Annotated in this window: 64 protein-coding genes (2 of these 64 cut by a window edge); 15 read left to right on the top strand and 49 right to left on the bottom strand. The window is 36.2% G+C overall.

Annotated features, from left to right (window positions below):
• A protein-coding gene (locus tag KKI44_RS17250) for an FKBP-type peptidyl-prolyl cis-trans isomerase (RefSeq protein ID WP_214588475.1) crosses the window boundary here: on the top strand, positions 1 to 178 show its 3' portion. The gene continues 506 nt to the left of window position 1, outside the view; 178 of the gene's 684 nt are visible here — the last part of the coding sequence; its start codon lies beyond the left edge, outside the window; the stop codon is at positions 176 to 178.
• Between the two features lie 77 nt (positions 179 to 255).
• Here KKI44_RS17250 and KKI44_RS17245 read toward each other — a convergent pair whose 3' ends face one another.
• The 14 genes from KKI44_RS17245 to KKI44_RS17180 all read right to left on the bottom strand — a co-directional run bounded on the left by KKI44_RS17245 (position 256) and on the right by KKI44_RS17180 (position 8637).
• Entirely contained in the window at positions 256 to 768 is a 513-nt protein-coding gene (locus tag KKI44_RS17245) for a hypothetical protein (protein WP_214588474.1), read from the bottom strand.
• Positions 769 to 820: 52 nt separating this feature from the next.
• Positions 821 to 1360: a hypothetical protein gene (locus KKI44_RS17240; protein WP_214588473.1), complete on the bottom strand. Its 540-nt coding sequence runs from the start codon at positions 1358 to 1360 to the stop codon at positions 821 to 823.
• 199 nt (positions 1361 to 1559) lie between these two features.
• On the bottom strand, positions 1560 to 2144 hold the full coding sequence (locus tag KKI44_RS17235) for a DUF1361 domain-containing protein (RefSeq protein ID WP_214588472.1): 585 nt from the start codon (positions 2142 to 2144) through the stop codon (positions 1560 to 1562).
• A gap of 85 nt (positions 2145 to 2229) precedes the next feature.
• The gene (locus KKI44_RS17230; protein ID WP_214588471.1) at positions 2230 to 3606 is read right to left on the bottom strand and encodes a DUF4153 domain-containing protein; all 1377 of its coding nucleotides are present in this window, start codon (positions 3604 to 3606) and stop codon (positions 2230 to 2232) included.
• A gap of 8 nt (positions 3607 to 3614) precedes the next feature.
• The gene (locus KKI44_RS17225) at positions 3615 to 3905 is read right to left on the bottom strand and encodes a hypothetical protein (protein ID WP_214588470.1); all 291 of its coding nucleotides are present in this window, start codon (positions 3903 to 3905) and stop codon (positions 3615 to 3617) included.
• A gap of 2 nt (positions 3906 to 3907) precedes the next feature.
• Complete coding sequence (locus KKI44_RS17220) at positions 3908 to 4393, bottom strand: ubiquinone biosynthesis protein COQ4 (protein ID WP_214588469.1); 486 nt, start codon at positions 4391 to 4393, stop codon at positions 3908 to 3910.
• 3 nt (positions 4394 to 4396) lie between these two features.
• On the bottom strand, positions 4397 to 4711 hold the full coding sequence (locus KKI44_RS17215; RefSeq protein WP_214588468.1) for a hypothetical protein: 315 nt from the start codon (positions 4709 to 4711) through the stop codon (positions 4397 to 4399).
• 11 nt (positions 4712 to 4722) lie between these two features.
• Positions 4723 to 5097 carry a hypothetical protein gene (locus tag KKI44_RS17210; RefSeq protein ID WP_214588467.1) on the bottom strand — a complete coding sequence of 125 codons (375 nt, stop codon included), beginning with the start codon at positions 5095 to 5097 and terminating at the stop codon, positions 4723 to 4725.
• Complete coding sequence (locus KKI44_RS17205; RefSeq protein WP_214588466.1) at positions 5098 to 5937, bottom strand: metallophosphoesterase; 840 nt, start codon at positions 5935 to 5937, stop codon at positions 5098 to 5100.
• A gap of 24 nt (positions 5938 to 5961) precedes the next feature.
• Positions 5962 to 6252: a hypothetical protein gene (locus tag KKI44_RS17200; RefSeq protein WP_214588465.1), complete on the bottom strand. Its 291-nt coding sequence runs from the start codon at positions 6250 to 6252 to the stop codon at positions 5962 to 5964.
• A gap of 65 nt (positions 6253 to 6317) precedes the next feature.
• Positions 6318 to 6608, bottom strand: coding sequence for a winged helix-turn-helix domain-containing protein (locus KKI44_RS17195; RefSeq protein WP_214588464.1), 291 nt, complete (start codon positions 6606 to 6608; stop codon positions 6318 to 6320).
• Entirely contained in the window at positions 6605 to 7102 is a 498-nt protein-coding gene (locus KKI44_RS17190) for a hypothetical protein (protein ID WP_214588463.1), read from the bottom strand. The genes KKI44_RS17195 and KKI44_RS17190 overlap by 4 nt, the downstream gene beginning before the upstream one ends.
• Before the next feature lie 43 nt (positions 7103 to 7145).
• Entirely contained in the window at positions 7146 to 7763 is a 618-nt protein-coding gene (locus KKI44_RS17185) for a hypothetical protein (protein ID WP_214588462.1), read from the bottom strand.
• Between the two features lie 109 nt (positions 7764 to 7872).
• Entirely contained in the window at positions 7873 to 8637 is a 765-nt protein-coding gene (locus KKI44_RS17180; protein ID WP_214588461.1) for an enoyl-CoA hydratase/isomerase family protein, read from the bottom strand.
• 415 nt (positions 8638 to 9052) lie between these two features.
• On the opposite strand from KKI44_RS17180, the gene KKI44_RS17175 reads away from it, so the two are divergent.
• Genes KKI44_RS17175 through KKI44_RS17165 form a run of 3 tightly spaced genes read left to right on the top strand, consistent with a single transcriptional unit; the run spans position 9053 to position 11032 of the window.
• On the top strand, positions 9053 to 9598 hold the full coding sequence (locus KKI44_RS17175) for a phage tail protein (RefSeq protein WP_214588460.1): 546 nt from the start codon (positions 9053 to 9055) through the stop codon (positions 9596 to 9598).
• A gap of 36 nt (positions 9599 to 9634) precedes the next feature.
• Complete coding sequence (locus KKI44_RS17170; RefSeq protein ID WP_214588459.1) at positions 9635 to 10180, top strand: phage tail protein; 546 nt, start codon at positions 9635 to 9637, stop codon at positions 10178 to 10180.
• Between the two features lie 24 nt (positions 10181 to 10204).
• Positions 10205 to 11032, top strand: coding sequence for a T9SS type A sorting domain-containing protein (locus tag KKI44_RS17165; RefSeq protein WP_214588458.1), 828 nt, complete (start codon positions 10205 to 10207; stop codon positions 11030 to 11032).
• 194 nt (positions 11033 to 11226) lie between these two features.
• Here KKI44_RS17165 and KKI44_RS17160 read toward each other — a convergent pair whose 3' ends face one another.
• From KKI44_RS17160 to KKI44_RS17055, 22 genes are all read right to left on the bottom strand, one after another.
• Complete coding sequence (locus KKI44_RS17160; protein ID WP_214588457.1) at positions 11227 to 11913, bottom strand: SMUG2 DNA glycosylase family protein; 687 nt, start codon at positions 11911 to 11913, stop codon at positions 11227 to 11229.
• A gap of 36 nt (positions 11914 to 11949) precedes the next feature.
• On the bottom strand, positions 11950 to 12684 hold the full coding sequence (locus tag KKI44_RS17155) for a DUF4241 domain-containing protein (protein ID WP_214588456.1): 735 nt from the start codon (positions 12682 to 12684) through the stop codon (positions 11950 to 11952).
• A gap of 183 nt (positions 12685 to 12867) precedes the next feature.
• Positions 12868 to 13029 carry a bacteriocin-like protein gene (locus KKI44_RS17150; protein WP_214588455.1) on the bottom strand — a complete coding sequence of 54 codons (162 nt, stop codon included), beginning with the start codon at positions 13027 to 13029 and terminating at the stop codon, positions 12868 to 12870.
• Between the two features lie 160 nt (positions 13030 to 13189).
• Positions 13190 to 15685: a phenylacetic acid degradation bifunctional protein PaaZ gene (gene paaZ / locus KKI44_RS17145; protein WP_214588454.1), complete on the bottom strand. Its 2496-nt coding sequence runs from the start codon at positions 15683 to 15685 to the stop codon at positions 13190 to 13192.
• 65 nt (positions 15686 to 15750) lie between these two features.
• Complete coding sequence (locus KKI44_RS17140; RefSeq protein ID WP_214588453.1) at positions 15751 to 16581, bottom strand: alpha/beta hydrolase; 831 nt, start codon at positions 16579 to 16581, stop codon at positions 15751 to 15753.
• Between the two features lie 74 nt (positions 16582 to 16655).
• Positions 16656 to 17234 carry a transposase gene (locus tag KKI44_RS17135; protein WP_214588452.1) on the bottom strand — a complete coding sequence of 193 codons (579 nt, stop codon included), beginning with the start codon at positions 17232 to 17234 and terminating at the stop codon, positions 16656 to 16658.
• An 80-nt stretch (positions 17235 to 17314) separates the two neighbouring features.
• Complete coding sequence (locus KKI44_RS17130; RefSeq protein ID WP_214588451.1) at positions 17315 to 17908, bottom strand: transferase hexapeptide repeat family protein; 594 nt, start codon at positions 17906 to 17908, stop codon at positions 17315 to 17317.
• A gap of 232 nt (positions 17909 to 18140) precedes the next feature.
• A complete protein-coding gene (gene pcaF / locus KKI44_RS17125) occupies positions 18141 to 19346 on the bottom strand; it encodes a 3-oxoadipyl-CoA thiolase (protein ID WP_214588450.1) in 1206 nt (401 codons plus the stop codon).
• A gap of 97 nt (positions 19347 to 19443) precedes the next feature.
• A complete protein-coding gene (locus tag KKI44_RS17120; RefSeq protein WP_214588449.1) occupies positions 19444 to 19857 on the bottom strand; it encodes a PaaI family thioesterase in 414 nt (137 codons plus the stop codon).
• A gap of 1 nt (position 19858) precedes the next feature.
• On the bottom strand, positions 19859 to 20173 hold the full coding sequence (locus KKI44_RS17115; protein WP_214588448.1) for a hypothetical protein: 315 nt from the start codon (positions 20171 to 20173) through the stop codon (positions 19859 to 19861).
• An 11-nt stretch (positions 20174 to 20184) separates the two neighbouring features.
• Entirely contained in the window at positions 20185 to 20412 is a 228-nt protein-coding gene (locus KKI44_RS17110; RefSeq protein WP_214588447.1) for a hypothetical protein, read from the bottom strand.
• An 11-nt stretch (positions 20413 to 20423) separates the two neighbouring features.
• On the bottom strand, positions 20424 to 20888 hold the full coding sequence (locus tag KKI44_RS17105; protein WP_214588446.1) for a hypothetical protein: 465 nt from the start codon (positions 20886 to 20888) through the stop codon (positions 20424 to 20426).
• Position 20889: 1 nt separating this feature from the next.
• Positions 20890 to 22020: a 3-hydroxyacyl-CoA dehydrogenase NAD-binding domain-containing protein gene (locus KKI44_RS17100; RefSeq protein ID WP_214588445.1), complete on the bottom strand. Its 1131-nt coding sequence runs from the start codon at positions 22018 to 22020 to the stop codon at positions 20890 to 20892.
• A gap of 40 nt (positions 22021 to 22060) precedes the next feature.
• The gene (locus KKI44_RS17095) at positions 22061 to 22414 is read right to left on the bottom strand and encodes a four helix bundle protein (RefSeq protein WP_214588444.1); all 354 of its coding nucleotides are present in this window, start codon (positions 22412 to 22414) and stop codon (positions 22061 to 22063) included.
• Between the two features lie 35 nt (positions 22415 to 22449).
• Positions 22450 to 23250, bottom strand: a complete 801-nt coding sequence (locus KKI44_RS17090) for an enoyl-CoA hydratase/isomerase family protein (protein ID WP_214588443.1) — start codon at positions 23248 to 23250, stop codon at positions 22450 to 22452.
• A 131-nt stretch (positions 23251 to 23381) separates the two neighbouring features.
• Positions 23382 to 23819: a 1,2-phenylacetyl-CoA epoxidase subunit PaaD gene (paaD, locus tag KKI44_RS17085; RefSeq protein ID WP_375180798.1), complete on the bottom strand. Its 438-nt coding sequence runs from the start codon at positions 23817 to 23819 to the stop codon at positions 23382 to 23384.
• A 196-nt stretch (positions 23820 to 24015) separates the two neighbouring features.
• Positions 24016 to 24765 carry a 1,2-phenylacetyl-CoA epoxidase subunit PaaC gene (gene paaC / locus KKI44_RS17080; RefSeq protein ID WP_250902086.1) on the bottom strand — a complete coding sequence of 250 codons (750 nt, stop codon included), beginning with the start codon at positions 24763 to 24765 and terminating at the stop codon, positions 24016 to 24018.
• A 69-nt stretch (positions 24766 to 24834) separates the two neighbouring features.
• On the bottom strand, positions 24835 to 25116 hold the full coding sequence (gene paaB, locus KKI44_RS17075) for a 1,2-phenylacetyl-CoA epoxidase subunit PaaB (RefSeq protein WP_002981782.1): 282 nt from the start codon (positions 25114 to 25116) through the stop codon (positions 24835 to 24837).
• Between the two features lie 182 nt (positions 25117 to 25298).
• Positions 25299 to 26237 (bottom strand): 1,2-phenylacetyl-CoA epoxidase subunit PaaA, encoded by a 939-nt coding sequence (paaA, locus tag KKI44_RS17070; protein ID WP_214591178.1) that lies wholly within the window; start codon positions 26235 to 26237, stop codon positions 25299 to 25301.
• 175 nt (positions 26238 to 26412) lie between these two features.
• Complete coding sequence (locus KKI44_RS17065) at positions 26413 to 27498, bottom strand: 2Fe-2S iron-sulfur cluster-binding protein (RefSeq protein ID WP_087707822.1); 1086 nt, start codon at positions 27496 to 27498, stop codon at positions 26413 to 26415.
• Entirely contained in the window at positions 27495 to 28814 is a 1320-nt protein-coding gene (locus KKI44_RS17060; RefSeq protein WP_214588440.1) for a phenylacetate--CoA ligase family protein, read from the bottom strand. The genes KKI44_RS17065 and KKI44_RS17060 overlap by 4 nt, the downstream gene beginning before the upstream one ends.
• 417 nt (positions 28815 to 29231) lie before the next feature.
• Positions 29232 to 29810 carry a TetR/AcrR family transcriptional regulator gene (locus KKI44_RS17055; RefSeq protein ID WP_214588439.1) on the bottom strand — a complete coding sequence of 193 codons (579 nt, stop codon included), beginning with the start codon at positions 29808 to 29810 and terminating at the stop codon, positions 29232 to 29234.
• A gap of 596 nt (positions 29811 to 30406) precedes the next feature.
• Here KKI44_RS17055 and clpB point away from each other — a divergent pair.
• Positions 30407 to 33013 carry an ATP-dependent chaperone ClpB gene (clpB, locus tag KKI44_RS17050; protein ID WP_214588438.1) on the top strand — a complete coding sequence of 869 codons (2607 nt, stop codon included), beginning with the start codon at positions 30407 to 30409 and terminating at the stop codon, positions 33011 to 33013.
• 120 nt (positions 33014 to 33133) lie between these two features.
• On the opposite strand, the gene KKI44_RS17045 is transcribed toward clpB, so the two are convergent.
• Positions 33134 to 33835, bottom strand: coding sequence for an FKBP-type peptidyl-prolyl cis-trans isomerase (locus KKI44_RS17045; protein ID WP_214588437.1), 702 nt, complete (start codon positions 33833 to 33835; stop codon positions 33134 to 33136).
• A 195-nt stretch (positions 33836 to 34030) separates the two neighbouring features.
• On the opposite strand from KKI44_RS17045, the gene KKI44_RS17040 reads away from it, so the two are divergent.
• The 6 genes from KKI44_RS17040 to KKI44_RS17015 all read left to right on the top strand — a co-directional run bounded on the left by KKI44_RS17040 (position 34031) and on the right by KKI44_RS17015 (position 39319).
• Entirely contained in the window at positions 34031 to 34585 is a 555-nt protein-coding gene (locus KKI44_RS17040; protein ID WP_214588436.1) for a hypothetical protein, read from the top strand.
• A gap of 34 nt (positions 34586 to 34619) precedes the next feature.
• A complete protein-coding gene (locus KKI44_RS17035; RefSeq protein WP_214588435.1) occupies positions 34620 to 35264 on the top strand; it encodes a hypothetical protein in 645 nt (214 codons plus the stop codon).
• Positions 35243 to 36028 (top strand): sensor histidine kinase, encoded by a 786-nt coding sequence (locus KKI44_RS17030; RefSeq protein ID WP_214588434.1) that lies wholly within the window; start codon positions 35243 to 35245, stop codon positions 36026 to 36028. Before KKI44_RS17035 ends, KKI44_RS17030 begins: the two co-directional genes overlap by 22 nt.
• Entirely contained in the window at positions 36025 to 36666 is a 642-nt protein-coding gene (locus tag KKI44_RS17025; protein WP_214588433.1) for a response regulator transcription factor, read from the top strand. The genes KKI44_RS17030 and KKI44_RS17025 overlap by 4 nt, the downstream gene beginning before the upstream one ends.
• 257 nt (positions 36667 to 36923) lie before the next feature.
• Positions 36924 to 37916: a zinc metalloprotease gene (locus KKI44_RS17020; protein ID WP_214588432.1), complete on the top strand. Its 993-nt coding sequence runs from the start codon at positions 36924 to 36926 to the stop codon at positions 37914 to 37916.
• A 416-nt stretch (positions 37917 to 38332) separates the two neighbouring features.
• Positions 38333 to 39319, top strand: a complete 987-nt coding sequence (locus tag KKI44_RS17015) for a zinc metalloprotease (protein WP_214588431.1) — start codon at positions 38333 to 38335, stop codon at positions 39317 to 39319.
• Positions 39320 to 39572: 253 nt separating this feature from the next.
• Here KKI44_RS17015 and KKI44_RS17010 read toward each other — a convergent pair whose 3' ends face one another.
• From KKI44_RS17010 to KKI44_RS16960, 11 genes are all read right to left on the bottom strand, one after another.
• Entirely contained in the window at positions 39573 to 40535 is a 963-nt protein-coding gene (locus tag KKI44_RS17010) for a transposase (protein ID WP_250902065.1), read from the bottom strand.
• Between the two features lie 115 nt (positions 40536 to 40650).
• Entirely contained in the window at positions 40651 to 42513 is a 1863-nt protein-coding gene (locus KKI44_RS17005; RefSeq protein WP_214588430.1) for a M1 family metallopeptidase, read from the bottom strand.
• 143 nt (positions 42514 to 42656) lie between these two features.
• The gene (locus tag KKI44_RS17000; RefSeq protein ID WP_214588429.1) at positions 42657 to 43484 is read right to left on the bottom strand and encodes an endonuclease/exonuclease/phosphatase family protein; all 828 of its coding nucleotides are present in this window, start codon (positions 43482 to 43484) and stop codon (positions 42657 to 42659) included.
• Positions 43485 to 43905: 421 nt separating this feature from the next.
• A complete protein-coding gene (locus tag KKI44_RS16995; protein ID WP_214588428.1) occupies positions 43906 to 46104 on the bottom strand; it encodes a M1 family metallopeptidase in 2199 nt (732 codons plus the stop codon).
• A 79-nt stretch (positions 46105 to 46183) separates the two neighbouring features.
• Complete coding sequence (locus tag KKI44_RS16990) at positions 46184 to 46381, bottom strand: hypothetical protein (RefSeq protein ID WP_214588427.1); 198 nt, start codon at positions 46379 to 46381, stop codon at positions 46184 to 46186.
• The gene (locus KKI44_RS16985; RefSeq protein WP_214588426.1) at positions 46381 to 47244 is read right to left on the bottom strand and encodes a S8 family peptidase; all 864 of its coding nucleotides are present in this window, start codon (positions 47242 to 47244) and stop codon (positions 46381 to 46383) included. The genes KKI44_RS16990 and KKI44_RS16985 overlap by 1 nt, the downstream gene beginning before the upstream one ends.
• A gap of 89 nt (positions 47245 to 47333) precedes the next feature.
• Entirely contained in the window at positions 47334 to 47636 is a 303-nt protein-coding gene (locus KKI44_RS16980; RefSeq protein WP_214588425.1) for a hypothetical protein, read from the bottom strand.
• A 162-nt stretch (positions 47637 to 47798) separates the two neighbouring features.
• Positions 47799 to 48377: a hypothetical protein gene (locus KKI44_RS16975; protein ID WP_214588424.1), complete on the bottom strand. Its 579-nt coding sequence runs from the start codon at positions 48375 to 48377 to the stop codon at positions 47799 to 47801.
• Positions 48377 to 49075 carry a hypothetical protein gene (locus KKI44_RS16970; protein ID WP_214588423.1) on the bottom strand — a complete coding sequence of 233 codons (699 nt, stop codon included), beginning with the start codon at positions 49073 to 49075 and terminating at the stop codon, positions 48377 to 48379. The genes KKI44_RS16975 and KKI44_RS16970 overlap by 1 nt, the downstream gene beginning before the upstream one ends.
• A 16-nt stretch (positions 49076 to 49091) precedes the next feature.
• Complete coding sequence (locus tag KKI44_RS16965; protein ID WP_214588422.1) at positions 49092 to 49964, bottom strand: DUF2589 domain-containing protein; 873 nt, start codon at positions 49962 to 49964, stop codon at positions 49092 to 49094.
• A 303-nt stretch (positions 49965 to 50267) separates the two neighbouring features.
• Entirely contained in the window at positions 50268 to 51149 is an 882-nt protein-coding gene (locus KKI44_RS16960; RefSeq protein ID WP_214588421.1) for an SDR family oxidoreductase, read from the bottom strand.
• Positions 51150 to 51370: 221 nt separating this feature from the next.
• Between KKI44_RS16960 and KKI44_RS16955 the strand changes: the two genes are divergently transcribed.
• Both KKI44_RS16955 and KKI44_RS16950 read left to right on the top strand, forming a co-directional pair.
• Complete coding sequence (locus KKI44_RS16955) at positions 51371 to 53005, top strand: DUF1800 family protein (RefSeq protein WP_214588420.1); 1635 nt, start codon at positions 51371 to 51373, stop codon at positions 53003 to 53005.
• Between the two features lie 4 nt (positions 53006 to 53009).
• Positions 53010 to 54626, top strand: coding sequence for a DUF1501 domain-containing protein (locus KKI44_RS16950; RefSeq protein WP_214588419.1), 1617 nt, complete (start codon positions 53010 to 53012; stop codon positions 54624 to 54626).
• 334 nt (positions 54627 to 54960) lie between these two features.
• On the opposite strand, the gene KKI44_RS16945 is transcribed toward KKI44_RS16950, so the two are convergent.
• Positions 54961 to 55371, bottom strand: a complete 411-nt coding sequence (locus KKI44_RS16945; protein WP_076395107.1) for a DUF1573 domain-containing protein — start codon at positions 55369 to 55371, stop codon at positions 54961 to 54963.
• 161 nt (positions 55372 to 55532) lie between these two features.
• Between KKI44_RS16945 and KKI44_RS16940 the strand changes: the two genes are divergently transcribed.
• Positions 55533 to 56780 (top strand): sensor histidine kinase, encoded by a 1248-nt coding sequence (locus KKI44_RS16940; RefSeq protein WP_214588418.1) that lies wholly within the window; start codon positions 55533 to 55535, stop codon positions 56778 to 56780.
• A 15-nt stretch (positions 56781 to 56795) separates the two neighbouring features.
• Positions 56796 to 56966 carry the beginning of a response regulator transcription factor gene (locus KKI44_RS16935; RefSeq protein WP_214588417.1) on the top strand. 510 nt of this gene lie beyond the right edge of the window, so 171 of the gene's 681 nt are visible here — the first part of the coding sequence; it begins with the start codon at positions 56796 to 56798; its stop codon lies beyond the right edge, outside the window.

Here is a 56966-nt window from a genome sequence, read left to right as displayed (position 1 = left end):
ATTAAATATTTCCAGCGTTATCAAAGGATGGACAGAAGGAATTCAACTGATGTCGAAAGGTGCAAAATACAGATTTTATATTCCGTCTGATCTTGCATACGGAGACAACGGAGCGGGCGGCGTAATTGCTCCGGGAGCAACCCTTATTTTTGATGTTGAACTGATAGATTTTAAATAATCTTTTCTATAAAAAAAAGCAAAAACGTCTTTCAGAAATCTGAAAGACGTTTTTTAAAATAAACTTTTATAAAAAAACTAATTCGCAGGAACGCTGCTGAAATTTAGTGCAATTCTAAGGTTCATGTCCGAACTTGTCTGGTTCTTCAGTTCATAAACCGTTCTTACGGTAACCCCCGTACTTTTTACCACCTCATCCAAAAATCCTGAGGTTGCAAGATCAAGATTTAAACTTGAAGCATCTGTAGAAATATTGGTTCTTGAAGCAACCAGTCTTTCTCCTGTTCCGCTCGATGAAATGTATACTTTTATCGATTTAAAAGCATTCAGGCTTCCTCCTGCCGGAGAAACTACGGAAACTTTGGCATCCGATATTCTTACGTCTTTAATCTTCGCATTGTTATTCCCTCCAAACCACGTCTGAACATTAGACGCAGTAGAAGTAGAAGAAACTTCTTTATCGGCGGGAACTCCTGTGGAAACTAACACATTGGCTGTATAAGGAAATGTATTCTGAACCAACGACTGCACCGTTTCACAACTTACAAGAGCTACTGAAGCTACTGCCGCCGTCAAAAATATATTTTTCATAATGATAAATTTTAAAGTTTTGCTTGCATAAACTGTACCAAAATGATGAAAATTATTCTACGCTTACGGTAAAACTGCCTTTTGTATTACCGGAAGCCATATTGCTTTTCCCGATGATCAGCCAGATTTCACCTTTATCTTTTACATCATAGGTAATTTCTCTTCCGAAAGGTCCGTCGAAATCTCCATTGGGAAGTTTAATCTGATTGAATCTGATATTGAAATCCTTTTCATTTGTTGAAATTTTAGCCTGTATTTTGGATTTATTGAAATTGATGATTTTCAGAATAAATTCCTGTCCGTCTTTCGTAAATTCTTCTCCTAAAGTAATCGGAAACTGCTCTGCATCTACAGTTCTGGTAATTTTACCATCTTTTACCGTTCTCATCACTCCTGTTTTAAGAACTTCTTTGGTTTTCGGTGCATTGTTGATTACAGAATCCTTCATCTTTACGGCTGCGGAATCCATTTTCGGAGCAGTATCGGGTTGCTCGCTCATGATTACTGAATCTTTATCCTGAGTTTCAACATAAGCAGATTCTTTTTTACACGAAACTATGAGTAACGGGATCAATACTAAGAACTTTTTCATAACAATTATTTTTTGAATACGATCTAAAACCGTCTTGATTTTTAAAGTTTATGGAGATGCCAAAATTGTTCCATTGACTGAGATTTTTCAATAAACAATAACCCTTTTTAATTTTTTATAACAATAACTTCCCTGTTAAGATTATTTACAGACTTCATCATAAAGTACATAAAATTGAGCATTACTCCCATCAAAACAGTTACTCCCCATGTTTTTGTATAGTCCATCGGATAATTCTTACAGCAATATCATTGAAAAGCCCAAAAGGATTGCTGAGAATATCCCAACTGTTCCACCGTAAAAATCTTCCCAGATAAACACCAAAACTCGCTATGAATAAAAACGAAAACGTAAGGAAGTTGATGATTCTTGGTTTAAAATAATCTGACAATAGTTTTTCAATGTCAAGCAAACTAACGAATCCACAAAATAATCCTGTCCATGCATACGAAAGAATGACCACCAAATCATACCAGATCGGAATTGCATTTCTACTTTTCAGATGAAAAAGGTCAGTAAGAATATATGGTGAATTGGGAAAAAATACAATCCAAACAGCGATTGCTACAGCAAGTGATAATTTACTTCTGATTTTAAAAATTACTAAAAAACTGCTGATAAAAAAAGGAATCCAGGCAAGAAACAAATTCCAGTTAAGAAATAAAAACACTTTCGTTTCACTGATGTAATATCTGGAAATTGAAAGACTGAAACAAAAAAGTGTCATTAATACCAACAATAAAGTGATTTCAAATCTTTTGCTATTTTTTAATTTTCTGATCATTTTTAAATTGATTATAGTTAAGTTTTTATTGACAATAAAAACCTCACAGGTTTTTGAAACCTGTGAGGTTTGACCGAAGATCTTCTTACTTTAAATTCTGATAATAAAGAACCTGAGAAAGAAATTTTTCATTTTTCTGGAATTTCACTCTTTCTAAATTCAGAATTTCGGATTTTAAGGCATTATCCTGATGTTCTTCGGCATAATTCAGCAATTGCTTCTCACTGAAATTAATTTGAGTTTTATGGTAGTTTAAAGCAAAATCTTTCCGTTTCATATTTTCAAAAGTGATGATGCCGCCCCAATTGATGTAGCTGCAAACAAGGATGACTCCGTAAATATACCATGCCATCGTATTGAAAAGGAAAACGTTTCTCCTCTGCTTTTGAATTTTAATAAAAGTGGTGACCAAGCCAATTAAAGCCAATATCAAAAATGCATAAACACCCAGTCTTTTGTAGGTAAAACCATAATTGATGATGTATTCTGAGTTTTTCACCATGGCAGAAATAACGAGAACAGCATTCAGAAAAATCCAGACTTTGGCTAATATTTTCATTAGTCCGGCTTTCGGATCAAAATTGAAATTCGATTTAAAGTAAAACATAATCACCAGAATCGACATGATGATTGAAAGAATGACTGCATTTACTCTTTCATGCGTTTCTTCGGAAAGTTTAACAGGACTTTTTATCGACTCATAGAACTGTTCATAATTATAGGTAATGATAAAAAAGACAAGCAGAACATTCAGCGCCAGTAAAGAAATTAGACCGCTCATTCTTTCAGCATCGAGATCAAGAAAAGAATAGGTGGCTTTCTGAATTTTATCTTTCTCCCCGAAATTGTTATCCAGCAATCGGTTGCTTTTGTAAATAAACCGTTCAACGGCGAAATTCCAGTAATTGAATGCGATAAAAAAGCCTAAAAAGATCATTGCCAACAATTGCCAGAAATTAATATCCAGCTCTACATTCGTGAATAAATTGGCAAAATGATCGCTTCCCGCGGAATAAATTCCGAAGAAAACGGAGATCAGAATTAAAGGAATTATTACAAAAGCCAGTGTTTTCTGCCACAAACCGGAAACGTTTCTTTTGGGAAGCCATGCATCGAAATTCAGGATTCTGAAAAACTCTGTAAAACAGTTTGTCACAAAAACCGGAACCAGCAAAAGGATTTTCATTCTTCGGTTTCGGGATCGGTATCCTAACAATAATAATGAAGTGATAACCGCCAGAAAGGACGGAAAATCTCCGTACCACGCAAACGCAGCACTCGAAATAATGCTCGTTACGAAAAGAAAAATAAACGTTTTGGTCCGGTTTCGTTCAGGCGTTCTGAAGAAAGTAAGCACGGCATAAATAATTCCGATAATTCCGAGATTGAGACCTACATTCTGATCATAAAATACAATGACAAAAAGCAGGGTCGTAAGAAATATATAGTGATGTGTTTTCATAGGTTAGTTTAAATGTTGGTGAAAATAAAAAAGTAAAAGGCGGCAATCGGAATATTCAACAAAATCAGCAAAGCTGAGTTTCCGTGAGATTTTTTATCTGAAACATCTGTTAAAAAAGTCAGCAATTCGGAGCAGAAAACAATCATGTTGATAACAACGGCAATAACGACATAATAAAATCCGAGCCAGACAAAAAACCAAGATTCGGAGATCCAGAATGCCAATAAGATGATGGTTCCAAGCAGCCACGAAATCAGAAACAGACCTTTTCCGACGGGACTAAATTTTACCCTTTCCATAATTAATATAAAACAGCGGTATTCTTCTGTTGAATGAAATCTTTCAGATGCTCAAAATTCTGCCAGAGCAAAGCTTCAAAATCCCACTGGTAAAACGGACGCATATTTTGTCCTTTTTTGTAGGCTTTGATGTAGAGTCTGTAATATTCCGGTAAAATGATGCTGCCCAAAACAATCGCTGCCAAAAGATGGGCGTTGAGTTTCCCGTTTCCTAACAGGAGAAACTGCATGGCGATTTCGTCCTCGAAATTGGTTCCACATCCTGTAATAAGATGATGAACATCGTGATTTTCCATTTTGGGAATCATCGTGAAACCATGTTTTTTATAAAATTCTCCCAGTTTTCTGCCCAGAGAATCTTCCTGAAATTCCAGCAGTTGTTTTTCGGTAAACTGCCACTGCCTTTTCTTTTTCTTGAAATAGGTTCTGTACAGTTTCTGGGTTTTATTATAGACGAACAGAAGAAATTTAACACGTATTTTTTTCATAGTTTATGAGTTTAAAAAATTAATTGAAACAAGCTGAACTCCAATAATGATATAAATTATTGCTACGGGAATATTAATCAGCATAATTCCTGAAGATTTAAGACAGGCATTGAGTTTACTCTTATGAACAATTCCGTAGATTAATAGAGTAACAAGAACAATCATATTAACTACAAATCCATATTCCAAAACCAAAATTCCACCTTCAACAAGTAAATCATTTTTAGTGAGAGCATACCCGAACAAAGAGATGCTTCCTAAAATAAATGAAAGCCAAAACAGAGTTTTCCCAATATTTATAATTGTTTTTTCATTCATAGTTTATAATTTTAATCGCTTTTAGTATAGACATGATTCATATCTGCGTTCAGAATAATTTTTGGCTTTTCAAAAAGTTTATTCGAAAAATAAGTATTACCTAATGCTGGTTCTCCATCACTTATATAATGCAATATAATTCTGGAAACAAGCCCGTTACTAACCTCAAACCGACCTTTCCCATAAAATCCGCTTTCAAAATGTCCGTCACGGAATAAGATCAAAGTATCCGGTTCATGAGGAGCTTCAACACAGCAAATCGGATTTTCGTAATTTGTATTGACGTATTTACCATACAGTGCCTTTTCTCTTAAAGGAAAATCTATGGTAAAAATTATGATCACCAATATTCCCAATGCAAAAATTTTAAGTCCCAGTTTCATCATTTATCCTTGTCTTAAAGTAAAAACCGTAATTTCCGGACGCACCATAAAGCGAACCTGAAAAGAATGTCCCAACGCACGGTTGATGTAAAGCCTTCTTCCATCTTCAAGATCAATTTCTCCGGAAATATATTTTCTGTTTTTCACGGGAAGCAGAGGCGTAATGACTCCGGGAATTCTGCACTGTCCTCCATGCGTATGTCCGCTCAGAATCCAACCCTGATAACCATTCCAGATATCTTTATCACAAGCATCAGGATTATGACAGAGAATAATATTTGCCTTGGAAGGATCATAATCTTTCATCACTTTATGCGGTGCAAAATTGGGTGACCATAAATCTTCAAAACCGATAAAATTGAGTCCGCTGCTTTCCTGTTGCGCATTATTCAGCATTGTGATTCCGAAGCCTTCCAGAATATTGCAGATATTGTCGGACGACTGAAGATCCTGCCAGTCTTTTCCGTAATCGTGATTTCCCAGAATTCCGAATGTTGCCAGATTTCCCAACACAGCGTGTTGCATCACTTTTTTAAGGTCTTCTGTTTCTTTAGCTCCTCCCCGATTAACAAAATCTCCTGTGTACACTACAAAATCAGGATTGTACTTTTTAGCTTTCTGAAAAGAATCGATAATGAAATTCCAGTCGAAGCGGGTTCCAACGTGGAGATCAGAAATCTGCATCAGGATTTTTCCTTCAAGATTTGGGGATAAATTTTTAACCGGAAGTTTCCGTTCTACAAACTCAAGCCAAAACGGTTCAATCTGCCATGAATAGAAAAGAGGAAATGCTCCTATTACAGAAAGCTGAAAGATCTTTTTTAAAAATGTTTTCCTGTTCATTTATGTTTTAGTTTTTTTACAACATTAGCTTCCCGCGAAAGGAGTTCCGAAAAGTCCGACTGCCAGCTCGATCCACACCAAAGCCAGAACTAATAAAATCACAAAGCAGATCAGCAGTTTATAAGGTAAAGCTTTTTTCGATCGGATGACCAGATTGATAAAGAATGCGGTTCCGAAAAGCAGTCCGCCCGCAACAGCAAAATCAGCAGGTGACCAATTCCAGCCTTCTGCAAAAAGATTGGCAAAAAATGCCGTAAGCATCAATAATGTAGGAACTGCGAAAATGATGGTTGTTTTTTGTTTTTCTAAAGTCATAATTTTTGTTTTAAATTATTAAAAGTACTTTGTATTTCAAAGTTTAAAAATAAAAAAATTAATCTCTATTTTCCGAGTAATTTTTCCAAAGCATTAAGATGTTCCGTAAAGGCTTCTCTTCCATTTTGGGTTACCCGATACGATGTTTTGGGTTTCTTGCCCACAAATTCTTTCTTCACTTCTATATATGCAGCTTTTTCCAGCGCATTGCTGTGACTGGCAAGATTTCCGTCCGTAATTTCCAGCAGGCTTTTCATTTCTGAGAAATCAACCCAGTCATTTACCATGAGAACAGACATAATGCCCAATCTTACACGGCTTTCGAATTCTTTATTGAGTTGATTTATATTTATCATTTTAATTTTATCCTTTCTATTCTGAAATAATCATACACTGTTGCATCAACGCCGATTGTTTCCTTTGTTTTTACATTTTCAACGGTTACAAAATCATGATCTTTAAAAAAGCCGGAATTGAAATGTCTGTTGATATTTTCATTCACTAAATAAATTTCTCCGACGTTATGATGAACTTTCCATTCGTTTTCCAACCCGCTTTGCTTCAATTTGAATTGAATAACAGAAGCTAAAAATGCCGAATAACCGATACAGTTTGCTTTTTTGGTTTCTACTAATTTATCTGTTTCATGATCACATTTATAAAATGAAAAACTAAGGGTAGAAGCAGTTTCCTTCAAAGAATTCTGAATGAGATCTTCTACAGACGTATTGTTTTCCGTTTCCTTTAACCGATTTTTAAGTTTTTCGTTAGTAATATCTAAAACCTTTCTTTCTTTAATTGTATCATAAGAGAAAAATATCCGGAATAAATAAGTTCTGCAGATAACCATTGCAAAAATAATGATTAAAAATATCCCCCACTTTTTCACAATTCTATTTGTATTTCTTATGCATTATCAATCCATAAACAATATGCAACGCACCAAATCCTATTGTCCAGAAAACCAGTCCCCATCCTAAAAAGAATAAGGAAATTAGCCCTAAAACAATCTGACAATAGCCTAAATATTTTATATCCGTTAAGGTGTATCGTTCTGCACTTACCAGAGCCAGTCCGTAGAACAGCAATGTTGCCGGAGCAATAAACACAAAAAGATGATGATAAAGAAGTGCCAGACAAAAGAAACCTCCCGTTATCAAAGGAACTGCAAAGGTAACCAAAAGTCTTTTAGTTGTCGCATCCCAGATCTTCAAACCTTTCTTTCTGCTTTTATTGGCTGTAAAAATATAACCACTGAGCAATGCCACACCTAGAATAACAACCCCAATGATGACAAGTTCTTTTACCAATGATGGTCTGAAAATATTTCTTTCCCCGTCAAAATAATCAATCCCCTCTCTCTGAAAAACAAAATAAACATATACCGCTCCGATAATTGCTGCTAAACCGGCAACAACTCCGGACAATCCGCTCAAAGAAATAAATCTGGAAGAACGCTCCATCATGGAGCGAATATGTGATAGGTCTTCGTGATAGTTTTTTGATTCCATAAAAAGAACTTTGAATTACAAAGTTAATATTTATTTTGAATCTGCAAAATATTTTTTTGAAAAAAGAATGTATAAAAAAGCCGCTGATTTCTCAACGGCTTTATGATTATTATTTTGCTCTTAATCTCTCTTTAATGGCTCCGATGTTTTTCTTAGCCGAGTCTTCCAGTATTAAACTGGCACTCATGTGAATTCTTGCAGGCATTAATTCATTGAAATGATCCGTTCCTTCCCATGAAACCTTTTTAATTAAAGCTAATGCATCGCTGCTTCTTGAAGCCAGAGTCTGAAGGAATTTTTCCAGCTTGGCATCCATTTCTTCAATGGTTTCTGATACCGAATGATAGATATTGTGCTGTTCTGCCCATTCTGCCGATCTGAAATCTGCATCAATTGCCATTGCCGAAAACTGAGACTTTCCGATTTTTCTTTCCACATACGGTCCGATCACGAATGGTCCGATTCCGAGATTAATTTCCGTTAAGGCTAATGCAGAGTCTTTGGTTGCAAAACAGTAGTCTGCTCCACACGCAATTCCAACTCCACCACCTGTAGTTTTTCCCTGAACTCTCACAACAACTATTTTTCCGCAGTTTCTCATTGCATTCAGAACTTTGGCAAAACCTCCGAAAAATTTTGTGGATTTTTCGAGTTCCTCAATTTCCAGAAGTTCATCGAAACTTGCTCCCGCACAGAAAGCTTTTTCACCTTCACTTTTTACAAGAATGGCTTTTACTTCTTCTTTCGCACCTTCATCCAGAATGGTCTGTGCTAATTTTTCAAGAATGGCTCCCGGAAGCGAGTTGCTTTTCGGAGTTCCGAATGTAATTTCGGCAATGTTGTTTTTTAGTTCTGATACTACAAATTCGTTCATTTTTAGTTTTAATTGGATTTACACAAAAATACTAAATAGAACGCGTTCTGAGAGAATAAACTTTAATAAATAAAACACCTAAATCCTGACATTATTTTCTTTCACACAAAAGAAACATGAAAAATACCGAAATTACAATATAAAAACCAATAAACAAATATCAAGATTAATAATTCAAACATAACCAATTTACACAACTATATATTTGTTAAATAAGACAAATAATTATTATATTTACAACAAATCCGTAAAAATACGTAATCTGCAATTTGGTATTTTCTACTCTATGGCAAATATTTCTATTGTTGTTACTTTGACATGTCAATAAGACATAAGTTTTTAAAGATTTTCTGGCGGTATCCGAAAAGCCATAAACAGAGTAGGAATTTTAAAAAAACTGAAAATTTATATTATCATGGATGACGAATTAATGGGCGTAATCAAGACGTTCGCAGGAAATTTTCCGCCGGTAGGTTATATGTTCTGCAACGGAGCTCTTCTAAGCATTTCGCAGTACTCTGCTCTTTTCTCGATCTTAGGAACCACTTACGGTGGTGATGGTGTCAGAACTTTTGCTCTACCCAATCTAAACGGACGTGTTCCAATTAGTGCAGGACAATCTACAACAGGGCAGTATTATGAATTGGGAGAAGCAAGCGGCACTCCTACAAATACACTTCTTGCCTCTAATCTACCAAGCTTCGCAAGTCAGTTAAAAGTATCTTCGGCTAATGCGACAACAGCTGTACCAACGTCTACAACATCTCTTGCAGTAAGCGGGACACAGGCAGGAAGAGACTTTTTGGCCGTTCCGAGCTTTATAAATGCAGCTCCGGATACTATGCTATACCCTCAGTCTGTTTTTTTTATCGGTCAGAATTTACCGGTTAACAATATGTCTCCGTATTTAGGAGTCAACTACATTATATGTGTGGAGGGAATTTATCCTTCAAGACCTTAATTTAACACTAGTACTAATAATATAAATACAATAATCATGGACGAAGAATTAATTGGAACCATCAAGCTTTTTGCAGGAAATTTTGCACCAAGAGGATATATGCTATGCAACGGTGCAATACTAAATATCAGCCAAAATCAGGCACTTTTCTCTATCTTGGGATCAGTTTATGGCGGAGATGGAAAAACAACATTCGCTTTGCCTAACCTCAACGGGCGTATGCCAGTTGGCGCAGGAACTTCAAACACAGGTAAAAGTGTTGTATTAGGAGAAGCTTCAGGTACTGTTACCAACACTCTGCTAAGCTCAAATCTTCCATCAATAGTAAGCCAGCTAAGAGTTTCAAAATCTAACGCAACAACTTCAACGCCATCATCATCGGCATCAATTGCTGTATCAGGAACTCAGGCAGGAAGAGATTTCACGGCTGTTCCGAGCTTTATAAATGCAGCACCGGATACGCCTATCAATTCAGCTTCAGTAACCTTTGCAGGTCAGAACCTGCCTGTTAACAATATGCCACCTTACCTTGGTCTTAATTATATTATCTGCGTAAATGGTATATATCCATCAAGACAATAATTAATAACCTAAAAATTTAAAATCATGAAAAGTACTATACTTTTTACCTTATCTGTTCTTTTTATTTCAGTCTTTTCTTTCGGACAGACCAGTACAGAACAGTTTGAGACGGAATCCAACGGAAGCGCAAGTTTTACTGATAACGGAGTAATTTTCAATATTCTGTCGCATGTTAACACATATGACATTCAGGCTTCTTATCCCGGTACAGGATGGAGCGGTACCGCAATTGACAATAACTATATCGACAACTCCGGAGCGGGTAACCAATCTTCCGGGACGTCTTTTAGTATCAAAACAACATCCAACCTATTTAAAGTAAACAGATTCTGGGTTTATTTAGGAGCAGCAAATACTTCACAGTCTGTAACGGGGACATTAACTATTACAGGTAAATTATCCGGAGTTACAAAATTTACTCAGACAAAAACTACAGGTTTTGTTAATTCTATTGCTGTTACAAACGGATATACTTTAATTGATATGACCAACCTGAACGGACAGAACTACAGCAATATTATAATCGACCAGCTGCAGATTACTGCGGGAGGAGGTTATCAATATATGGGGCTGGATTCTTTCACATGGGTAAAAGATACAGGAATTGTATTGTCTGCCAATGACGTAAAAGCTTCGAAAAAAGATTCAGGATTTTACCCTAACCCGACTAACGGTCCGCTAACGATCAAAACTAATGAAAATACTAAGTTTGAGGTGTACAGTCAGGCAGGGCAACTGGTAAAAACAATTGAAACTCAAAAAGGAGTAAATGAAACAGACATTTCAGAACTGCCAAAAGGTGTTTACACCGTAAAGTCTTCTAAAGAATCTTACAAAATTATTAAAAAGTAATACAGGCTATTATTAAAGTGAAACTAATAACCATGAGATTCAATAAAAGCATCTAATTGTACCTTGAAAGATTTTAAAGCATAATATTGTGATGATGTCCCCTGAGCAATCGGGGGATTATCATATTTTCCCTCGTTCCGGCGATATTGAATAATATCATCGTCCCGAAAACTCTTTGAGAAATTCAAAGAGTTTTATTTTTTTAGAGCAAGAATATACTTGTCAATGTATAATTGTTTGTCTTTGGATTTGTACTGCTGTATATATCTGGGATGTTCCAAAACCGTCATCTTACCAAATAAATTAGCTTCCCGATTTAATTTTAAAATGAAATCTGCATTCTTCTTACCTAAAACAAAGACTTCCGAAGTGTCGAGATTTAGAGATATATGTTTTCTTAAGGAATCAATCATAAATTCTTTTACGTCCCTGAAAAGCTCTTTATCGTCATAATAATTAGCATTGATCCAGCTGCCTTTCGATTTTCTGACGATCGCTAAAGGAAACGGTGAGTTTATATAAAAATCCTTATAAAATTCTTCTGCTCCGCCATACTGCTCAATCATATCATACATAAAAACCGAAGAAATTTCATGAGTATAAGCAGATTTCATCTTAATTCCGCAAACGATTTCCAGACGTTTGGTATCGGTAAATGGAACTCCTGTAACGCCTGCTCCGTGACGACTGGGGTTAATTCCTATCAGAAATTTTCTTTTGTTGGAATCATTGTAATATTTCTGATAAAACTTTTCCATGACAATCATGGTTTCAGGATTGTCTAAATAAGGATTAAGCACCTGAAAATCTTCGGGAAGTATTCCGGAATATTTTAAGTTTCGGTTAAATTCTACTACTTCCTCAGCAAAATTTTTCGTCATATTTGGTTTTTAAAAAAAATTATATGGCTGATCTTTTTAATCTACATCATCTTCGTCTCCATCTTCGCTTAAGGCTAATTCAATATCAATAAACTGGATGTATAATCCGCAAATACTGTCATTATTATCATAAGCAAAATATACCGGATAAGTACCGTCTCCAAAACCACTTGCAAACATAGGAATATGATAATTGGTATTCGGAACTTTCCAGTTGATCCAGTCTCCGGCATCTCTTTGATTTTCCGGATGGTATTTATAGCTTTGCTCGAAAAGTGCAGCGAAATAATCATCGTAAAAATTGTCGACATTAGTTTCATCCACAAATTTATCCACAAAAGGAAGCACTTCTTTATCCGTAATACAGCCTAAACCTGCATCCACACCAAAACCGAAATAATCATCTTCAGTAACGCCTTCCAATTCTTCAATTCCAACCAAGGCTTCCCTGTAAACAATTGGTTTTTCTTTCGTAAATTCTACTTTAACAACAGCATATCTATCACCCCAGTCTTCTGATTTTACCACAGCAATGGTTACAGGAAAATCACCTTTCGGAGCCTGAATAAAATAGGGCGATTGATTTCCGTTCAGATCAACAAGCGGATCTCTCACCACTATCTTACCGGAAGGAAGAGAAACATTTCCGATTTCCATCGTTTCCAATGGCTGCCCTGCAATTTCATCAGACGTAAAATAGGTTTCCAAATCCGTCGGACATATGAGAACATCTTTTACTTCTTCATATTTCCGTAGCCAGTTTTCGTTCATTTCTTTTGTTTTATGATATAATTAAGCCTGAAAATAAGGAATAAAAACAAGCGTATCAAATATCATTAAGTTTTTAACATAAGATTATAAAAATCCCTTTCAATATAGACTGAAAGGGAGTATTGAATTATTTAACTGAATCAGACTCATCAAAATGATACATGAAATATTGATTTTGTATCATTAAGAATCTGCACATATAACACATGCTCTTGGAGTAGTCGGCCAGATTCCGGGAATGCAGCAGCTTCCTTTAGGACAAGAAGTGGGCGTACAAGACCAATTAGGACCAGAACCTTCTATAGATCTTAACTGTGGTCTTGACAATTTTTTCAAATTTTTCATAATAATTTAGTTTTAATGGTTATTTCCTACTCTATATGCTTTTCGGATTTCGCATTCTAAAGTTAGCAATAAAATTATTTAAAAACAATTTAATCAAATAGTTATATAATTAAAAAGCAGCAATTCATTAAAGAATGCTGCTTTTTATAATCTTCTGAATTTAAATCAATCCAAACTGCTCAAAATGATGCGTAAAATGTTTCTTATGCATCAGTTCCCACATTTCCTTATTCAGTTTTCCGAATACGAAATTCATGTGTTCTGCCTGTGGATTTTCTTTGTAATAAATCACAAATCTTTTTAAATTATCAATGAAAGACTGTTTTGCTGCTTCAAAATTTTTATGTCTTAACTCTAATAGTTTTTCATCATCCGCTAAAAACGGCGCAGGGAAATCTTTCGGCATTTTTCTGTGGTTATACAGAGAATCCTGCCATTTTTCCAACTGTTCTTCAGGAGTGAAGCATTTATCAGCTTCCGGTTCGCCAAGACTTACCAAAACCCCGTGCTCCAGATGTTCAATCATTTGCTGAGGAGACATTTTACCCCAGCTTGGCTGAGTAGATTCTGTTAATCCATTCAGTATTTTCTGAATATTTTTTAAGTTTAAATCGATAAAAGGAGACTGTTTTGCCACTAATGTTAAAATAGTTGCCACACAAACGATCTCATCTCTCTGATTTACGACTTCAACTAACCATTTTACAACTCCGGAAGGAATATTTCTTCCTTTTACCCCTCTGTTGATTTTTTCTTTCGCCGTTAAATACACCGTAATCGTATCTCCTGCATAAACAGGTTTAAAGAATGAACAGTTTTCCAGTCCGTAATTTGCGATAACCGGCCCTTTTTTCCCTGAAACAAACAATCCTGCCGCTGCGGAAAGGATAAAATAGCCGTGAGCAACCGTTTTATCGAAAATAGTTCCTGTTAAACTTGTAGCATCCGTGTGTGCGTAGAAATGATCCCATGAAACATTAGAGAAATTTACGATATCTGCATCGGTAACCGTTCTTCCTGCCGTTTCCAGAGAATCTCCCACTTCAACTTCTTCAAAATATTTCTGGAAAGGATGTTTATCCGAATATTTTTTCTCAGCACCCTGCTGATAAATTTTAGTAATGGCAGTTAAGACATCCGGAGAACCCTGAATTGCCGTTTTCTGAAGGAAGAAATGAAGACCGTTTAATCCGCCCATTTCTTCACCGCCTCCTGCTCTTCCGGGACCGCCATGCATCAAAGTCGGAAGCGGAGAACCGTGACCTGTGCTTTCTTTCGCACTGTCTCTGTTCAGTACAAAAATTCTTCCGTGCTGCGAAGCCATTTTCCAGGATGTTTCGGCAACGAAATTATTATCATGGGAAACAATAGAACCTACCAAACTTCCTTTTCCTCTTTTTGCCAACGCCGCCGCTTCTTCAGCATCTTTGTAAGGCATTAATGTAGAAACCGGACCGAAAGCTTCGACATCGTGAGAGATATTTTTTTCAAATGGTTTATCATTTAAGAACAATTTCGGACTCATGAAAGCTCCGTTTTCGTAATCGGCATCTACCAATTCGTGCTTTCCGTCGTAAATTAACTCGGTTTCAGCTTTAAGCAAATCAACTTTTCTTAAAACCTCATCATACTGTTGTTTTCCAACCAAAGATCCCATTCTGGTTTCTCTACTCAACGGATTTCCGATTTTTGTCTGATCTAAAGCTTTAGATAAAGCATTCTGAACGTCACCAATTAAGTTTTCGGGAACAATAATTCTACGGATTGCTGTACATTTTTGTCCGGCTTTCGTCGTCATTTCGTTACGTACTTCTTTGATGAATAAATCAAACTCCGGAGTTCCCGGTTTTGCATCCAATCCAAGAATTGAACAGTTCAGAGAATCTGCTTCCATATTGAAACGAACGGCATTTCCTGCAACAGATGGTAAAGATTTTAATTTTCTTCCTGTATTGGCAGAGCCTGTGAACAAAACAGAATCTCCATCCTGCACATAATCCAGAATATTTCCCGGTTCACCGCATACTAATTGAACCGCCCCTTCAGGAAGAATTCCGCTTTCAATCATATCCTGAAAAACAGCGTTCGTTAAATAAGAACCGAAAGGAGAAGGTTTTACGATCGAAGGAACACCTGCTAACAATGATGTGGATAATTTTTCCAGCATTCCCCAAACCGGAAAGTTGTAAGCATTAATTTGTACTGAAACTCCTTCACTCGGCGTTAATATGTGGGTTCCCAAAAAAGTTCCGTTTGCCGAAATTTTCTGAGTATCTCCATCTACCCAAAACGGTGTATTCGGAAGCATTCTTTTTGCCAATCCTGAATACGTGAAGAATGTACCAAAACCTCCTTCAATATCTACCCAGGAATCAACGTGAGTAGCTCCTGTTTTATACGATAGTTCGTAATATTTTTTCTTTCTTTCAAGGAGATAAAGTGCTACTTTTTTCAACATTTCTCCACGATCGTAGAACGTCATGGATGAAAGGTTTTTATACCCTACTGTTCTTCCGTAATCCAAAGCCTGCTCAAAATTCAGACCTTCCGTGTCGGAAATGGCAACCTGTTCTCCATTAACAGCATTATATAAAGGAATTCCATTTCCGTTTCCTTCGATCCATTCGCCGTAGATATAGTTTTTTAACTTTTCCATATAGTTTTTAATTTAACAATGTATCAATCTTTGTTACACTGACACATTTTTATATTGTTACATTTTTAATTTTTCGGTTCCTGATACGGAAACAATTTCAATAAACCTTCATACAAACTTCTGTGTAGGATTGTTGCATGATTGTCTGTTTCCATCATTTTATATTCTATTGTCCAGTTTTTCTTGTTAGATTTTTTTAAAACATCAAATAAATCTTCTGCATCTTTTACCATTACAGGATGTTCCCCTTTTCCAACGGAAATGTAAATAAATTTTTTAATATCCTTAATTTTGGATAATAATTGAGGAGCCTGTTTTAGAAGACTTTCATCATCCCACCACAAACTCGGACTGATGATAAAGTAATTATTGAACAATTCAGGTTTTTTCAATAAAATTTCAGTTGCTAAAAGTCCGCCAAGCGATTGTCCGAAAAGATAATTATCTGTTGTTTTAAAATGACTTTCAATATAAGGCTTCAATTCTTTATCTAAAAAATTAATAAACTTATCTGAATGTCCCGTTGTAGGGTAATCTTTCTGTAAATCTTTCAAATCTGTATGAAAAGTGAAATCTTTCTTTCTGTCAATGTTTGCAATTCCAACCACAATGGTTTCCGGCATAGAATACATTTGATTAAAGAACTGAACCAAGCCTGTCACATGAATAAAATCTTCATTCATACTCCCATCCAAAAGATAAATGATTGGGTAAGATTTTGTTTTGTCAAATTTTTGTGGAAGATAGATATTCAAAGTTCTTTCTTCGTTTAAAATTTTAGATTTTATTGTTCTGATTTCTCCAATAGTCAGTGGTTTTACATTTTCAGTCTGGGCGAAAACAAGAGACTGAAAAGCAAACAGAATACTGCAGAAAATGAGAAGTTTTTTGATCATACTTTTCTTTGTTAATTGCTTTTTTAAAACCTCATAGGTTTTAGAAACCTATGAGGTTTGAGTTTTACTATAATTTATTCAATTGATAGAAAATCATATTCTATATTTGATTTATGATATTCTATAAAATCATTTACTGTTTCAAAATATTGCATCATTTCAGCTCTTTCAATTTTACTTTCTTTAGCCAAATTAATATAAGAATGATACGATGAATATTTCCACTTACCAATATCTTCAACAAATCCATGATTGACAGGATTATTATGAATATAATGAAGTAATTTCATAAAATATTTTTCATCGTTTATTCTTTTTCTCTTCAGATAATCCAGAAACAGAGAACCTTTTCGGTTATATCTTTTATTATAAGCTTTTGCGTAAGCATTCAACAGATTGCTAAACTGCTTCATTAAGTATTTATGTTCATCTTCATTTAAAATATCACCCAGTTTTTTAAATCTTACTAATAAATGAAAGTGATTTGGCATTAGACAGTATACATATATTTCAGCTATCGGAACAATATACTTTGCAAGCTTATCTAAAAAATATTTATAATTTTCTTCTTCTCTAAAAATTAAATCTTTTCCATTGGCATGAGTGTAGATATGGTATACATATTCACATTCAAAATTTTCTGTGTTTGACATTTATTTTTCTTCATTTGTGTGTTTTTATATTCAAACCTCATAGGTTTTAAAAACCTATGAGGTTTAGTAAGGGACGATAATTATTTCACATCATCCCAAATACTGTAATCCACCACTTTTGTAGGGATCTGCTGAACATATTCTGTGAAAGGTTCACAAGGCAAAATAGCATCTTTTCCTTCTCTTGCCAATTCCTGATACAGTTTTGTTCCTTCTGTTTTCCATTTAATCATTTCATCGGAAACATCGCGGATGATTTTTGCGGGACTTCCGACAATTAATTTTCTTGCATCACATCTGAAGTTTGCCGGAACAAAAGCTAAAGCACCGATGATACATTCATCTCCGATAAACGCTTTGTCCATGACGACAGAATTCATTCCGACCAGACAATTTTTTCCAATATGTCCGGAGTGAATAATCGCTCCATGACCGATATGTGCAGACTCTTCAAGTATAGTTTCAATTCCCGGAAAAACGTGTAGGGTACAGTTTTCCTGAACATTGGCACCGTCTTTCACTATAATTTTTCCCCAGTCGCCACGAATCACCGCATTGGGACCAACATAAACTTCTTCGCCGATTTCTACATTTCCGATGATCACCGCTTGCGGGTGAACATACGCGGAAGATTTTATTATCGGTCGAATTCCGTGATATGAGTAGATATTCATAATTTTAATTTGAAAATTTGAGAATTAGTTAATTTGAAAATTATTTTTAACGCAAGATCCACAAAGTTTTTTTGAAAATTTTTATGCATATTTTTCGTTCGCAAAGGCTTTTGACTCCGTCGAATCGTCGATTTCACTCAGCAAAGGCTAAACGTTAATTTAAATTAGCTAACTAGAAAAGTTGATGACGGTTTTAAGCATTTTCGAATTCTCAAATTTGTACATTTTCAAATTAAACTCGTTCAATAACCATCGCATACCCTTGTCCTACGCCAATACAAAGTGTACACAATGCATATTTCTTATCCTGCTTTTGAAGTTCCATTGCCGCAGAACCAACGATTCTGGCTCCGGAAACTCCAAGTGGATGACCGATTGCAATAGCACCTCCATTTGGATTTACTCTTGAATCATCATCTTTTAAACCCAAGCTTCTTGTTACGGCTAAAGCCTGAGCAGCAAAAGCTTCATTTAATTCAATGATGTCCATGTCGTCTAATGAAAGATTCAGTCTTTTTAATAGTTTTTGAGTGGCTTCTACAGGTCCGATTCCCATAATTCTCGGTTCAACGCCCGCAACAGATGATCCTAAGATTTTTGCTTTTGGCTTCAATCCATATTTTTTTACAGCTTCTTCGCTTGCTAAAATTAAAGATGCTGCTCCGTCATTCATTCCGGATGCATTTCCTGCGGTTACCGTTCCTTCTTTTCTGAAAGCCGGACGAAGTTTTCCTAGTCCTTCCATTGAAGAAGTCGGTTTGATAAATTCGTCGGTATCAAATATTTTAGGTTCGCCTTTTTTCTGTGGAATTTCAACTTTTACAATTTCTTCTGCCAGTCTTCCACTTTCCTGAGCTTTAGTGGCTTTCTGCTGAGACCAAAGGGCAAATTTATCCTGATCTTCACGGCTGATGTTGTGGATATCCGCTAAATTTTCAGCAGTTTCGCCCATTCCGTCAACGCCGTACATTTCTTTCATTTTCGGGTTGATGAATCTCCATCCGAAAGTGGTGTCAAACATCTGGCTGTCTCTTCCGAAAGCTGTACTTGGTTTTGACATTACATAAGGAGAACGTGTCATATGCTCTACTCCACCTGCAATATAAATTTCACCTTCCCCTGCAGCAATTGAACGGAAAGCATTTGCCACCGCAGACATTCCTGAAGCACACAATCTATTCACCGTTTCTCCTCCGATTTTATACGGAAGTCCTGCCAATAAAAGCCCCATTCTGGCAACGTTTCTATTATCTTCTCCTGCCTGATTGGCACACCCGAAAATAACGTCTTCAATTTCCTCAACAGGAACTTCAGGGTTTCTTGCTACAATTTCTTTAATAACAATGGCAGCTAAATCGTCGGCTCTTACTTCAGAAAGTCCTCCGCTTAATTTTGAAATGGGAGTTCTTATGTAATCTATGATGTATACGTTGTTCATTTTATTTAATTTGAAAATGTGTTAATTTGATAATTTGAAAATGAAAAAAGCATTAAAAAATAATTTTCAAATTGCTTCATTCTCAAATTTCCAAATTTTATAATTCTATTACTTTTTTTCCGATTTTATACACTGTTCCGACAAATTTTGCAATCAATTCTTCGTTTTGATTGGTAATTTTAATATCGTAAACAGCGGTTTTTCTGGTTTCATTGACCAAAATACTTTCTGCTCTGAAAGTATCCCCTTCTTTTCCGGCTTTGGTAAAATTGATGATGCAGTTTAATGCAACAGCAGCATCACCGGAATTGTTGGACGAAAAAGCCAGTGCAGAATCTGCAAAAGCAAATGTAACGCCTCCGTGAACCGTTTTCAGCCCATTAATCATTTCTTTTTTAATGGGCATTTCTATTAAACAATAATTTTCTCTGACTTCAATCAGTTTAATATTCATCCATTGGGAAAAATAATCCTGATCAAACATATATTTTGCAACCTGTCTCGGATTCATTTTAATTTTTGCTAGTTATTTTTTCAAATAATTCATCAGCCAACTTGTCGTAAACCGACATGGTCTTTCCAAGAATAATCTGATGGGACGAAAGATTTTCGGAATTTGAAGGATCTTCTGTTTGAAAATGTTCATTTAAATCAATTCCAAATTCATTTGCTAATCTGTTAATCAGTTCTTTATATTTTTCATTGAATTTGCCTAATAATTCAAGTTTTTCCTGATAATCTTCAATCGAGGAAAGCTCCTGATTTATATATTCTTTTTCAATGGTAAGCCTTGTTTCAAGTTCAGCTCTGAATGATTCTATATCCATCCTAAATAATATTATTTCATCAAATCTTTTCTGTCGGGATGTTTTAAATATTGTTTACCATCTTTATCAAAACACCAGACATCTGATATTTCTCTTAGCTGAAAAAATTCAAAATCTCCCTTATGAATTTTCATTCTATTCAATCTTCTGAGCTTTCTATTGGCTTCTAGTTTATTTTCCTTTTCTGATTCAGCAGTTGTTATTCCGATAATCGGAGTTTTTCTTTTTGACCTACTCATAAAAATCAATTTTATTGATTGATTATTCTTTTCAAATCTTTAATCCCATTTTCATAAGATTTTTTAAAAAGAAAATTAATTATAAAATATAAAAATCCAAATATCATCAGAAGTGGTATAAATAGGGAAAAAGCCTTTACTCCAAGTTCTAAAAAATTTATAATAATCAGAAAAAAGGGAAGCAAACTCCATATATAAATCAATATTTTAAATGTATTATGAAATTTTGTATCCAACCTTATTATTGTCTCACTTTCTTTCCGAACGAATCTTCCTTCATAAACACAGAAAATTCCTAAGGGCTTTTCTGAACTGATTATTTTGAAATAATTCTTATCTATATTTCCCTTGAAATATTTATCAGACCTTCTCATTGTCAAAGAACTGATCTCAGTATTATTTTTGATATTTAATAATACTTCTTCAATTATTTTTGAAGATTTTAATTCTTCAGATTTTTCCGGAAAAAACTTCATCCTATAATTTTCTCAGCAACGGACTTTGTCTGTATCTCTCTTCCTGATATTCTTCGTAAAGATCCTGCAAAGTTTCGGAGATTTTAGAATATCCTATTTCTTTTCCCCATGCCAATAAACCTTTGGGATAATTTACGCCTTTCTGCATTGCGAGTTCCAGATCTTCGTCATTTGCTACGCCTAACCTTTTTGCTTCTACGGCTTCATTAATCAGCATAGAAATAATTCTCATGAATATTTGCTGATAAAGCGCCTCATCTTTCACAGGTTCTGCTTTAACAGCTCCTTCCGAATAATCGTAAAATCCTTTTCCTATTTTTCTGCCGTGAAGTTTAGCTTCCGACATTCTTTGCTGAAGAAGAGACGGTTTGTATTTCGGATCGTAGAAATATTCGTTGTACACAGTTTTAGTTACCGAGAAATTCACATCAACTCCAATTAAATCCATTAACTCAAAAGGTCCCATTTTAAAGTTACCTAAAGTTTTCATGGCATCATCAACCTGTTCTACTGTTGCGATGCTTTCCTCAACAATTCTCAACCCTTCACCATAGTAAGGACGGGCAATTCTGTTGACGATAAATCCGGGGATATCTTTGGCAACAACAGGAGTTTTACCCCAATCTTTCATGAGACTGTAGATTTTTTCCGCTAAAGATTTTTCGGTTAACAAGGATGGAATAACCTCCACTAAAGGCATCAGCGGAGCCGGATTGAAGAAGTGAATTCCGATGAAACGCTCCGGTTTCTGTAATTCCGCACCAAGAGAAGTGATGGAAATGGAAGAAGTATTGGAACCAATAACACAGCTTTCTGAAACGTATTTCTCTAATTCTGTGAAAACTTTGGTTTTTATTTCTTTATTTTCGATGATGGCTTCAATGATCAGTTCACAATCTTTGAAGTCTTTTAATTCGGTGGCAATGGAAATATTGGCTAAAATTTCAGTCATTTTCTCCGCCGAAATTTTCTGTTTGTCGACCAGTTTAGTCAATGTTTTTTCCAAACCTACGGTTGCCGTTTCTACTTGTTTTGCATTAGCGTCATAAATCCAGACTTTGCATCCATTCGTTGCGGCTACCTGTGCAATGCCGATTCCCATGGTTCCGGCACCGATAATTCCTACATTCATATTTTTAATTTGAAAATTTGGAAATGAGTTAATTTGAAAATTATTTAAGTTTTGAACTTGAAATGATTTTAGATAGAATTAATAAAATTTCTTTTAAATCTGAAATTAATTTTTCACTGGGCGATTGTAAATGTGGAGACTTTAAACACAGTAAAAGCCAATATTCTGTTTCATCAGCTTCTTTAGCTGCAATTTTCAATTTATGGATAAAATCTGCTTTGCTTTCTGCATTTTGAGCTTCTCTAACATTAGCTCCAATCGAAGTTCCAGATTTGAAAATCTGATTTGCTAATGGAAATCTTTTAGATTCATACAAACCTTCTGAAAATTCAATGATGTCTAAAGCAAAATCAAAAGTCTTATTTACAATAATATTCTCTTTATCATTTCTCATTTTCAAATTCTCAAATTAACCCATTTTCAAATTAATTATTTCCCTTTATATTCAGGTTTTCTTTTCTGTAAAAAGGCACTTACTCCTTCTTTAAAATCTTCTGTTTCTGCAGCTTTCTGCTGCAGATCACCTTCTAATTCCAACTGCTGCTTCAGCGTATTGTCATAAGAATGTGCAAATGCTTTCTTGGTTAATTTCAAGCCAACAGTCGGCATATTGGAAACTCTTTCTAAAATTTCCATTGATTTTGAATTGAATTCTTCTTCAGTGAAAACTTCAGCAACCAAACCGTATGATTTAGATTCTTCCGCGGATAATTTTTTTCCGGTAAATGCTAAATAATTAGCCAATTGTCTTCCCAATAATTTTGGTAAAAAGTAAGTTCCGCCCGTATCAGGAATCAGACCGATATTGGAAAATGCCTGAGCAAAATAAGCTTTTTCAGTTGCCAGAACAAAATCGCAGATCAACGCCAACATTGCTCCGGCTCCAACTGCAGGACCGTTTACCAATGCAACAACCGGTTTTTTACAATGGGTAATTTCCATCACTAACGGATTGTAATAATCTGTTACAATTTTTCTGATGATATCGTTGTCATGATGTTCATTGCCCTGAACAAATGCATCATCAAGATTCTGACCGGAACAGAATGCTCTTCCCCTTCCTGAAATGGCAACACATCTTACCGCAGGATCTTCACTGCATTCTTTTACGAAATCTTTCAGATCTGATAAAGACGGCTTTGTAAGCGCGTTCATTGTTTCAGGCTGATTGAGATAAGCAATTTTTAATTTTCCGTCGAAATGCGACTCAATATCGAGTTGTGTATACATAGTTTTAATTTTTTATGATTAATGCACTAATTTAACAATAAAAATGCACCAATATATCAGTTTATAAGTATAACAATATTTAAAGCATTCAAAATTGTTATATTGCTACATTTTCAGATTGTTACACTCATTTAGTGACATTTAAAATAGTCAAATGGTTCCAGACAATCTAAACACTGATACGAAGCCTTGCATAGCGTAGACCCGAATCTGCTGATCTGTTTTGAGTTCATAGAACCGCAACGCGGACATTTTTTCGGTTTCCCGATATGATGTTCGTCGGCTCCTTTTTCGGGAGGAGTGATTCCGTACACCCGAAGTTTTTCTCTCGCTTCATCCGTTAACCAGTCCGTCGTCCAGATCGGAAACATTTTGGTCACTACTTTTGCCTCCCATCCGTTTTCCTTCATGATTTTGATGATGTCTTCCTCAATGGTAAACATGGCGGGACAGGCAGAATAAGTAGGCGTAATCGTTACTTCGCAGGAATTTTCGCTGGTAATTTTCGCTTCTCTTACAATACCCAATTCCACGATATTAATCACCGGAATTTCCGGATCGGGAACCATTTCTAATATTTCTAAAGGATTTTTCAATCTTCTTTTTATCTTAATTTTTACGTAAAATGTGCTAAGTTTTTTTGACTACCATTTTTTTTAATTCACAAAGGCGTTCTACTTAGCAAAGCCGTAAACTGCAAAATTGTTATGGTCGTTTGTTATTTTTAAACCTCACAGGTTTTTAAAACCTGTGAGGTTTGTGTTTCTACCACGTACAACCCGGATATGCTCTCTGCATATACTGCAATTCACAAAGGATATATCCAAAATATTCTGTGTGATATCCTGTTCTGGATTTTGGCTGCATGAAAGGATTTGTAGGATATTCTAACTGGAAATCTGCAAAATCTTTTTGAGTGATCGTTATAAATTCTTCATAAAGAGCATCGGTATTCGGAGCAATATTTAAAGCGACCAAATCATCTTCTCCTTCTGTTTTTGCAAATAGACCTTTGGTGTATTCCCAGATGTTTTCAATGGCTTTTACCAGACGGCTCTTACTTTCTTCTGTTCCCTGAGCAAAAATTTTCATCCAGGAAGCAGCGTGTGTGTAATGGTATTTTACCTCTTTTAATGATTTTTGAGCAATCGCCGCCAATTCTTCATTGGCTGAATTGGACAATGCTTCGTACATCAGTTTCTGATAGACTGCAAAAACATACACTTTTAAAATGGTCTGGGCATAATCTTCGTTCGGAAGTTCAGTCCAGTGTGCATTCACATATTCGTGTTCATATCTTAAAAAGGCGATATCATCTTCAGATTTTCCGTCGTCTAAAAGTCTTGAGGCGTAAACGTAAAAGTTGTTCGCCTGACCAAGTTCATCCAGCGCAATATTCGTTAATGCAATATCTTCCTCCAGATAAGGACCTTCACCGCACCACGCAGACAAACGCTGTCCCATAATGAAACTGTCATCTGCCAATTTTAATAAATAATTATATAATGGGTTCATTGTTTTAGCTTTGGGCTTTTGGCGTCTAGCTTTGGGCAAATTGCAAGCAGCTAACAGCCAATCGCTGTTTTACATATTCTTTACATCGTTCGGGATCTCGTAGAAGGTTGGGTGACGGTACAATTTATCATCAGCCGGATCGAAGAATGCTTCTTTATCCACTCCTTCCGAAGTTACGATGTATTTACTTGGAACTACCCAAACAGAAGTTCCTTCTTTTCTTCTTGTATAAACGTCTCTTGCGTTTTGTAAAGCCATTTCTGCTGTTGGCGCCTGTACAATTCCAACGTGTTTGTGAGATAACCCCGGTTTAGTCTGAATAAACACTTCCCACATATCTAAATTTGCCATAGTCAAATTTTAATTTTTATCTAGATTAGATTTTGAATAATTTTTACTTTAATTTGAACCATTAAGGACAATTAAGTTGTTAAGAATATTAAGTTTAGCTTGGCTTTAGATTTTGAATCAAAATGATTTTTCTTAATTCAACTAAACTTCTAAATAAAATCTTAATGGTTTAAATTAAGAAATTAGTTTACCTTTTCGTTCTGCTTCTCAGCGAAAGCTGCTGCCGCTTCTTTTACCCAAGAATTCTCTCTTTGAGCTTTTCTCTTCGTTTCGATACGCTTTTTGTTGGCAGGACCATTTCCTTTTAAGACCTCCATGAATTCATCCCAAGGAAGCTCTCCGAAATCGTAATGTTGCCTTTCTTCGTTCCACTTAAGATCTTTATCCGGAATGGTTAATCCCAAAAACTCAGCCTGAGCAACGGTAACATCGATGAATCTCTGACGAAGACTGTCGTTGCTTTCTCTTTTCACTCTGTAATTCATCGAAATTTTAGAGTTTGGCGAACTGTCATCGTTTGGACCAAACATCATTAAAGCCGGCCACCAGAAACGGTCTAACGAAGCCTGAGCCATTTCTTTCTGCTGTTTTGTACCACGGCAAAGAGCCATCAAAATCTCGTATCCTTGTCTTTGGTGAAAAGATTCTTCTTTACAGATTTTCACCATCGCCCTTGAGTAAGGACCGTAAGAATTCCCCATCAACATCACCTGATTCATGATTGCAGCACCATCAACCAACCACCCGATCGCTCCGATATCTGCCCAGCTTAAAGTAGGATAGTTGAAGATACTTGAATATTTCGCTTTTCCTGAAAGCATATCTTCATACGTTGCATCTCTGTCGGCTCTGATCGTTCCGTCCCCTAATGTTTCGGTTGCAGAATAAAGGTATAAACCGTGACCTGCTTCATCCTGAACTTTAGCCAACAACGCCATTTTTCTTCTCAATGAAGGGGCTCTGGAAATCCAGTTGGCTTCCGGCAGCATTCCTACGATTTCAGAATGCGCGTGCTGTGAAATCTGACGAACCAATAGTTTTCTGTAATCATCGGGCATTATATCTTTGGGTTCTACTTTATTTTCGTCGTGTACATACTGTACAAACTTTTCAATATCTATTTCCATCTTGTAATATTTAAAATGAAGGTAAATTTTAACGCAAAGTTCGCTAAGATTTCTTTTACTACTAACTGTTTTTAAAGTTCACAAAGGCGTTCATTTAGCCAAGTCCACAAAGTTTTAGAGTGAAATCTTATTATTTTTACATTGGTAAATTATTACATTGTTACATTAATTATACGTCATAATTAAGCATCACCACATTGGTTGTCGGGTGACACTGGCAGGTAAGAACGTAACCTCGGGCTACTTCTTCTTCGGTAAGTGCGTAGTTTTTTTCCATGAAGACTTCACCTTCCAAAACTTCGGCTTTACACGTACAGCACACTCCCCCTTTACATGCAAAAGGTACAGGAAGATTGTCTTTCAATGCTTTATCTAAGATACTTTCTTTTTTTGAATTCAGGTGGAACGAATATTCATCATCGTCAATGATTACAGTAACCATACTTTCAATATTGGCAATGGCTTTGAACTCATCACTCATTTCCTCCGTATTTTCTTCGTCAGGAGCAGTGAAATATTCAAATAGAACCTGAATTGCCGGTACTTTTTTATCTTTCTTTAAATAATCTGCAATTCCTTTGATCATTTCAGAAGGTCCGCAAATGAAATACGTGGCTTCTTTTACATCAATATCTGCATATCTTTCAAATAAATGTTCCAGTTTTTCAGGGGAAATTCTTCCTTCGAAAATCGGATCTTCATGCTTTTCACGGCTTACGAGATAAACTACTTTCAATCTTCCGTTGAACTGCTCCACCAATTTATCGATCTCAGCCTTTTTCATCACGTGATTCATGCTTCTGTTGCTGTAGAACAGATACGCGTTGGAATTCGGCTCCTGATAAAGACTTTCTTTAATATTCGATAAAACCGGAGAAATTCCGCTTCCTGCCGCCAAACCAATGTAAGTTTTTACGTTTGTCGGATGATAAGAAGTGTTGAAACCGCCCATCGGAGGCATTACTTCAAGAATTTCATCCATGTGAAGATGCTCATTGAAATAACCGGAAACTTTTCCGCCTTCCAATAATTTCACTAAAACTTCCAGCGTGTTGCTTTTTTCACTCGGCGCATTACAGATGGAGTAAGAACGTCTTTCTTCATTTCCGTTGATCATCATCCGGAAATTAAGATACTGCCCCTGTTTGAATCTGAATTTATCTTTCAGTTCTTCAGGGATTTCAACCGCTACATTTACTGCATCGTTGGTATCTTTCTGAACTTTTACCGTTTTAAGTTTATAAAATGAATTCATTTATTTTTTAGTATTCTGTTAATTTTTCCACCTTCGCATTTCGGAAGACTGTCCTGAGCATGAATTTTCACTTTTGTGGTAATTCCTACCCTCTTTTTTATTTCGTTTTCTATACTTTTTCCAAAGCTTCCGACAAAAATAGCATAATCATCGGTATTTTGATTTAAATTTTTCGAGGCAATCAATTCATCACCAATCTCAACATCAATATCCAGTGCAACACACATTTGCTCCTTTTCAACAGGAGTTAAATAATAGTTCGGAACGACTCCTTCTACATGAGAAAACGCTTCTTCAATCTGACTTGGATAAACATTTACCCCTCTTACAATCAGCATATCATCGGCTCTTCCCAGAATCGGACGCATCTTTACCATCGTTCTTTTTCCGTTTTCGTCATAGTAAAGACTTGTGATATCATTTGTCCAGTAACGCAGAAGCGGCATTGCTTTCTTCGTTAAAGTGGTAATCACCAAAACGCCTTCTTCACCAAACGGAACGGGCTCTTTTGTAACCGGATCGAGAATTTCGGGATAAAAATGGTCTTCCCAAATGTAAGAACCTCCTTTTTCCTCAAAATCTTCCATCGAAACTCCGGGTCCGATAATTTCGCTTAATCCGTAAATATTGGTTGCATGAACGCCTAATCTTTCTTCAATATGCTGTCTGATTAATTCCGTCCAAGGCTCTGAACCTAAAACGGCATATTTTAAACTGATTTCTTCTGCGGGGATTCCTCTTTTAGCAAATTCATCAGCAATGGTCAAAGCGTAAGATGGCGAACAACAGATTACTTCCGGCTGAAAATCCATGATGAGATCAACCTGTCTCGCCGTCATTCCTCCCGAAATAGGAAGAACGCTCATTCCCAGTTTTTCTGCTCCGTAGTGCAGTCCCAGTCCGCCCGTGAAAATCCCGTAACCATATGCATTATGCAACTGCATTCTCGGTTTCGCGCCTGCTGCATTTAAAGATCTCGCCACGACTTCGCTGAATAAATCAACATCTTCTTTTGTATATCCCACTACCGTTGGTTTTCCCGTTGTTCCGCTTGAACAGTGAATTCTCTGCAGTTCATTTTTCGGAACGGTAAATAAACCAAACGGATAATTGTCTCTCAAATCCTGTTTGTATGTTATCGGAAGTTTGGTAATATCTTCAATCGACCTTATTTCCTGTGGAGATATTCCTGATTCTTTAAATTTTCTTTTATAAAACTCCGACTTCTCCCCAAGATAGCTTACCAAATTTGCCAACCGCTCAGACTGAAGCTGTCTCAACTGATCGAGCTTAAGATATTCAACACCAAAATCCATAACTAACTAACATTTGTTAGGTGTAAATTTAATAAGATTTTGGAACGTGACAAAATTTTTATGATTTTCGTCAGATTTTTATTGATTCTAAATAATTAAGGCTAAGATTGAGGTTTAGTTTAAGCATGATTTTAATATGATTTTGTCATTCAGAACATAGACAGAAAGTTTACGAATACAGTTCGGAAGTGAAGTGAAGAATCTTTTTAAAGCAATAAATAATAGATTTCTCCTTCACAGAAATGAAAGCTTACTGCATGAAATATTGTTATTCAGAACGGAACAAAGTAAAGTGTGGAATATAAGCGAAGTTTTCATTATAGCTGTCGAAATTTCTACGGAATGACAATAACAATTTTAAATAATCTTAAAATAATTGTTGAGATTCTTCCTTCGTCAGAATGACAGTTAAACGGTTTATTTCTTTTGATTTCCCAGCAAACCAAAAAGAATTTTGTTCCTTATTTCATCGGTGATATCCGAACCGGATTCTATATTTCTTTTGAACCAGAAGTAGGAATTGTTTAAAGTATGAAGAATAAATCTCGTGGTAAAAGCGGGTGATCTTAATTCCCAGTTTTCAGCGGTATAAATTTCAGAAATCAACTGTTCAACTTCCTGCTGATAATTTTTTCTTAATTCGATGAATTCAGGTAATCTCTCTTCAAGGTGCTTCCATTCATTGGAATAAATGTGCGTGACATCACGGTTTTTAAGAACAACCGACAAATGTTTTTCAATGAAAAGATTGAGCTTTTCCTTTGGTGGAATATTGGTATTTTTTACTTGCTGAAGTTCATCAAAAAACTCCTGCGCAATGCCGAAACAGATCCATTCCAGAATTTCTTCCTTTGAGCGGATGTGCGCATATAAAGAAGCCGCTTTGATATTCAGTCTAGTTGCCAAATCACGAACAGAACTTCCCATGTAGCCTTTCTCCTTGAAAAGTTCCACGGCAACATCTAAAATTTTCTTCTGTTTTTCTTTAAGCTCCATTTGTAAAAACGCAAAAGTAATTATTTTGATTTTAATATTTGATTTTGAGAAGATGATTTTTAAACTAAGAATTAAAAGTAAAACACTGCATAATGTTTTTTCAAAATGATGAAATGAAAAATTATTTAAACCATTAAGAAGATTTAAGATGTTAAGTTCAATTAAGAAAAAATCAATAGATTTTTAATAAGCATTATTTTGGAAAGCGAAGCAGCTCTTAAATATTCTAAACTTCTTAATTAAAATCTTAATGGTTCAATCAAAAAATAAGGTTAGACGTATTTTGAGATTCAACCCAATCTGACGGTTCTTCCGATAATTTTCACTTAAATTCTTCGAATCGGAAATTTTGTCTTTCCAAAGCAGATTAAAAATAAAGATTTCGGAAATTTTGTCCAATATTTTTAAAAATTCAACAATAGAATACTTTTTGCGATAATGTACCCGAATTAAATGATTAAATAAAGATTAAGGGCATCAGAAATTAGAAAATCTGATTGAAAAATTAACATGTATTTGACGCTTATGGTCTGAAATCTGATGTCTAAAATCTAAAATTGGAAACTAAAAATTAAAGAATCAAAAATATACAAAATATGAACTTAAATCAATATACCGTAAAATCTCAGGAAGCGATTCAGGCTGCACAACAGGTGGCAATGGAATTTGGCAACCAACAGATCGAACCTCAACATTTACTGGAAGGAATTTTTCAGGTAGATGAAAATATATCGCCTTTCTTATTAAAAAAATCTGAAGCAGATGCAGCTTTGGTAAGAGAACGAAACCGCGAAAATTTAGAGAAGCTCCCTAAAGTACAGGGAGGCAACATTTACCTTTCACAATCAGCAAATAAAGTTTTGCTTGATGCGCCTAACATCGCTAAAAAAATGGGCGACGAATATGTAACGATTGAACATTTATGGCTTTCATTATTGGAAACCAATTCAGAAGTTTCGAAGATTCTGAAAGATATGGGTGTTACCAAGAGTCTTTTGGAAGGCGGAATTAAAGAATTAAGAAAAGGATCAAAAGCGACTTCTGCAAGTTCGGAAGAAACGTATCAGTCTTTAAATAAATACGCTAAAAACTTCAACGAATTAGCGGCGGAAGGAAAACTGGATCCTGTCATCGGGCGTGATGAAGAAATCCGAAGAGTGTTGCAGATTCTTTCCAGAAGAACTAAAAACAACCCGATCCTGATTGGTGAACCCGGTGTTGGTAAAACGGCGATCGCGGAAGGAATCGCCCACAGAATTATCAGCGGTGACGTTCCTGAAAATCTGATGGATAAAACATTATATTCTCTGGATATGGGCGCTTTGATTGCCGGTGCAAAATACAAAGGTGAGTTTGAAGAGCGTCTGAAATCCGTGGTGAATGAAGTGATTAAATCGGAAGGACAGATTATTCTTTTCATCGACGAAATCCACACTTTGGTGGGAGCCGGAGGCGGTGAAGGCGCGATGGATGCCGCAAATATTCTGAAACCCGCTTTAGCAAGAGGAGAATTAAGAGCCATCGGCGCAACCACTTTAAATGAATATCAGAAATATTTTGAAAAAGATAAAGCTCTTGAGAGACGCTTCCAGAAGGTAATGGTGGAAGAACCGGATACAGAATCGGCAATTTCTATTCTTCGTGGAATTAAAGATAAATATGAAGCGCACCACAAAGTAAGAATCAAAGATGAGGCGATCATTGCGGCGGTGGAAATGTCACAGAGATATATTTCAGACCGATTTTTACCGGATAAAGCGATTGATTTAATTGATGAAGCTTCTGCGAAATTGAGAATGGAAATCAACTCCAAACCGGAAGAGCTGGACGTTTTAGACAGAAAATTAATGCAGATGGAAATTGAACTGGCTGCAATTTCAAGAGAAGGCAACCAGACGAAAATCGATCATTTAAAAGAAGATATTGCGAAGATTTCTGAACAGAGAAATGAAATTAACGCCAAATGGCTGAAGGAAAAGCAAAAATCTGAAGATTTAACGCAGATCAAAAAAGATATAGAATCTCTGAAATTAGAGGCAGAAAGAGCTTCAAGAGCAGGAGATTACGCAAAAGTAGCGGAAATCCAATACGGAAAGCTGCGTGAAAAAGAGGAAGAGCTGAAAAAGCTTGAAATCGAAATGCAAAATCATCAGAATGAGTTAATTAAAGAAGAAGTAACTTCTGAAAATATCTCTGAAGTGATTGCCAAATGGACCGGAATTCCTGTAACGAAGCTGCTTCAGTCTGAAAGAGAAAAGTTATTGAATCTGGAAACCGAACTTCATCACAGAGTGGTTGGACAGGACGAAGCCATTACCGCTGTTGCAGATGCGATCCGAAGAAACAGAGCAGGATTGAGTGATGATAAAAAACCAATCGGGTCATTCTTATTCTTAGGAACAACGGGAGTCGGAAAAACTGAGCTGGCAAAAGCCTTGGCGGAGTTTTTATTTGATGATGAAAACAATATGACGAGAATTGACATGAGTGAATATCAGGAGCGTCACAGTGTTTCGAGATTGGTGGGTGCGCCTCCGGGATATGTGGGTTATGATGAAGGCGGACAATTAACGGAAGCCGTGAGAAGAAGACCATATTCTGTGGTTCTTTTAGATGAAATTGAAAAAGCACATCCTGATGTTTTCAACACTTTGTTACAGGTTTTGGATGACGGAAGATTGACCGATAACAAAGGAAGAGTAGTGAATTTCAAAAATTCGATTATCATCATGACTTCGAATTTAGGTTCACATTTAATTCAGGAGCGCTTCGACTCCGCTCTGCGTGACAAGGATGATAACATTAGTCCGGAAACTCTGGAAGAAGCAAAAGATGAGGTCTTTGATTTATTGAAACAGACGTTACGTCCGGAATTCTTAAACAGAATTGATGAGGTTGTATTGTTCCAGCCTTTGAGAAAAAAGGAAATCGGAAAAATCGTTACCTATCAGTTGAGAGGATTTAATGAAATGCTTTCGAAACGAAATATCATTATGACGGCAACTCAGGATGCTGTAGATTATCTGATGAATAAAGGATATGATCCTGCGTTCGGAGCAAGACCTCTGAAAAGAGTGATTCAGCAGGAGGTTCTTAACCGGTTATCGAAAGAAATTCTTGCCGGAAAAGTGAACGATGGCGACAGAATAACATTGGATTATTTCGAAGAGACAGGTTTGGTTTTCAGACCGACCGATTTATAAGTAGTTTTTTTCATATATATTATTTTTGAAGAATTTCCGCAGACCAAAAAATCTGCGGAAATTTTATTTGTAATATATCAGATGTGAAATACTTTATGAATTTTATATTCAAAAATATTTCTATTTTATATCCACCAATTCTACATCAAAAATAATAGTCGCTCCCGCAGGAATTGGCCCGGCTCCATTATCTCCGTAAGCCAGCTCTGAAGGAATGTAAAATCTGTATTTCGATCCTTTGCTCATCAACTGAATACCTTCTGTCCATCCTTTGATTACACCGCCCAGATTAATATCCATTGGTGCGCCTCCGTTTTTGTCGGTAGAGTCGAAAACAGTTCCATCCAGAAGCTTTCCTGTGTACTTTACCTGTACAATATCGGACGCTTTTGGTTTTGTTTTACCGTCACCTTCCTGCAGAACTTCATACTGTAAACCGGAAGCCGTGGTCTTCACTTTAGGATTGCTTTTATTTTTAGCAAGAAACTCCAGACCTTTTTTCTTATTTTCATCTGCCTGTACGCCCGCTGCAGCCTGCTTTTTTTCATGCTGTTTCTGCATAAACTCCTGCATAAAAGAATCCATTTCTTCAGCCGGCATCAGCTTTTTTCCTCCATCCATTTCTTCTTTAATAGCCTGAGCCAAAAGATCTGCATCTACTTTGAAGCCTTCCTGTTTCATGTTTTTAGCAATACTCAGACCTATATAGTAGGAAGCTTTTTGATCATCCGTGTATTTGCCATCCGCTGCAGTTTCGTCTTTCTTAGCGCATGAAACACTAAATATTGCTATGCAAAGTAATGCGATAGTCTGTCTTTTCATTTGATAATTTATTGTTTATGATTAATGAATTTAATAATCGCTGCAAATCTATCCAAAATCTTTATAATTTTAATTAAAATTTACAATCCGTAAAAACCCCATAAATAATCAGGAAAAAACCGTGTCGTATTCCCCTGAAATTTTACGAGATTTGCAATAACCAACTAACCTTTCACCTTTTTTAAAACTAGCTTTATGGAAACAAAACCAAATTTAGACAACTTAGAATTTGAATCAGCCGAATCAATTTCTAATCCCAACACGCTTCACTGCGATTTAATCAGAACTCTTGTAGAGAACTACAGAAAAAATCAGTTAGCGTGTGTAAACCAAAATTTAGGATTTGATGATGCCCACTCCATTCATTTTGATCTGGCAACGCTGAAAAAATTTATTTCAGACATTGAAAATGAAGCATTGAAAAACGATTCCCGAGTTACAGATCAGGATTTGGGAATACGATTTTATTATGCGGCTTATCCTAAAGAGCAGGACTGGAATATTATGTCGGGAACTCCGATCGGAACAGAATATGCGCAGAGACATACTTTAGTTTTGGTTCCTACGATGAAACAGGAAGACGAAAACGGAGAAAAACTCTGCTATGATTTCAATCCTTTAAGCACAAGCGGAAGCGGAGAGTTTTTAGCGATGGCTTCAGCAAGAAATTCCAGTTTGCAGGGAGATATTATTTGCCAGAATCATGGTTTGCTGAATCCTCCAAATGCTCTTAAAGTTGAAACATTTTAATAAATAAAAAGTTATTGACAATAATTTAAACACGATGACTGAACTGGAAACAATCTTACAAGATTCAATGATATGGGTAGAAGGTATTGCTGCTTTGATTTCAATATTATATTATTCCCGAATAAAAAACCAATACTGGAAATACTTTTCGTATTATTTAATTTTAATGTTTCTATGTGAAGCCATCGGAAAATGGGGCGAAAATTTCATTGATTACAGCAAACCAAATTTTTATAATTATTTTGTAATCCCTGTAGAATTTATATTTTTTTACTGGATTTATGCAGCAAAATCTTTTGGCAAGCCTAAATTATTTTATGTAATTTCTGCTTTGTATTTAATTTCTCTGATATTTGGAGACATTTTTTCTACCAAGAAAATAATTATGTCATTCAGCTATACATTTGGCTGCCTGATTCTTATGGGCTTAGTAATAATGGAATATTACAAACAGATTAATTCTTCGAATATTCTCAATTTCAGTAGAAATCCAATGTTCTATATTAATCTGGGGGTTACATTATTTTATATTGGAACTTTACCTTTTTGGACGTTTTTTGCTTATATCATAGTTTATAGAGAGATATACCATATTTATTTTTCCTACTTTTTACTTTCAGGAATCGTCATGTATCTTTTATTTTCAATTTCATTCATATGGGGAAAACAGAACTCTTAGTAACGTTAATTCTATTCAATATCTTTTTTGTATTGTTTGTGGCTGCGGTAATGGTTTATATCCGCAAATACAAACAGCGCAAAAAAGAATATCTGAATGAGATTGAAATAAAAAACGAAATTCACCAGAAAGAATTGTTAGCGACACAGCTAGAAATTCAGCAGGCAACGATGCAGCAGATCGGGCGTGAACTTCATGATAATATCGGTCAGAAATTAACATTAGTGAGCCTTTATACGCAACAGCTTTTGTATGAAAATAAAGTTCCGGAAGTAAGCGAAAGAATCGAGCAGGTTTCGCAGATTATTAATCAGTCGCTTCATGATCTCAGGAGCCTTTCAAAAACATTAACTGACGACAATATTAATCAAAAGGAAATCGTAACTTTAATTCAGGAAGAAGTAGACAACACCAATGCGTTTAAAAAATGCCATGTCGATTTTCAGCATAATTTTAATCAGCTGGATCTCAGCTTTGTGCATAAAAATGTATTGCTGAGAATTACTCAGGAATTTATTCAGAACAGCATCAAACATTCGGGCTGTAAAAATATTTTCATTAATCTGAACACTTCTCAGGAGTTACTTTGGGAACTGAATATTAAAGATGACGGCATCGGTTTCGATCAGTCCAGCATCAAATCCAACGGAATCGGGCTTACCAACATGAAAAACAGAGCCGAAATTATCGGGGCAGATTTTTGCCTTGAAAGTCAGAAAAATTTGGGAACTACGCTCAACATTATTTTAAAAAGACAGCCATGAAAAAAACGATAGTGATTGTAGACGATCATGTACTTATCGCAAAAGCTTTAGAAGGAATTATTGATAATTTTCCGGAGTTTGAAGTAATCTACGTTGCCGAAAACGGAAAAGACCTCATCCAGAAATTCGAAAACAACAGCAAAATTCCGGATATCATTCTTCTGGACATTAGTATGCCGATTATGGATGGTTTCGAAACGGTACTCTGGCTCAAGGAACATCATCCGAACATTAAAGTAATGGCTCTAAGCATGCAGGGTGACGATAAAAGTGTCATTAAAATGATCAAAAACGGAGCAAAAGGATATTTATTAAAAAACACACATCCTAAAGATCTTGAAAATGCCTTAACCAAACTCAATAACGACGGTTTTTTTTATCCGGAATGGGCTTCCAAGATCATTTTTTCCAATATGAATAATGAAGATGCTGCCAATAACGTGAAAATTTCCGACCGCGAAAAAGAGTTTTTAAAATACACCGTTACAGAACTCAGCTATAAAGAAATTGCGGATAAAATGTGCTGCAGCCCGAGAACGGTAGAAAGCTACAGAGATCAGCTTTGCGATAAATTAGATCTTAAAACCAGAGTTGGCCTTGCTGTTTTTGCTATTAAAAACGGCTTCGCAGAATCTTAAATTCAGAATAAACATTCACTCATATTTTTTAACTTAAATCTGAATCCTTTCTCCAGTGGAAAGGATTTTTTGTGCTGTAAATAACTTTTTTCACTTGCTAAAAAATCAATAAAAACATCATTTAAATACAAATAATACAGCATATTTTAAAAAATACTATTTATTGAATAATAAAATAACTCAACTAAAGGGTGAAATACTTGCATATATACTTCAAATAATATAATTTCATTGCCGAACAAAATATTATATTTTTTATGAAAAAACTATTATTCGGAGCTCTTATGCTGAGTTTCCTTTCTGCCTGTAACAGCGACAATGTTTCTAACCAAACCGAAGGATCTGAAAACACACCTGCTATTTCCGGAACCGCACTTCAAAGAGGCTGTGCTTCTGAAGAAATCCGACAAGCAGCGTTGAAAAACAGTTCGGAACTGAGACAGAAATATTCTGAAATAGAAGCCAGAACCGAAAGATTTGAAAACGATATGAAACTGGGAAAAGTATTATCCGATGGTACCGTTGAAATTCCGGTAGTGGTAAATGTCTTATACAGAACAACTGCTGAAAATGTTTCTGACGCCCGTATTGCAGAACAAATTGCAGTTCTTAATGCGGATTATGCAGGAACTAACAGTGATGTTTCAAAAATTCCTTCCGAATTTCAGGGGGTAAAAGCGGGTGATGTAAAAGTAAGATTCAGACTGGCGAATGTGGTGAGAAAATCTACTACCAAAACAAGCTGGAGTACCAATGATGCGATGAAGAAAGCATCTACCGGAGGGATTGATGCAACAAGCCCTTCTAATTATTTAAACATCTGGACGGTAGGAAATATGGGACAGATTCTTGGCTATGCAACTTTCCCTGAATCTTCCGGATTATGGAACGACGGAGTGGTAATTGCGTCTCCATATTTTGGTAAGACCGGTGCTTCTTCTCCTTTCAATCTGGGAAGAACAGCTACACACGAAGTAGGACATTATCTGAACCTGAGACACATCTGGGGAGATGCTAACTGTGGAAACGATCTTGTGGCGGATACTCCGACTCAAACTACTTCTAATGCTGGAAAACCAAGCTATCCTCTTTACAATACCTGCAGCGGCGTACAGAGATCTGTAATGTTTATGAATTACATGGATTATGTGGATGATGCAGCCATGTTTATGTTCTCTGCAGGACAGAAAACAAGAATGCAGTCTGTGGTAGCTTCTTCCGGAGCAAGATCAGGATTAAGAATTAACTAAACTTTATTGCTAATTTTAATATCAAAAATTCCGGCTGTTTCTCTGAAACAGCCGGAATTTATTTATCGTATTGTGTGATTACAGCTTTTCAAAATTTTATCACAATCCTTTTAATTTTGCCCCTATTTTTCAATAAGATTTAAATCATAACCTTATAAAAAAATAGAATGTTTCCTCTTTTTTTTAAACGTTCAATTCTATATGATCTATTTTTAAAGCTCCATTATACAGTATAATTGGTAAATTTTCCGAAACTGACAACTGTGACAAATTCGCAACAAATAAACCCAATAAACTAACAAAACAACAATAAAATATTGAAAAAATTAACACATACTCAATGATTTTAAATAAAAAATATTGCACAGGAATTTTAAATATTATAAATTCATCATCTTAAATTAAAAAAATTGATTATGAAAAAATTATTCATTGGTATTCTTGCCTTAGGATTTCTATCATCCTGTAACAGTGACAATGTTTCGAATCAGTCTGAAGAAGAAGCGGCACCTTCAACAGTCTCAAATTTAGTAAAAAGAGGATGTCCTTCAGAAGAAATCCGACAGGCAGCATTAAACAGCAACCCTGAGCTGAGACAGAGATTTGCCAAAATTGAAGCCAATACAGAAAGATTTTCCGAAGATCTTAAACTGGGAAAAGTTCTGGCTGATGGAACAGTGGAAATACCTGTAATTGTAAATGTTTTATACAGAACCGCTGCCGAAAATATTTCAGATGCACAAATCCAGTCTCAAATTAATACTCTAAATGCTGATTACTCTGCAACCAACAGCGACATCAATAATATTCCTGCCGAATTTACTTCTGTAGCAGCAGGCAATACAGGGGTTAAGTTCCGTTTGGTAACCGTTAATAGAAAATCAACTACTGTAAGAAGCTGGAGAACCAATGATGCAATGAAAAAAACATCTTCTAAAGGAATAGACGCCACAAACCCTACAAATTATCTAAACATCTGGGTAGTTGGAGATATGGGAGGCATACTTGGCTACGCAACATTCCCTGAATCTGCAGGACTTTGGAATGACGGTGTGGTAATTGCTGCCAAATATTTTGGAAACACATCCAATGCTCCGTATAATTTAGGAAGAACAGCCACTCATGAAGTGGGACATTATCTTAATTTAAGACACATCTGGGGAGATGCTAACTGCGGAAACGATTTGGTTGCAGATACTCCTACACAAACCGGCGCAAACTACGGAAAACCGACATATCCTTTGTATAATACCTGTACAGGAGTTCAGAGATCTGTAATGTTTATGAATTACATGGATTATGTGGATGATGCAGCTATGTTTATGTTCTCTGCAGGACAAAAAACAAGAATGCAGTCTGTGGTAGCTTCTTCCGGAGCAAGATCAGGATTAAGAGTTTACTAAACTTTCAATATACACAAAAAAAAAAGACTGTCTTTCGGGACAGTCTCTTCTTTATTAGGTAATGTACTGAAAAATAGTTGGTGAAATTCAGGATATATTTTAATAAATTATGGATGTTAATCCGAAGAGGACAAAAGCACTGGTGGAGATCAACTTTTCAGCAATAGGATTAATGTTCAAAACGATAGTTTTAAGGTGAGGTTTCCCTCACCTTTTCGTTTATTATCGGATGAACCTTATGGCTAAAAAAACTCTATTTTTCGTTAGAAAAATAAATATACCATTTGATGAAATTGATTCGGTTTTTCAATGTGAGACCTCTGTGCAGGTCGAGATGATTTTTTAAATGGCTGAAATATCCCTCAATACCATTGGTTGTTTTAGGAATATTGGGATTTTCCAGATAATGAAACATATTGGGCAATGCCCGTTTTATAGTAAAATACGATCGTCTGATAAGCTTGTGGGTATACCAGTATCTTTCGGTTTCAAGATTAATTGTTTTTTCATTAATATAATCCTGATGTCTCAAATACCAGTCGTTGAGTTCATTTTTCCACCAGATTTTATCGTTTTGTGTTTTAATTTTCAGTAATAATAAAACGTGTTTTCGAAGTTCCTGACCGGCAATGTGTTTAGGAAACTTTGTGAGCCAGATCAGGCACATTCTCTGAATATGAACCAGACATCTCTGAGTAATGATGTCTCCATCAGATTTATTTATGGCTTTCAAAACGCTTTTATGTCCATCTGTAGTAATGCTTTCCAGCTTTACGCCCAGCCGTAAAAGATTGTTTAAATCTTCCCTGATTTCTTCATAATGTTCTCCATCGGTAAAACGGATAAGCTGTGTATATCCATCAAAATCATCCTGATAAGCAATTAAACAGAACTGAGCAAAATAAGTTGCATCCATTCTTAAATTCACCTTTTCCCGTTTGATGATCTTTAAGGTAGGAGACTGCTCTAAAATGGTATAAAATGTTTTCTGCAAAGTATCTTTCGAATAACCGCTGTCTCTGCAAAGCGTTTTGTAGGTCTGCCTTTCCAATACCCATTTTTTGAACCAGATAAAACGATTTTTAATTCTCTGCTCCGTTCTGTTTTGAGTAAATAAAATCCCGCAATTTTTACATTTAAATCTTTGCTTTCCCCCTTGTTTTCCCCAACGAATTACCTCCAGGCTTGAACAAGACCAACAACGTTTTTTTGCCATTTTTCAGACAAAGAAAAAGTTTTATGAAACACGTTTCATAAAACTTCCTCCAAGCAGCCTAACAATGAGGTTTTGATAGGATTCTACCAACTATTTTTCAGTATTATGCCCTTTATTATAAATTTTTCGAATTATCTTTTGGTGTGTAATCCATAAAAATACCTCCGTCAAGATTTACCGATTTTACTTTTTTGGTAATCGGAACTGTAAGCATTGTTTTTTTCTGATCCTTTTCCCAAACCGATGGCGAAAAATGAAGCTTCTCTACACTTCCGTCTTCATATCCGATCTCTGCATCAAAAGGGATGGCAAAACCGCCCACATTATCCACATTTACCGTTAGAAGATCATTCATCTGAGATGCTGAAGACACTTTCAGGTCAATATAATTATTCGTGTAAAACCAGTTATTAAAGAACCAGTTCAGATTTTTTCCCGAACCCGTATTCATAGAATTAAAATAATCCCACGGAATCGGATGCTTTCCGTTCCAGTTGTTCATATAATGATGCAGTGCTTTTTTAAACAGATCATCTCCCAGATAATCTTTTAAAGCCAGATAAGACAAGGATGCTTTTACATAAGAATTGTTTCCGTACCCCGCTCCGCTTACCTGAGTACTCATCGTAATAATCGGCTGATCCTGTTCCGCAGAAGGATCATTGATCCATCTTTTTACCCTGAAATTTTTATAAAATTCTTTGGCTTTTGCTTCACCGTTTTCATCAATTCCGATTAAATATTCCAAAGTTGTTGCCCAGCCTTCATCCATAAAAGCATAACGCGTTTCATTGATGCCCATGTAAAAAGGAAAATAGGTATGTGCAATTTCGTGATCCGCCGTTAATCTCGCATCCTGAAAATCATCCGGAATACTGGTATCGTTAATCATCATCGGATATTCCATGTCTGCAAACCCCTGAATTGCCGTCATAGCATTGTAAGGATATTCCACTCCGGGCCAGTTTTTAGAAAACCAGTCGAGATTATACTGCATCCATTCCACATAATGTTCAAAATCCTTTGCATCTGCTTTGTAACCCGCCTGAACACTTGCTCTTTTCGTTTTAAGCTGTACACTTGCCGCATCCCAAACGTAATGACTGCTTAATGCAAAACAGAAATCGGTGATATGACTGGCTTTAAATTTCCACGTATTCCATTTATTCTGCTTTGTCACTTTTCCGGACTTCATTTCGTGTTCTGTCGCAACGTGAATAACTTTGTCGCTTTTTAACGAAGACTTATATCTTTTCAGATATTCTGGCTGAAGAACGGCATCGGGATTCAGGAAATCTCCGGTTGCCCAGACAACATAATTTTTGGGAGCAGTAATCGCAAAACTGTAATCGTTGAAATCATTATAAAACTCCTGTCTGTCGGAGTGCGGAAGCATATCCCATCCATTATAATCATCGTAAACAGAAACTCTTGGGAAAGAGTAGGCTACATAAAAAGTTTCAGGATCAATCTGCCCTTCTCTTCCGCTTTCTACAGATAAAGGATATTCCCATTCTATTTTAATTTCAGCTTTTGCTTTGGATTTTAAGGCTGAATTCAGCTTTACTTTTTCAACTGTTCCCCAATTTTCGCTGTTCACATTATATTTTTCACCGTTTACGATAAATGATTTAATATGCAGACCGGAAGAAAGAAAATCTTTGGAAACAACACCCGATCGCGGAGCCTGTGGTTTATGAAGATTATTAACAAATCTTATGGCAAGATCATTCAGATCATTTGGGCTGTTGTTGGTATAGACGATGGTTTCCTTTCCCGAAACCACCTTAGAATTGGCATCTACCTTTACCTCAACATTATAAATCCCTTTATTCTGCCAGTAATTTTTACCCGGAGCGCCCGACAGATCACGGGTTCCGTTTTCGTATGCTTTTTTAATATTTCTCGGCATATACAATTCCTGCGCGGAAAATTGCCATGAAACTAAAAACAATACACCCAAAACAAGCTTTTTCATTAAAATCTTTTTATAATAAGTATTTTATTTAACATAAAAGTAACAAAAAACGGCAATATAATTATTACCGTTTGTATTATTTTTTGATCGCTTACAATTAAGCAGAAATCATTTATTATCTTAAATATTTGACTGAAGCCATTTTAAAACATTAAATCTACCAAAACCGGAAAGTGATCCGATGGATACAGCAGATTTTCTCTTCTGTCGTTGATGTGTCTGTGAGATTTGATCTTAAATCCTTTGACGAAAATATAATCAATTCTGTCCTGCGGAATTTCATTTACATTGAAACCGGTAAAAGTTCCTTTCGGGCCGTAATGTTTTGTTTCTGAATGATAAAAACTGTCTTTCATATTCTGCGACATAATTTTTATCGGCTCCGAATCTTCCGTTAAATTAAAATCTCCGCTCACAGTTACCGGCAGATTTTTAGGATTGATTTCTTTGATCTTCTTTAAAATTAATTCTGAAGATTTCACTCTTGCTATATTTCCGATGTGATCGAAATGTAGATTCAGTGCCATGAATTCTTTTTTAGATTTTTTATCTCTGAAAACTGCATACGTACAAATTCTGTTCAACGCTGCGTCCCAACCTTTTGAAGGTTTTTCAGGAGTTTCCGAAAGCCAGAACGTATCCGATTTTAAAACCTGCAATCTGTCTGTATCATAAAAAATAGCCGAAAATTCGCCTTTCTCTTTTCCGTCGTCTCTTCCCACTCCTACATAATCATAGTTTTTCAATCCGTTTTTTATATCTTTCATCTGATCCGGCAATGCTTCCTGAACGCCGAAATAATCCGGATGATAATACGTAAGGAGATCTGCAACATCCTGTTTCCTGTTCGTCCACGAATTTTCTTTATCCGAATCTACATTCAGTCTGATATTAAAACTCATCACCTTAAGATTCTGCGAAAATCCCAATGCAAAAACCATCAGGAATACGATTGAAAATCTGTAATTCATAATCATCTATTTTAAGTAACAAAAGTAAGGCTTATTCCTTAGAACTGCCTCTAGAATTAGGCATTTTAATATTAAATTCAATTTAAAAACAAAAAACTCCGGAGTATTTTCCGAAGTTTTGATTTTTTATTTATTGATTATCCGTTATTAATCAAACTGTTTTTTTTAACGCAAAGACTCGCAAAGATTCTTTATATACTAACTGTTTTTAAGTTCGCAAAGGCGTTTCACTCAGCGAAGAACTCAAAGATTTTCCAATTATGGCAAATTACGGACAATCATATATTATTTAAATTGAACCATTAAGATGGATTTAAGGAGTTAAGAATATCTAAGTTTCTAATTTTTAAGATTTAAAAAATAATTTTTCTTGATAAAGCTTATTCTCTCAATTTAAACTTAATGGCTCAAAAGATTAAAATTATTCTTTATTAAATTTAAATTCTTTTCCGCCCCGCTTCAAGGTAAATGATTTTTTATCCTGACTGAAGGTTAAAGAAATCTGTACCATTTCCAGACTGAACGTATTGTTTCCGGTATATTCCAGAGGAAATTCCGGCTGTCCTGTTGCCTGAGCAAAAAGCTGATTGTTTTTCTCCGTAAATACAATTTTCATCGGAAGATCCTTGCTTCCGAAAGTTCCTGTAAATTCTTTAAGATTTACTTTTTCCATCGGTTTTGCATCAGCAGAACTCCATGTATTATTTTTAGAATCTACATCCGGAATCTCCGAATTCGGATCCAGTTTCACCTGATCGATTTCTTTTGTGGAATTAATTCTGAATGTCCATTCCGTATTTCTTTTCCAGACCTCGATTGGCAGTTTTACCATCTGCTGTGTTCCGTCTTTAAATTTAACCTGAACGTTGGTCGGCATTGGTAACTGTCCGATATTTTCAACCGTGATCTGGGCTCCGTTTTTAAAGTCTCCGTTAACGTATTTTACATTTTTAATGCCCTGATCGATCTTCCATTTGTTGATGAACCAGCCTCTCCAGAACCAGTTCAGCTCTTCACCCGAAACATTTTCCATCGTGTGGAAAAAATCCCAAGGGGTAGGATGTTTGAAAGCCCATCTTTCCACATAGGTTCTGAATGCTTTATCGAATTTTTCAGGTCCTAAAATAGATTCTCGTAAGATTTGAAGTCCCATTCCCGGTTTGAAATAAGCCAAAGCTCCAATGCTGTTTTCTTTCATATTATCCGGACCTACCATGATGGGTTCAAAACCGTCGCTCATAATATATCCGCTCATCTGCGCAATATTTTTCTTCTGGAAATACTCTCCTTTGTTGAAAGCTTCCGTAGAAAGTTCGTTGATGAATGTATTGAATCCTTCATCCATCCATGCAAACAATCTTTCGTTGGAACCCACAATCATCGGGAACCAGTTGTGCCCGAATTCATGATCTGTAACGCCCCAAAGATCGCCGCCTTTGGAATCCATGTGACAGAAAACAATTCCCGGATATTCCATTCCGCCTTCGTTTCCTGCTACGTTCGTTGCAGCCGGATACGTATATTCGTACCATTTTGCAGAGTAATGCTCAATCGCTGCTTTTGTATATTCTGTAGATCTGCTCCACGCATCCTTCCCTACACTTTCCACAGGATAAGCAGAAATTGCCAAAGATTTTTTTCCGCTCGGAAGGTTGATTTTTGCGGCATCCAGAATAAATGCCGGAGACGAAGCCCATGCAAAATCTCTTGCCTGATTGATTTTAAATTTCCATGTTTTTGTTCCTGAGGAATTGTTTTTTCCTAATTCAGATTCAGGACGGATCATCACTGTTTTATCACCATTTTTTGCCTGATCCCATCGGCTGATTTCTTCTTTGGAATATACTTCTTTTGAATTCAGCAATTCTCCTGAAGCCACCACATAATGATTGGCAGGAACGGTAATGTTTGCCGTAATATCTCCATATTCCAGATAAAATTCCGAAGCACCGAGATAAGGCAGCGTATTCCATCCCATGACATCATCATACACACACATTCTTGGATACCATTGTGCTATCGTAAAGATCTTTCCGTTTTTCGTATCCTGAATTCCCATTCTGTCGGAACCGTATTTTGGAGAAAGGAAAGAATATTCAATCTTAATTTTTGCGACTCCTCCCATCGCTTTCAGTTCTGCTGGAAGATCGATCTGCATTCTGGTATCAGTAATGGTATATTTCACATCCTTTCCGTCCAGTTTTACTGATTTTATTTTGTAACCGCCGTCAAATTCCTCACCGTGCGCTCCGTTTCGGCTTCCCGAAGTCGGTACGACTGCATTTCCTCTTGAATCTTTTGCAAATAAATTCTGGTCGAGCTGCAGCCATAAAAACCCTAATTTATCAGGACTGTTGTTTGTATAAGTGATTTCCGCAGTTCCTGTAAGCTCGTTTTTGGCTTCGTTTAGGCTTACATCCAGATTGTAACTTGCCGAATTCTGCCAGTAGGCGTGTCCCGGCTGTCCGCTTGCGGATCTTGTAGGCGTACCTGTCTGTGTATAGAAAAATGGTTTGAAAGCTTCTACGTAGCTGTATTTCGGGGCTTCCTGAGCCAATGCAGACTGTGAAAAGAACATCACGGCAAGCGCAGAAACAAGGGTTGGAATTTTGAAGTTCATATTACTATTTTTAATTTAACAAAGTAAACAAAAATAAGACTTCTCCGGACAGAAAAGTCTGATGTCTCCATTTATCTTGTTAAATTTCTTTGTCTTCTTCTACAGAAAGGAAATACTGCTCAAAATCTTTAACGGAAACCGGCTTTTCACTTTCGAGTTTTACGCCTCCGATGGTTTTATAGTGGGCAGACAATCTTACATTGTTTTTTTTCAGTTCTTTTTCAAGCTGTCTGATATCTGTATTTTTTTTGAGAACTGCTAAGTATGTTTTCATCATTATATCTGTATAAGTCCGTTTCCGATGTCTCTGTATTTCAAACCTTCGATGGGTTTTGCCTTCGTTTCAACAAGTTCCCAGATTTCTTTTGCCGATTTTTCGGGAAACTGTTCCATGTACAAAGCAATAAGCCCTGAAACATGCGGTGTTGCCATGCTTGTTCCGCTCATTGCATAATAATTGCTGTTTTTATTCTTAGAATTTTTGGGATAAGAACTGATGATATCAACTCCGGGAGCGCAGATATTGACGTTTCCTCCTGTTGAAGGATTTAAGCCCGCGTTGGAAAATTTAGCTACTTTCATCTGTCCATCAATCGCTCCGACTGCCATTACCGACATGGAGTTTGCAGGCATGGAAACAGGTTTGGGAACAGCGGGTCTGTTGCTGCCGTTTCCTGCGGCTGCAATAATGATGCAGTTGTTTTCCAAAGCTCTTGCTCCTATGGTTTCAAAAAGCGGAGAAGGTGCTTCATTCAGCAGAACCGGAGAAGCGAGTGAAAGAGACAGAATTCTGAATTTCTTTGTAATTGCCCAGTCTATCGCATCAATAACGCTGCTTGTGGTTCCTTTTCCTGCATCGGAAAGCACTTTTGCAATTTTTAAATTAGCGTCTTTTGCGATTCCGTACCGTTTTCCGTTGTCCAGTCGAATGTTTCCTGTTGCAACTCCTGCACAGTGGGTTCCGTGACCGTTCGGATCGCGGTTCCAGTCTTCTCCGGCAATGAAGGATTTCCCTTCAATATTTCTTCCGAAAAAATCGGGATGAGAAAGTTCGAGACCTGTATCCAGAATACAGATATCAACACCTTTCCCTGTGTACAATGAATTTCCCAACCCCAAAGCTTTGAGCCCCCACTCCATTTCCACTAAAGATTTCTGCGGTAACGGTTTGTTTATAATGTATTTTTCCAGCTCGGTAATTTTGTCGACAATCTCTGCGGACTGTTTTTTCAGTTCACTGATGATGGACAGTTCATCCGTCGAAAAAAAATCTCTTTCTTTTTCAAAATAAACGATCGGTTAGAATCGTTTTTTACAGCATTTTTTAACTGTGCTTCATCCTTATTTTCAACCACAAGAACGCCCAGATTTTTGTAAAAAACTCCGTTATCATCATCAATAACATCGTAGGAACGGTTTTCTGCGGAAAGAAATTCTGATGAGGTAATGTTTACATCCAGTTCGTTTTCCACTTTTTTGAGGGAATTTTTATGCTGATCTTCGAGAACAACAATGTATCTTTCTTTTTCCATGGGTTTTGTTTTAAATCTTTTATTCACCTTTTAACTTTAACACAAATGGCACTAAGTTTTTTTTACAATTAATTGTTTTTAAGGCTCACAAAGATGTTTGACTACGTCGAATCTTCGATTTCACTTAAATTAAGAAACACAGAGATTTTAAATTATTACAGATTAGTTTAATCTTAAAAGAATTTTTTCAAGAAGCATATAGATATCTTCCGAAATCATCTGTAATCTAAGTTTTTTATTAATTCCTGAAATCTGGGTGTTTTGTTTGATTAAAGAATTCCAGAAGTCTTCAATTTTAGGAACATTGGCGAGACTTTTCACGATTTCGTCGTTCAATATCCCGTTTTGATAGAGAGAAACAATTAATCCTGATAAAATTTCTTCTGCTTCATCCAGTTTTTTCTGCTCTTTGGTATACATTTCCATTAAAAACTTCTGTACACTTTCCATTGCACTGAATGAAAATCCCCAAGTCAGCTCACGTTTTCCCGAAGCTATTTTTTCCATCTGAACAGGATTAAATCCTCTTTTTACGGTGGAAATCATGTTCATGACTTTTAAGATTTCAGATTCGTACGTAGTATTTCCTTTGGTTTTCAGGTAATCTAAAAATTCATAGAGAAATTCCTCAAACTGCGTATCAAAATCGAAAGACTTCGACAGATATAGCTCCTGAACTTTATTAAAATGTTCCAGCAGTTCCTGAATTTTCTGTATCGTATGATGAACAAGTTCCTGCATTACTCAAAAATTATCTGTTCGACTTCTTTGCCGTCCTTGTCTTTAAAAGAGACGATTCTGATTCCTTCGTCTTCCATTTCTACGTGAAGATTAACGAAAAGCTTGTCTTTGTCTTCCGCAGAGTTGGTATTGGGATCAATGTAAATATTGTTGATTTTAGAGTTCACGAGGCTGAATCTGTTCAGCAAAGCAATGGTGAAAATTTCTTTCATTTCGTTCACTTCCGCTTCGCCGTTTCCTTCCTGTACGCGGAAAATTCCTGAATTTAAACTTTTCACATTCTGTCTGAGATCAACTTTAAGTAATTCGGCAGAAGGTTTTTTCCCAAATTTCTGGTCTCCGGCTTCAAGCGCTTTAAAAAGACGGGTAAATTCTTTGGTCTGAAGCTGTTTTTTGCTGATCTCCGTAATATTGAGGTTTTTCTCTTTATTGGCAAGACGGATTTTTTGGTTAACATCTTCCACAAGCTGATCTTCGCTGTACTTGAAATTGTACTTCGAATCTGCATCAATATCCGTGATCTTGATGGGAATATCCATTTTCACACTCGGAAGCGAATATCTCGGGACTTTAAAAAACTTTAAATACTCGTGTTTAGCATATTCTTTTGCGATCATTACCGCATTTTCGTCTGCTTTTTTACGAGCCTGAATTATCTCGTTGTTGAGATAATCCAGGTAATCTGATAATTTAATCATTTCTCGTAAAGGGTTTTTATTGTGCGAGTAATCCTAAAACTTTTTCCAATCCTGCAGGCATTTCGTCGTTGGTTGCTCTTACTTTTACGCCCAGAGAATATTCTTTTTCCACTTTAATTCCTGTGGCAGAAGTTCTTTTGTAAGAAACATCCACCTTGAATTTCACCGGTCCGAAACCTCCTGAAGCGCCCGCACTGATCCCGAATTCATCGCTTACATCTTTGGTATAAGTAGAATTTAATTTTACATTGAAATCCACTTCGCAGGTTTCAATTCTGAAGCTCGGAACATTTAATAATGCAATGAAAGGAACAGAGATTTCAACATCGTTCATTGTTTCTTTCGGGTTGGTGGAACTTTCAGGTTCTGCCGGATCAAAATCTGGGTTTGGTCCCATTTTTTTGTATTTGAATTCCGCCATACGAAGCTTGCTGTCGCTTCCATCCTGTTCGAATCCTACTTCTTTGATGAAATTTACGGTGCTGATGGATGCGTTCGACTGTGCTTTTACACACGCATCAAGCGGACCTCCAATGATGGTTGCAAAATCGATGCTTCCCAATTCTGCTGCAAAATCTGCACTTTCAGCTCCTGAAGTTTTGAAAACCTGATCGTCTGCCGCCATTCTTCCTGCCATCATTTTCATCACTTCCGAAGAAACTGCTGCGAAAGATTTTTCCCATTTCTCATCGTAATTTTTCTTGAAGTCTTCAATAATGCTTACCAATTCTTTGTTAGAAAGAGAAGAAAGTTCTGACGTTTCAATTCCCGAAACTTTTTCGTAAACTGCGGGACTTAAAGATTTTTCCAGTCCTGTTAATAAATCAATTAATTCACTTTTTGTTTTCTTGGTGTGGTTTGCTTCCAACACCGACTTTAATGTTTCCATGTTTTGTTGTTTAGGTTATTAAAAATTGATACTGCAAATTTATAGTCGTGTGTAACGAGATATCTCAGTAATTCACCTAAACTTTAACCGTGAAATCACCCAAATAAAAAAAAGTAGATTCCCCATCGAGAATCTACTTTTTGCTTTGTTTAAAGGATTTTGTAAATTTCAAACTAAATCCATTTTATATTTTTAATCAAATTGTCATTCTGACGAAGGAAGAATCTAAATATTCTTTTTTGGAGATTCTTCACTCCATTTCGTTCCGATCAGAATGACAGTGAAAACATTAAAATCTAAAATTTAATTTGATTTTTTTGCTTTAATCATCGCTTCCAGAGCATCCCACATTTCCTGCGGAATATCTTCCAACATGTTAAATTCACCTGCTCCCTGCAACCATTCTCCGCCATCGATGGTTACCACTTCACCATTCATATAAGCTGAATAATCTGAAACTAAGTAAGCGGCAAGATTTGCCAGTTCCTGATGTTCTCCTACTCTTCTTAAAGGAACTTTCTTTCTCATATCAAATTTTTCCTGCAGATTTCCCGGAAGCAATCTGTCCCATGCTCCTTTTGTAGGAAATGGTCCCGGAGCAATGGCATTGAAACGGATTCCGTATTTTGCCCATTCCACCGCCAAAGATCTCGTCATTGCCAAAACGCCCGCTTTTGCACAAGCCGATGGAACCACATAAGCAGAGCCCGTCCACGCATAAGTTGTAACAATATTTAATACCGTTCCCGAAGTTTTGGAATCGATCCAGTGTTTTCCAACGGAAAGGGTACAGTTTTTTGTTCCTTTTAATACAATATCCAGAATAGAGTCAAAAGCAGAATGGGTGAGTCTTTCTGTAGGAGAAATGAAATTTCCGGCGGCATTATTAAGAAGGATATCAATTTTTCCGAATTCTTTTAACGCAGCTTCTTTCATGGCTTCTACCTCATCCCAGTTTCTTACGTCACATGCAACGCAAAGAACTTTTCCGCCTGTTTCTTCTTCCAGTTCTTTTGCAGTTCCCTGTAGTTTTTCAAGGTTTCTGGACGTGATGACTACTTTTGCGCCTAACTCAAGAAAATATCTGGTCATTGCTTTTCCGAGACCGCTCCCTCCTCCTGTTACAATGGCTACTTTATCTTTTAAAGCTCCTTCACGAAGCATCGGCTGTGTATAAAGACTCATAATTTAGTTATTTAATAGATGAGTAAATTTAATATAAATATTTATTTCCGCAGCGTAAAAAGCTATGCAGGATATAGAATGCAGAAAAAAGCAGATCCAGCCTACCACAAAATCAATAACGAAATATTTTCAATGTTTACTAAATTTAATCTCTATAATTTCATTAAAACATTATATTTAATTCATTAAAATTGTACATTTGTTCAAAATAAAGCATAATTATGCCAAGTCTTACTCCTAAAACTACTGTGCTGGGATTTTCGAATGCTTATCATCTTCTCAGACGCACCACTTACAATATTACGAAAGCAAAGATTCTGGATTTTGCGGCCAAAACTCCACAGCAGGCGCTTGCAGAGTTATTTACGTTCAGCAATCCTGTTCCGCCTTCTCCGCTTAATAACGTGGGTGAAACGATTGTTCCCACTGCTGCAAATCCTACGATTACCGATACACAAAGTACGGCAAACAGCGTGAGGAATGATCTTTACTGGTGGCTTTACAGTGCTCTAAAGGATTCTTCTGCACAACATAAAATTGCTTATTTTCTTCATATCCTTTTTGTAACGGATGATAACGCTTCTTTCTGGACGAATTACGATTATAAGGAACTTCTAAGATTTCACGCCGGTGGAAGTCTTAAAGAACTGGCATTCAGAATAACACAGAATCCGAGAATGCTTATTTTCCTGAACAACAATGTGAATCTGAGCACAAGTCCCAATCAAAATTATGCAAGGGAATTTCTGGAATTGTTTACGATTTTAAAAGGACCGCAGATTGCTACGGGAAACTATACCAATTATACGGAAACAGATGTACAACAGGCAGCAAGAGTTTTAACAGGATTCTCTCTAACTTCATCGGTACATCTGGATAAAACAGCAAGACTTAACTCTCTGGATCCGGTAACGAATATTCCGACTGGTCAGGTAAAAGTTAACACGCACGATACGGGAACCAAAACTTTTTCGTCCGCGTTTGGAAATCAGGCAATTTCGGGAGGAAATACAGACGCAACGATTAAAGCTGAGCTTCAGAATTTCATCAACATGATTTTTAATCAGGATGAAACGGCAAAAGCATACTGCAGAAGAATGTATCGCTATTTTGTGGGAAGATTAATTACTCCTGAAATAGAAAATGGCATCATTGTTCCTTTGGCAGCATCTCTTAAAGCAGACAATTACAACATTATCCCTGCGCTTACCACTCTTCTGAAAAGTAAACATTTTTATGACGAAGAAGACAGCATCACGGGAGATCAGACCCTTGGAAACATGGTAAGAAATCCTGTAGAGCTGTATCTTCATATGTTTTCTCTGCTGAATCTTCAGGTTCCGCTGTATGAAGTAAATCCTTCTGCAATACACAGCCTCATGGGCGTAGTTGGTAATTTTTCTTCCAATATGGGAATGCCAGTCTTCAACCCGCAGTCGGTAAACGGATATGCAGGATATTACAGCAGCCCGAATTATGATAAAAACTGGATTACCACTTCATCCCTGAGAATTCGTTATAACAATACAATAGATTATTTCATCAACGGTCTTACTTACAACGGCTTTACATTTAAACTGAATAATGCATCCTTCGTAAAAGACAGCGGCTATTTTTCAAACCCGGGAAATGCAAATACGCTGATAACAGAATTTCTCCAGATGATGTTTGTGGAAGTTCCGGACGGCACACGCTACGATTATTTTAAAAGTGTTTTCCTGAGCAATCTAAGTCCTATAAACTGGCAGAACGAATGGAATAATTACATTAATACAGGAAATTCCAACAATGTAAAAATCCCGATAGACAGACTGGTAAAAGCCATCATTAAATCTCCTGAATTCCAAACAATTTAAGACCATGAACAGAAAAGATTTTTTAAAATTAATATCTCTTGCAGGTGTGGGAGCACCATTTTATCTCAACGGAATGCCTTCGAGGTTTATGAATCAGTTTTTGGATTTTCAGCTTAACTGTGATACGGTTAATGACCGTTCTCTGGTTATTTTAAGACTTGCAGGAGCGAATGACGGTCTTAATACAGTAATCCCGATCAGCCAGTACAGTACGTATGCCGCTTTGCGTCCCAACATAAAAATTGCCAGTTCAGGAACCGGAAGCTATATTCCGTTAGACAGTACAGTATCTTCCGGCAAACTTGTAGGACTTAATCCTTCCATGACGGGTTTCAAAAGTTTATATGATTCAGGCAAATTGCTTTTAATGAACGGAGTTGGCTATCCGAACCCGAATTATTCGCATTTCCGGTCAGAAAATCTTATGTTTGCGGGAAAAGACGGTACAGCAAGTAATGATCTGCTCGACGGTATTTTCGGAAGATATCTCGGCGCATTGTATCCGGGACTTGCCGGAAATCCTACGACCCTGAATCCTGATCCCCTCGCCATACAAATGGGAAACCTTAACCCATGTCTGTTTTATGAACATACAACGGAAAAGAATATTGAATATAATATGACGGGATTTCAGTCGAGTGTATTCAGTAATCTTAATTTAATAAATTCTGAATATAATGATCTTTTAGATTATATAAAAGGAATTGCTACAAGTATGGACGCTTATTATGACAGAGTGATGCAGGTCTTTAATGCCGGAAATAATTCCACGACCACTTATCCTAATTCATCGCTGGGAAAACAGCTGAAAACGGTGGCAAGAATGATTAAAGGAGGAAGCAAGACAAAAATTTTTCAGGTTAATTTAAGCGGATTCGATACCCACGTAAGCCAGGTACAGACCGGAAGTACACATTTGGGAAATCATGCGAATCTCTTGGCCGACATTTCCAATTCTGTTGCTGCATTTCAGGATGATATTCAGCAACTGGGAATTGCAGATAAAATCATGACGGTTACCTTCAGTGAATTCGGGAGACAGGTTCGCGAAAACGGTAGTATCGGAACAGATCATGGAGATCTTGCTCCGTTTTTCGTCATTGGAAATGCCGCCGCAGCGGGAATTTTGGGAGATCATCCCGTATTTACGAATCAGACAAGTTTTTACTATAACCAGAGTGAAAGAAGATATGATTACCGGCAGATTTTTGCCTCTCTTCTTCAGGACTGGCTTGGAGCAAGTACGAGTCTGATGATTACTTCGGAACTTGATTATTACGTTACGGGAAATCAAAAAGTGGATGTCATTAAAAATTCTCAAAAAGCCAATGCAGTATGTTCAACTTTGGGGACAGCCAATGTGGTTTCAGATAAAGGAATTAAGATTTATCCGGTTCCGGCAAGCCAGTTTGTTTATGTGGAATTTGAAAACAGAACATCGGGAAATATAAGATATCAGTTATTGGATATGAGCGGAAGGGTGATTTTCAGTTCATCAGAAAAACCAATATCCAACCGTATTGAAATTAATGCTTCGGGAATTCCTGAAGGAAATTATATGTTGAAAATTAATACGGATTCTGAAGAAATGAGCAGAAAAATTATTGTTTCGCACCATTAGAAGTTGAGCCTGTTCAAACTTTTTATTTAACCACAAAAGATACAAAAGATGACTAAACTTTTATTTAAAGCTGATCATTATAAATGAAAAAGTTCACAATAGTTTTTAAAAATCTTTGATTTTTATTCTTTTGAGCGCTTTGAATATTATTGAAATTAGCTTTAACGTTTTAACATTGTCTTTTGTGCCTTTTGTGGTTAATTCTGAAATTAGTTTAAAGTTTATTAAAAAAATTCTGAAATAAAAGTTTTAAAATAATTCAATTTAAATCAAAAACAGCCCGACAATTTCTGTCAGGCTGTTTTTATATTGAACAAGATTAAATTTATTCAGATTAAGAAGCAACAACTGTACCTTTAAAAGAAAGAGTCTTTGGAGTTTTGCTGTCGCTTGTGGTAACATTTACCGTTTTCATGAACGGACCCGCTGCTGCAGCGTTGTAGCTTGCTTCTACAAATCCTTTTTTACCAGGAAGAATAGGCGTTTTTGTATAATCTGCTGTTGTACATCCGCAAGAAGGTGCTACATTTTCGATAATAATAGGCTTCTTTGAAGTATTTGTAAATTCGAATCTGATGGTTTTTGGTTTTCCCTGAGGAATATTTCCAACATCAATAGATTCTGATTTCCATGTAACATCTGCAAGAATTCTTACAACCGGATTATTGTCAGTTGGAAGTGTATTTGCAAAAAACGGTGAAAATGCCAAAACAGCTAATAATGCTGAAATTTTTAAATTTTTCATGAGTATAAATTTTAATAATTAAAAAAAACCGATTTATTTTTGTTTTCACAAATGTAAGATGAATATTTGTATTAATCCTGTTAAGCGGTCTCAAACATTTGTTAATAAGTTGTTAACGATCAGAAATTAATAGATATTTTTGGATATTATTGTTCCTGTAAATGGAAATAAAGAAACTCAATATTATTATAACGCTTGGTTTTGTTGCTATTATCGGAATTCTGATAGCACAGCTTTTATGGACACGACAGGCTTATAATCTTGAAGACAAGAAATTCAATCAGACTGTAAACATTGCTTTACTGGAAGTGGTTGAAAAGCTTTCCGGCGGAAAAACTTCCTTTACCGAAAGCCCCGTTCAAAATATTTCGAATGATTATTACGTGGTAAATATCAATAATGAATTCCATCCTGAACTGCTTGAACATTATCTGAAAACTGAATTCACACGTTTTCAAATTAATACGGATTATGTTTACGCTTTATATAACTGCCACAGCGACCAGATGATTTACGGAAAATTCGTATCGAAACATCAGGAAAGCCCGAATGAAAAAGTGATTAAATTTCCGAAGCATAAAAATCTGGTGTATTATTTCTCCATCCGTTTTCCGGATAAAACCACCTATCTTATCAGCTCTTTACGCTTCTGGTATGTTCTTACTTTTGCCCTGATCATCATTCTTCTGGTGTATGTATATTCCATTTATACCATTATTCAGCAGAAAAAATTCTCAGAACTGCAAAGGGATTTCATCAATAATATGACGCATGAATTCAAAACACCTCTTTCTTCTATACTGCTGGCTTCAGAAGCTTTAACGAAGCAGGAGCAAATCAAGGAAAACCCTAAATTACAGACGTACACGTCCATTATTACGGATCAGAGCCACAAACTGAATAGTCATATTGAAAAAATACTGAATATTGCTAAAAATGATGCTTCTGGATTGTCTCTGAAACCGCAGCGAATTGTTTTAAAGCCTTTCATTCAGGAAATTGCAGAAACCGTGAAGCAGAAGAATGAAAACATTTCGATTGAATTATCTATTGATGAAGGTACTTCCGTTATAGCCGATGAATTTCATTTCAGCAATATCATTTACAATATTCTGGATAATTCTATAAAATACTGCGAAACCCAGCCTAAAATCATTATTTCTTCCTTAAATGACGCAAAAGGTTTATATTTAAAGTTTAAAGACAACGGAATCGGGATTCCTGCGAAAAATCTTCCTCATATTTTTGATAAATTTTACAGGGTAAACACTTCAAAAAGCGATGAGGTAAATGGTTTCGGACTGGGACTTTTTTACGTAAAAAAAGTGGTGCAGCAGCATAACTGGAAGATTTCTGTTGAAAACAACAATGATAAAGGAATTACCACCACCCTGTTTCTGCCATTGTAAAGAATATGTGTAATCATGGAAAAATCTAAAATTCTCTACGCCGAAGACGACAAAACTATCGCTTTCCTCATTCAGGACAGTCTGGAAAATCACTACGATATTTCCTGCTATTCTGACGGGAAATCGGCTTTGGATGCTTTTAACAGGGAATGTTTCGACATCTGTCTTTTAGATATCATGATGCCG

The organism is Chryseobacterium sp. ZHDP1, assembly GCF_018603435.1.
Classification (GTDB): Bacteria; Bacteroidota; Bacteroidia; order Flavobacteriales; family Weeksellaceae; genus Chryseobacterium; species Chryseobacterium indicum.
The sequence above is the reverse complement of the archived record's forward strand: the minus strand, read 5'-3'. Positions and strand labels throughout refer to the sequence as shown.

What these genes read in the sequence shown, in the direction of transcription:
- KKI44_RS17235 (WP_214588472.1), bottom strand. Translation starts at nt 2,144, where the DNA reads ATGATCAGAAAATTAAAAAATAGCAAAAGATTTGAAATCACTTTATTG.
- KKI44_RS17060 (WP_214588440.1), bottom strand. Translation starts at nt 28,814, where the DNA reads ATGGATTTTGGTGTTGAATATCTTAAGCTCGATCAGTTGAGACAGCTT.
- KKI44_RS17120 (WP_214588449.1), bottom strand. Translation starts at nt 19,857, where the DNA reads ATGAATCCGAGACAGGTTGCAAAATATATGTTTGATCAGGATTATTTT.
- KKI44_RS17150 (WP_214588455.1), bottom strand. Translation starts at nt 13,029, where the DNA reads ATGAAAAATTTGAAAAAATTGTCAAGACCACAGTTAAGATCTATAGAA.
- KKI44_RS17030 (WP_214588434.1), top strand. Translation starts at nt 35,243, where the DNA reads ATGGGGAAAACAGAACTCTTAGTAACGTTAATTCTATTCAATATCTTT.
- KKI44_RS17180 (WP_214588461.1), bottom strand. Translation starts at nt 8,637, where the DNA reads ATGAACGAATTTGTAGTATCAGAACTAAAAAACAACATTGCCGAAATT.
- KKI44_RS17035 (WP_214588435.1), top strand. Translation starts at nt 34,620, where the DNA reads ATGACTGAACTGGAAACAATCTTACAAGATTCAATGATATGGGTAGAA.
- KKI44_RS17140 (WP_214588453.1), bottom strand. Translation starts at nt 16,581, where the DNA reads ATGATCAAAAAACTTCTCATTTTCTGCAGTATTCTGTTTGCTTTTCAG.
- KKI44_RS16950 (WP_214588419.1), top strand. Translation starts at nt 53,010, where the DNA reads ATGAACAGAAAAGATTTTTTAAAATTAATATCTCTTGCAGGTGTGGGA.
- KKI44_RS17210 (WP_214588467.1), bottom strand. Translation starts at nt 5,097, where the DNA reads ATGATGAAACTGGGACTTAAAATTTTTGCATTGGGAATATTGGTGATC.
- KKI44_RS17055 (WP_214588439.1), bottom strand. Translation starts at nt 29,810, where the DNA reads ATGGAGCTTAAAGAAAAACAGAAGAAAATTTTAGATGTTGCCGTGGAA.
- KKI44_RS17130 (WP_214588451.1), bottom strand. Translation starts at nt 17,908, where the DNA reads ATGAATATCTACTCATATCACGGAATTCGACCGATAATAAAATCTTCC.
- KKI44_RS17065 (WP_087707822.1), bottom strand. Translation starts at nt 27,498, where the DNA reads ATGAATTCATTTTATAAACTTAAAACGGTAAAAGTTCAGAAAGATACC.
- KKI44_RS17175 (WP_214588460.1), top strand. Translation starts at nt 9,053, where the DNA reads ATGGATGACGAATTAATGGGCGTAATCAAGACGTTCGCAGGAAATTTT.
- KKI44_RS16975 (WP_214588424.1), bottom strand. Translation starts at nt 48,377, where the DNA reads ATGCAGGAACTTGTTCATCATACGATACAGAAAATTCAGGAACTGCTG.
- KKI44_RS17165 (WP_214588458.1), top strand. Translation starts at nt 10,205, where the DNA reads ATGAAAAGTACTATACTTTTTACCTTATCTGTTCTTTTTATTTCAGTC.
- KKI44_RS16990 (WP_214588427.1), bottom strand. Translation starts at nt 46,381, where the DNA reads ATGATGAAAACATACTTAGCAGTTCTCAAAAAAAATACAGATATCAGA.
- paaB (WP_002981782.1), bottom strand. Translation starts at nt 25,116, where the DNA reads ATGGCAAATTTAGATATGTGGGAAGTGTTTATTCAGACTAAACCGGGG.
- KKI44_RS16985 (WP_214588426.1), bottom strand. Translation starts at nt 47,244, where the DNA reads ATGGAGTGGGGGCTCAAAGCTTTGGGGTTGGGAAATTCATTGTACACA.
- KKI44_RS17000 (WP_214588429.1), bottom strand. Translation starts at nt 43,484, where the DNA reads ATGAATTACAGATTTTCAATCGTATTCCTGATGGTTTTTGCATTGGGA.
- KKI44_RS17100 (WP_214588445.1), bottom strand. Translation starts at nt 22,020, where the DNA reads ATGAATGTAGGAATTATCGGTGCCGGAACCATGGGAATCGGCATTGCA.
- KKI44_RS16960 (WP_214588421.1), bottom strand. Translation starts at nt 51,149, where the DNA reads ATGAGTCTTTATACACAGCCGATGCTTCGTGAAGGAGCTTTAAAAGAT.
- paaC (WP_250902086.1), bottom strand. Translation starts at nt 24,765, where the DNA reads ATGAACCCATTATATAATTATTTATTAAAATTGGCAGATGACAGTTTC.
- paaZ (WP_214588454.1), bottom strand. Translation starts at nt 15,685, where the DNA reads ATGGAAAAGTTAAAAAACTATATCTACGGCGAATGGATCGAAGGAAAC.
- KKI44_RS17245 (WP_214588474.1), bottom strand. Translation starts at nt 768, where the DNA reads ATGAAAAATATATTTTTGACGGCGGCAGTAGCTTCAGTAGCTCTTGTA.
- KKI44_RS17215 (WP_214588468.1), bottom strand. Translation starts at nt 4,711, where the DNA reads ATGAATGAAAAAACAATTATAAATATTGGGAAAACTCTGTTTTGGCTT.
- KKI44_RS17005 (WP_214588430.1), bottom strand. Translation starts at nt 42,513, where the DNA reads ATGAAAAAGCTTGTTTTGGGTGTATTGTTTTTAGTTTCATGGCAATTT.
- KKI44_RS16945 (WP_076395107.1), bottom strand. Translation starts at nt 55,371, where the DNA reads ATGAAAAATTTAAAAATTTCAGCATTATTAGCTGTTTTGGCATTTTCA.
- clpB (WP_214588438.1), top strand. Translation starts at nt 30,407, where the DNA reads ATGAACTTAAATCAATATACCGTAAAATCTCAGGAAGCGATTCAGGCT.
- KKI44_RS17195 (WP_214588464.1), bottom strand. Translation starts at nt 6,608, where the DNA reads ATGATAAATATAAATCAACTCAATAAAGAATTCGAAAGCCGTGTAAGA.
- KKI44_RS17010 (WP_250902065.1), bottom strand. Translation starts at nt 40,535, where the DNA reads ATGGCAAAAAAACGTTGTTGGTCTTGTTCAAGCCTGGAGGTAATTCGT.
- KKI44_RS17170 (WP_214588459.1), top strand. Translation starts at nt 9,635, where the DNA reads ATGGACGAAGAATTAATTGGAACCATCAAGCTTTTTGCAGGAAATTTT.
- KKI44_RS17115 (WP_214588448.1), bottom strand. Translation starts at nt 20,173, where the DNA reads ATGGATATAGAATCATTCAGAGCTGAACTTGAAACAAGGCTTACCATT.
- KKI44_RS17185 (WP_214588462.1), bottom strand. Translation starts at nt 7,763, where the DNA reads ATGGAATCAAAAAACTATCACGAAGACCTATCACATATTCGCTCCATG.
- KKI44_RS16940 (WP_214588418.1), top strand. Translation starts at nt 55,533, where the DNA reads ATGGAAATAAAGAAACTCAATATTATTATAACGCTTGGTTTTGTTGCT.
- pcaF (WP_214588450.1), bottom strand. Translation starts at nt 19,346, where the DNA reads ATGAACAACGTATACATCATAGATTACATAAGAACTCCCATTTCAAAA.
- KKI44_RS17135 (WP_214588452.1), bottom strand. Translation starts at nt 17,234, where the DNA reads ATGTCAAACACAGAAAATTTTGAATGTGAATATGTATACCATATCTAC.
- KKI44_RS17090 (WP_214588443.1), bottom strand. Translation starts at nt 23,250, where the DNA reads ATGTATACACAACTCGATATTGAGTCGCATTTCGACGGAAAATTAAAA.
- KKI44_RS17240 (WP_214588473.1), bottom strand. Translation starts at nt 1,360, where the DNA reads ATGAAAAAGTTCTTAGTATTGATCCCGTTACTCATAGTTTCGTGTAAA.
- KKI44_RS16995 (WP_214588428.1), bottom strand. Translation starts at nt 46,104, where the DNA reads ATGAACTTCAAAATTCCAACCCTTGTTTCTGCGCTTGCCGTGATGTTC.
- paaD (WP_375180798.1), bottom strand. Translation starts at nt 23,819, where the DNA reads ATGGTTCCCGATCCGGAAATTCCGGTGATTAATATCGTGGAATTGGGT.
- KKI44_RS16980 (WP_214588425.1), bottom strand. Translation starts at nt 47,636, where the DNA reads ATGGAAAAAGAAAGATACATTGTTGTTCTCGAAGATCAGCATAAAAAT.
- KKI44_RS17040 (WP_214588436.1), top strand. Translation starts at nt 34,031, where the DNA reads ATGGAAACAAAACCAAATTTAGACAACTTAGAATTTGAATCAGCCGAA.
- KKI44_RS17160 (WP_214588457.1), bottom strand. Translation starts at nt 11,913, where the DNA reads ATGACGAAAAATTTTGCTGAGGAAGTAGTAGAATTTAACCGAAACTTA.
- KKI44_RS17095 (WP_214588444.1), bottom strand. Translation starts at nt 22,414, where the DNA reads ATGAGAAATGATAAAGAGAATATTATTGTAAATAAGACTTTTGATTTT.
- KKI44_RS17220 (WP_214588469.1), bottom strand. Translation starts at nt 4,393, where the DNA reads ATGAAAAAAATACGTGTTAAATTTCTTCTGTTCGTCTATAATAAAACC.
- KKI44_RS17015 (WP_214588431.1), top strand. Translation starts at nt 38,333, where the DNA reads ATGAAAAAATTATTCATTGGTATTCTTGCCTTAGGATTTCTATCATCC.
- KKI44_RS17225 (WP_214588470.1), bottom strand. Translation starts at nt 3,905, where the DNA reads ATGGAAAGGGTAAAATTTAGTCCCGTCGGAAAAGGTCTGTTTCTGATT.
- KKI44_RS17205 (WP_214588466.1), bottom strand. Translation starts at nt 5,937, where the DNA reads ATGAACAGGAAAACATTTTTAAAAAAGATCTTTCAGCTTTCTGTAATA.
- KKI44_RS17200 (WP_214588465.1), bottom strand. Translation starts at nt 6,252, where the DNA reads ATGACTTTAGAAAAACAAAAAACAACCATCATTTTCGCAGTTCCTACA.
- KKI44_RS17105 (WP_214588446.1), bottom strand. Translation starts at nt 20,888, where the DNA reads ATGAAGTTTTTTCCGGAAAAATCTGAAGAATTAAAATCTTCAAAAATA.
- KKI44_RS17155 (WP_214588456.1), bottom strand. Translation starts at nt 12,684, where the DNA reads ATGAACGAAAACTGGCTACGGAAATATGAAGAAGTAAAAGATGTTCTC.
- KKI44_RS17045 (WP_214588437.1), bottom strand. Translation starts at nt 33,835, where the DNA reads ATGAAAAGACAGACTATCGCATTACTTTGCATAGCAATATTTAGTGTT.
- KKI44_RS17025 (WP_214588433.1), top strand. Translation starts at nt 36,025, where the DNA reads ATGAAAAAAACGATAGTGATTGTAGACGATCATGTACTTATCGCAAAA.
- KKI44_RS17110 (WP_214588447.1), bottom strand. Translation starts at nt 20,412, where the DNA reads ATGAGTAGGTCAAAAAGAAAAACTCCGATTATCGGAATAACAACTGCT.
- KKI44_RS16955 (WP_214588420.1), top strand. Translation starts at nt 51,371, where the DNA reads ATGCCAAGTCTTACTCCTAAAACTACTGTGCTGGGATTTTCGAATGCT.
- KKI44_RS17230 (WP_214588471.1), bottom strand. Translation starts at nt 3,606, where the DNA reads ATGAAAACACATCACTATATATTTCTTACGACCCTGCTTTTTGTCATT.
- KKI44_RS17020 (WP_214588432.1), top strand. Translation starts at nt 36,924, where the DNA reads ATGAAAAAACTATTATTCGGAGCTCTTATGCTGAGTTTCCTTTCTGCC.
- KKI44_RS17190 (WP_214588463.1), bottom strand. Translation starts at nt 7,102, where the DNA reads ATGGTTATCTGCAGAACTTATTTATTCCGGATATTTTTCTCTTATGAT.
- KKI44_RS16965 (WP_214588422.1), bottom strand. Translation starts at nt 49,964, where the DNA reads ATGGAAACATTAAAGTCGGTGTTGGAAGCAAACCACACCAAGAAAACA.
- KKI44_RS16970 (WP_214588423.1), bottom strand. Translation starts at nt 49,075, where the DNA reads ATGATTAAATTATCAGATTACCTGGATTATCTCAACAACGAGATAATT.